The organism is Mesorhizobium sp. LSJC285A00, from assembly GCF_000503155.1.
Lineage (GTDB): Bacteria > Pseudomonadota > Alphaproteobacteria > Rhizobiales > Rhizobiaceae > Mesorhizobium.
Genome location: NZ_AYVK01000047.1, coordinates 1 through 46,013 on the forward strand (window position 1 = coordinate 1; position 46,013 = coordinate 46,013).

A 46,013-nucleotide genomic window follows, 5' to 3' on the forward strand; every position below is an offset into this window, starting at 1 on the left:
TCGCCAGGGCGCGCGGCGAGCGTGGCCGTTTCGTGCTCGCCAACGGCTCCGGCGCCATGCTCGACGCCGCCGATCCGCTGGCCGGTGAGACCTGGCTGGTCGTCGCCGACCTGCAGGGCAAGGCGCAAAACGCCCGTATAACCGCCGCGGCCTCGGTCCACGAGACCGACATCCGTGCCGCTCTCGCCGACAGGATCGAGATTCGCCGCGAGACGAGTTTCGACCGCGAGCGGCGCGCGGTGCGCGTGCGCGAGACCGCCAGGCTCGGCGCCATCACTTTGTCGGAGCGCATGCTGCCCGCACCAACTGGAACAGACGCCGACCGCGCCATAACAGATGCCTTGCGCGAGCACGGCCTGTCGCTGCTGGAATGGGGCAAGGACGGCGAGACGCTGCGCCAACGGCTCGGCTGGCTGCATCGCGGCCTCGGCGCGCCTTGGCCCGATGTTTCGGAACCCGCCCTGCTCGAAGGCCTCGACGACTGGCTGCTGCCGTTCCTTTCGGGCAAGGCATCCTTCGCCGCGATCGATCCCGGCGTGCTGTCGTCAGGCCTGATGGCGCTGGTGCCGCACGAATTGCAGCGCAAGGTCGGCACACTGGCGCCGACCCATTTCGACGCGCCCTCCGGCAGCCATGTGCCGATCCGCTATGACGGCGAATGGCCGGTGCTGGCCATCCGCGTGCAGGAACTGTTCGGCCTTGACCGCCATCCGGCAATCGCCAACGGCACCGTGCCGCTGACGCTCGAGCTGTTGTCGCCGGCGCACCGGCCGATCCAGACGACGCGCGACCTGCCCGGCTTCTGGCGCGGCTCCTGGGCCGATGTGCGCACCGACATGCGCGGCCGCTATCCCCGCCATGTCTGGCCGGAAAATCCGCTGCTCGCTGCGGCCACCGCCCGCGCCAAACCGCGAGGGACCTAGCGCTCGTCCTTTCCCGGCTATAATCCTTGGCCATGATCAACATCGTGCACGCGCCAGACTTCCAGCAAAGCCAGCGGCTGCGCCTCAACACGCTGATCCGGCTGCGCTGGCTGGCCATCGTGGGCCAGAGCCTGGCGGTGCTGGTCGTCGCCTATGGGCTCAAATTCCCGCTGCCGGTCAGCCTCTGCTTCGCGCTGGTCGCCTGCTCGGCCTGGCTCAACCTGGTGCTGACCTTCCGCTATCCGGCAGCGCACCGGCTGACCCCGTTCTCAGCCTTTTTCATCCTGACCTTCGACAGCCTGCAGCTTGCCGGCCTGCTCTTTTTGACTGGCGGCCTCACCAACCCGTTCTCGGTGCTGATGACCGTGCCCGTCGTCATCTCGGCGGCGTCGCTGCCGCTGCGGCTAACTGCGGTGCTCGGCGCGCTGGTCATGGCGGCGGCCACGTTGCTGGTCTTCTTCCACCAGCCGCTGCCATGGTATGAGGGCGCGCCGCTGCCCATGCCATTCATCTATGTCGCCGGCATATGGATGGCGGTGTTTTCCTCGATCGCCTTCACCGCCATCTATGCCTTCCGCGTCGCCGAGGAAGCCCGCCTGCTCGCCAATGCGCTTGCCGCCACCGAACTGGTGTTGCAGCGCGAGCAGCATCTGTCGGCGCTCGATGGCCTCGCCGCCGCCGCCGCGCACGAACTCGGCACGCCGCTCGCCACCATCGCCCTTGTCTCCAAGGAAATGGAGAAGGCGCTGGGTAACGATCCGAAATATGGTGAGGATGTGAAGCTGTTGCGGTCGCAGAGCGAGCGCTGCCGCGAGATCCTGAAGCGGCTGACCAGCCTGTCCTCCGAGGGTGAGGCGCATCTGTCGCGTCTGCCGCTGACTTCGCTGGTCGAGGAGGTGACGGCGCCGCACCGCGATTTCGGCATCTCGATCAAGCTTCGGCCGGGCGAGCGCGTCGGCCCCGAACCGGTGGGACGACGCAACCCCGGCGTCATCTACGGCCTCGGCAATCTCGTCGAGAACGCGGTCGACTTCGCCCGCAACAGTGTGACGGTGCGATGGAGTTGGGACGAACTCGACGTCACCTTCTCGATCATCGATGACGGGCCGGGCTTTCCCCCCGAAATCATCGACCGCATCGGCGAGCCCTATATGTCGACGCGCCAGGGCAACGAAGCCGGCGGTGGCCTGGGCCTCGGGCTGTTCATCGCCAAGACCTTGCTCGAACGCTCCGGCGCCACGCTCGATTTCCGCAATTCGAGCGAGCTGGGCGAGGGCGCCATCGTGCAGATATCGTGGCCCCGCACCGTCTTCCTCAACCCGGAATCGGTGGGGATCTCGATGTTCGACACCGCGTAAAAGCCTTGCCGGAGGCGGCAAAATTGGACAATGGCGTTCAGGAACTATATCTGCGTAAAATTAAGGCAGCAGGATTTTTTAAGATAATGACTGGCGAAGAAGCAATTGGCGCAATGGTCGAAGGCGAGGACACCTCGCTGCTCATCGTTGACGACGACAAGCCGTTCCTGACGCGGCTGGCCCGCGCCATGGAAACCAGGGGTTTCGTGGTCGAGACGGCCGAGAGCGTCGAGGAGGCAGTGGCCAAGGCGCGCGCCCACCCGCCGGCCTATGCGGTGGTCGACATGCGGCTTGGCGACGGCAACGGCCTCGACGTCGTCGCCGCCATCCGCGAGAAGCGCGACGATGCCCGCACCGTCATCCTCACCGGCTACGGCAACATCGCCACCGCGGTGACCGCGGTGAAGCTCGGCGCCATCGACTATCTGTCGAAGCCGGCTGACGCCGACGACGTGTTTGCAGCGCTCACCCGCACCGCCGGCGAGCGCGCCGCCCCCCCGGAAAATCCGATGTCGGCCGACCGCGTGCGCTGGGAACACATCCAGCGCGTCTACGAAATGTGCGACCGCAACGTGTCGGAAACCGCGCGCCGGCTCAACATGCATCGCCGCACGCTGCAGCGCATACTCGCCAAGCGCGCACCACGCTGAGGTTCACGCGCCGGCGGCGCCGGCCGCCAATTGCCGAACCTCAGCGCTGCCCCTCACCTGCCTGCCGGCATCCTCTCCCCGTATAGAGACGGGGGAGAGGGGCGCTCTCATCGCCGGTTTCGCCAATCGCCGGCGTTGCAGGAGACGACGGCTAGGCTGAAGCTGCCTCTTTCTCCCCGTCGCTATGCGGGGAGTTGAGGAATGGTCCGCGAAGCGGACGAAAAGCCAACTGCTTGGCTTTCGAATGACGAACGTCCGGCAGGACAATGAGGGGCGGCGCCAACGCTGGAAACAGTTGCGCTTGCCGTGCCATCGACCTTTGCCCATCATCGGCAATAACGCCGCCGGAAAACCCGGCAACGGAGCACAGATGCGCGACAAGCAGCCGAAATCCATCCTTCGCGAATTCCTCGATGGCGAGGCGGCGGGCGGCATCATCCTGATGCTTGCGGCAGCCCTTGCGCTGATCGTCGCCAATTCACCATTGGCCGAAACCTATTTCGCCGCTCTCCACGCCTATCTCGGCCCGCTCAGCGTCTCGCACTGGATCAATGATGGGCTGATGGCGGTGTTCTTCCTGCTGGTCGGCCTTGAGATCAAGCGCGAGATGCTCGACGGTCAGCTCTCGACCTGGCCGCGCCGCGTGCTGCCGGGCGTCGCCGCCGCCGGCGGCATGCTGGTTCCCGCGCTGGTCTATGTCGCCATCAACCGCAACAACGCCGCCGCGCTCTCCGGCTGGGCGATCCCGACCGCCACCGATATCGCCTTTGCGCTCGGCGTACTGTCGCTGCTCGGCAACCGCGTGCCGGCGTCGCTCAAGATATTTCTCACCGCGCTCGCCATCATCGACGATCTCGGCGCCGTCATCATCATCGCCATCTTCTACACAAGCGGCCTGTCGCTGGCCTATCTCGGTGCGGCCTTCGCCGTCATCGCGGTGCTCATCATGCTCAACCGCATGCGGGTGACGAGGCTGACGCCCTACCTAGTGCTCGGCGCCGTGCTGTGGGTGCTGGTTCTGAAATCGGGCGTGCATGCCACGCTGGCCGGCGTCGCGCTGGCGCTCACCATTCCGCTGAAAATCTCTGCCGGCAGCGGCCACGATCTCGACCATTCGCCGTTGCACCGGCTCGAACACGGCCTGCACAAGATCGTGCCCTTCTTCGTCATCCCGATTTTCGGCTTTGCCAATGCCGGCGTGTCGCTGGCCGGCCTCAGCGCCTCTGCCCTGGTCGAGCCGCTGACGCTCGGCGTTGCCGCCGGCCTGGTGCTGGGCAAGCTGGCCGGCGTCTTCGGCTCCTCGGCGCTGGCGATCCGGCTCGGCTTCGCCGACCTGCCGGTCAATGCCGGCTGGCTGCACATGATCGGCATTTCGCTGCTCTGCGGTATCGGCTTCACCATGAGCCTGTTCATCGGCCTGCTCGCCTTCGCCAACGACATGGCGCTGCAGGACGCCGTCAAGGTCGGCATCTTGGCGGGGTCCTTCGTTGCAGCGCTGCTGGGTGCCGCCGTGCTCCTGATGGCGCCGGCGGCAGGGGTGGAGGAGGTGGTGGAGTAGGTGTTCTTGGGTTCCTCGCCCCCGCAAAGCGGGGCGAGGAACTTGAGCTTCGTCTACTCGCTCTCTCCCGCCAGCGCCGGCACCGCCACNCCGCCACACCCGCCAGTTCCGCCGCCAGCAGCCGCGCCGCACCCGCCCGTGCGATGCGCAGCATCAGCGCCTTGCGCGTTGCCGCCGCCATCCGGTGCTCGGGCGCATCGCGCAGAATCTCGGCGCCGTAGCCGTCGGAGAGGATGAAGCCGCATTCCTCGGGGAAGATCTCCGATGGCACGCCCGGATGGGTGGCGAAGAAGAAGCGGTCGGAGTGCAGCCGGTAATCAGGCCATTTGCGGTCGACGCGAAAATCCTCGATCGAGGATTTGATCTCGATGATCCAGATGTCGCCCTGCCTGGTCAGCGCCACAAGGTCGGCGCGCCGCCCGGTGGCCAGCGACAGTTCGGGCAGCACATGCATGCCCATTTGCATAAGCAGCCGCTGCACGCCACGCCGCACCAGCATGGCGCGTTCCGACTGGCGGCCATCGATCAGGGGATTGAGGAGAATCGGGGAGATGATCGGCATGGCAGCCACCATGCCAGATTTTGTTCACGGTTTGAACCCATGCTTGGGCAAAATCCGATTGACAAATTCGGCCAGATAGGAATATAATCCTGCTACGATTGATGATCCGAGAGGCATGTCACGTCATGGGCCAGGCGCTACGGGAAGTACTGCGGACAATACTGCGTTGGATCGAATCTCTGATCGGTGTCATCTCCGCGTTTGTGAGAAGCGGGATGGCCGAAAAGGTCCTGAAGTCTCGGATGAGCGAGGTCCGGCCGCTTATGTCACTGCCCGAAGCGGCCTTGCCTTCGCCCGGCCTAAGCCCGCCATATCATCAAAAATCGAGGCAGTCAGGGCCTGTTATCGCCGCGGCAAGCGTGGGCCAGTTCTGCAGAGGGCCCATGTCCCGCAACAGCCGTTGCACGCCACGCCGCACCGGCATAGCGCGTTCCGACTGGCGGCTATCAGGGCGGATGCATACGAAACCTTGTAAATGACCAAGCCGTATACGAAACGACGACTCGTAAGCGTTAGGCGGAATTTGGTTCCGAAATGGGTAACTTCCCTACGGCTGGGTAGCTCCTAGAGCCATTTGATGGCTCACAGGATCAGCACGACAATAACTGCCATCACTAATTCCAGACCAGGCCTGACCTGCGCACGAAGTTGCGGTGAAAACCGGCATGCCAGCAGGACGCCAAGCCCGCCACCGAGCGGCGTTAGAACCTTGTCGATAAACTCAACGGCATTCATGTCTTGACCCCCAAACCCAAGCGCGAGACTAGCAGAGCCAAGGTCGTGAGCAAATGGGTTTGTCAACCATACAATCGCCTTTCGCAGGGCGACTATATACTTTACAACGCGCCCTGCGGATTGATCCCCGCTATGCTTGAGATAAGCTACCGGGAGGCAAAGCATATGAAGCGTAGAACCGCACTCACCGCGCTGCTCGTATCGTTGGGCACGATAGGCCTAATCTTGCTGGGGATTGGCCTTCTTGCTAGCGCGGGAATCCTAGCTGAGAAGGGTACTTGGCCGCATATTGTCGGTGGCTTCACTGCGGTATTGATGATGCCGATAGCTTTTGTGGCGTTTCTGTCCTGTATGTTTTCAGTTCTGACCACCCTTCTTTTTGCGGCTCTGCCGCGAGAGAAGCTGATCCCCTATCTCAGAGCGTGGCCATTCAAGTTTTTGCTCTGGAAGGAAGTCAGAGAAGAGTTTGAACCTACCTCAAGCTAGGTCTGCTTCTTACTCGTTCGGTCTGAAGGTGGCGGTCGCTTTCGGATTTTGACCCCAGCATCCGCGCGCCTCATCAGACGATTATTCGGTTGACAAACCTGGGTGACGGCTTGGTCCGAGCGTCTTCCGCGATCGCACCATATTCGTCTGGGTGCAGTCTGGTATTGATCCGCAGCGGCCCTATGTCGTGCCGATCGACTTCCGTTCTTAGCTATAAATCGGCCGGACTAAAGTCTTACGTCGTGAGCGCAAAGGTCTGATGTAACCGCTTTGGTTCCGTTCTTGTCCATTGGACGTTCCGTAATTTTAGCCAAATGAGATATATACCTTTGGGGGTTTTTCTTGCGCGTCCGGCGCCCAGTCTATCCCGGCGCCCGTGCTTCAAACCGTGGCCCGCCTGTCTGCGGCCTGCGCAGCCCCCGCAATATCATCCAAAATCGGGCAGTCCGGCCGGTCGTCGCCATGGCAGGCCTGGATCAGCGTCTGCAAGGTCGTGCGCATCGACTGCAGCTCGCGCACCTTTTCCTCGATGGCGCTGACATGGGCGGCGGCGATCTCGCGCACATCGTGGCTGGCGCGGCTGCGGTCCCGGTAGAGCGCCATCAGCTGGCGGCAATCGTCGATTGAAAAGCCGAGGTTGCGGGCACGGCGCAGGAAGGCCAGCCGATGGATGTCGTCGCTGGAATAATCGCGATAGCCATTGCCGGCGCGCGCCGGCGCGATCAGGCCGATCTCTTCATAGTAGCGGATGGTCTTGGCCGGCAGGCCGGACCGCGCCGCGGCATCGCCTACATTCATTGTGATTCCTCGATGTGGTTCCCTGATTGTAGGCTATCCGACAGGGCCGCCCATTGTTTTTCCTTCACAATCCCGTGAGTCCTGTTGCCGAAATGCCATAGTTGACGGCTTACCGGCACGTAAGCTCCTGCATATAGGCATCGCGCGCTTGGCAAGCAAAGCAAATGCCAGCATGAATGATTTCAGGAAAAGCGGCCGTAACGTGTCGCGACATCTTGGCGGGGCATCGGACCATTTCATGCGCATGAAGTCATTTGCAATCGTCGCCGCACTTGCGTTGTCGGCCGCGATCTCGGGTTGCAGCACGATCGGCTCGCAGCTGTTCACCAACAACTACGGTTCGGTGAACGATGCAGGCTACCAACTGCCGCGCATCCCGATCGAGAGGGTGCCGCTGAAGTACCACCGGCAAGAGGTGAACTACGACACCTCGGAAAAGCCGGGCACCATTGTCGTCGATACCCAGAACAAGTTTCTCTACTTCGTCGAAGGCGACGGCCGGGCGATCCGCTACGGGATCGGCGTCGGCCGCGAAGGCTTTGAATGGCACGGGACCGCCCATATCGCGCTGAAGCGCGAATGGCCGACCTGGACGCCGCCGCGGCAGATGATCCAGCGCCAGCCGGAGCTAGCGAAGTTCGCGAGCGGCATGGAGCCGGGCCTGAAGAACCCGCTCGGCGCGCGCGCCATGTATCTGTTCAACAAGGGCGGTGATATGGGCTACCGCCTGCACGGCAGTCCGGAATGGAATTCGATCGGCAAGGCGATGTCGTCAGGCTGCATCCGGCTGATGAACCAGGACATCATCGACCTCTACGACCGCACGTCGGTCGGCGCCAAGGTCATCGTGATGTAGGACCATGATCCGGAACCGAGGTCCACGAAAGCGAAAAGTGGAACCGGTTTTCGGGAAGATCATGGTCAAAGTAGGCGTTACCCTTCGTACGCGGACCGTCTAGGCAACAACGGACGTCCAAAACAGAAAACCGGGCAATCTGGCCCGGTTTTTTGTTGCTCGCTCGAATGCGTGAAGGGGTCTTAGGAGACCTGCTCGACCTGCTGTACTTCCGGCACGAAGTGGCGGAGCAGGTTCTGGATGCCGTGCTTAAGCGTCGCCGTCGAGGACGGGCAGCCGGCGCAGGCGCCCTTCATGTGCAGGAACACGGTGCCCTTCTCGAAGCCGCGGAAGGTGATGTCGCCGCCATCCTGGGCAACCGCCGGGCGCACCCTGGTGTCGAGCAGTTCCTTGATGGTGATGACCAGTTGCTCGTCGGCCTTGTCGTAGAATTCGCCGGTCTGGCTGGTCTCGGCGGCGGGGCCGGCATTGACCATGACGGGCGCGCCCGACATGAAATGCTCCATGATGGCGCCCAGGATCGCCGGCTTCAGGTGCTGCCAGTCCGGGCCGTCCTTGGTCACGGTGATGAAGTCATAGCCGAAGAAGACGCCGCTCACGCCGGGGATCTCGAACAGCCGGCCGGCCAGCGGCGAGGCGCTGGCTGCACTGTCGGCGTCGCGGAAATCGGCGGTGCCTTCGACAAGGACTTCCTTGCCGGGCAGGAACTTCAGCGTTGCCGGGTTCGGCGTCGATTCGGTCTGGATGAACATGGCCGTCTCCGTGCCCCAGTCGGGCAGCTAGTTTGGAATAGTTCTAAATAGGCTCAATCGGCTGGACATTCAAGCGAAACGCGTCGCTCAAAACGGCTGGCTGGCGGAATGTTTTTGCTGGCTGGGAATGAATCCCGCGCGGGCTATAAATCCAGGATCGTGATGTTATCCGAAACCGCTTCACACTTCCGGCATCACTCTCTATGCGAGGCTGTCGATCTCCTCGTCAGACAGGTTCTGCGGCACCACTGTGACCGGAATAGGGAAGGCGGCGCCCTTGCCGGCAACAGCCCCGACCAGCGGCCCGGGTCCTTCCTTGCCGGCACCTGCCGCCAGCACCAGGATGGCGATGTCCTGGTCTTCCTCGATCAGCTTGTGGATCTCTTCGGTCGGCTTGCCTTCGCGCACCACCATCTCGGGCTCGATGCCGAGCTTCTGGCGCACCTTGTTGGCGTAGCCGTCGAGTGCCGCGCGTGCCGTGGCATTGGCTTCCTCGCGCATGATCTTCTCGACGCCCAGCCAGTGCTGAAAGTCGTCCGGTGTGATGATGTAGAGCAGCACCAGCGTGCCGCTGGTGCTCTGCGCCCGCTTGGAGGCGTAGGCGACGGCGCGCTCGCACTCCGGCGTGTCGTCGATGATCGTCAGGAATTTCCTGCGATGGCCGGCTTCGCGACTGAGGCGTTTGGAGACCATGTCTATCTACTCGATGTTTTCGGCCGCAATCTGCCACCGCGACAGACCGGCGGCAAGCCGCCGGCCTTGGGCCAGAATGGTGCGGTGCACTGACGGTAGGATCAGCCCTGCAACAGGCCGATAATGTCGCGTACCGTCTTCATGGTGGTCTCAGCCAGCGCGCCGGCGCGTTCGCCGCCGTCTCTCAGCACCGCGTCGACATAGGCGCGGTCGCCCTCGATACGGCGCATCTCGCCGGCGATCGGCGCCAGTTTTTCCACGGCAAGGTCGGCGAGCGCCGGCTTGAACACGGAAAACTGCTGGCCGCCGAATTCCTTCAGCACGTCCGCCTTCGACATCTCGGCCAGCCCTGCATAGATGCCGACCAGGTTTTCCGCTTCCGGGCGGCTTTCCAGGCCGTCGACTTCGCTTGGCAACGCTTCCGGGTCGGTCTTGGCCTTGCGGATCTTCTTCGAGATGGTGTCGGCATCGTCGGTCAAATTGATGCGGGACAGATCCGACGGGTCCGACTTCGACATCTTCTTGGAGCCGTCGCGCAGGCTCATGATGCGCGCCGCCGGCCCGCCGATCACCGGTTCGGTTATCGGGAAGAACCCGTTTACCGTCTCTTCGCCAACCTGCATCTCGACTCCGACGCCAAGACTGGCGATGCGGCTCGAAAAATCATTATTGAACTTTTGCGCGATGTCGCGAGTCAGCTCCAGATGCTGCTTTTGGTCCTCGCCCACCGGCACATGGGTCGCGCGGTAGAGCAGGATGTCGGCCGCCATCAGCGAGGGATAGGCAAGCAGGCCCAGCGAGGCGTTCTCGCGGTCCTTGCCGGCCTTGTCCTTGAACTGCGTCATCTTGTTCATCCAGCCGATGCGCGCCACGCAATTGAAGATCCAGGCAAGCTCGGCATGCTGCATCACCCGCGACTGGTTGAAGACGATGTGCTTCTTCGGGTCGATGCCGGAGGCAAGGAAGGCCGCGGTAATCGAGCGGGTCTGGTCGGCGAGGTCGTCATGGACGAGTTGTGCCGTCAGCGAATGCAGGTCGACGACGCAATAGATGCAGTCTGACGTGTCCTGCAGGGCGACGAATTTCTTGATGGCGCCGAGATAGTTGCCGAGATGCAGATTGCCGGTCGGCTGTACCCCGGAAAAGACGAGCTGTTTGAAGGCGGTCATGGGTTCCTCATGGCTTGTGGAGGGCCGTATAAGCGTGATTCCGAAAAGTTGCAGACTTTTCGGAGCCAATCACGCGGCTGGAAACCGCGCCCGGCGAAGTCTTTCGACGGCGCGCTTATGGACGAAGGGGCGGAGAGGATCAAGACCGATGTTGCTGTTAGCTCGTCCGGACTATTCGTCCAGATCGGCCTTTGGCGCTGGCGCCGCTGCCTTGCCCGAGCCGCGTTTCACATTGCGCCGGATCATTCCGAAATCGGCGCCGCCGGTGGCGAAAGCCGTGACGAAGTAGAGCAGCGCCCCGCCGGCTACCAATGAGAGAAGCGTCACGGCCTTGATCACCAGTGGCGAGCCGGGGCCGAGCCTAACGGCCAGCCAGTGCTCGGCGAAATAGAGCGCCACCGCCATCACCGCAGCCGACAGCACCAGGCGCGGAATGCGCTTCAGCAGCGGCGCGTCGCGGCCCCAATGGCCGCGTCGGATCAGCACGGCAAGCAGCATCACAGCGTTGACCCAGCCGGCCACGGCCGAGGCCACCGCAATGCCGGGCGCGCCCAGGCTCGGGAACAGCGTCAGTGCCGTGATCACGTTCACGCCGACCGAAATGGCGGCGAACATCATCGGCGTGCGCGTATCCTCGCGGGCGAAATAGCCGGGAGTGAAGGCCTTGATCAGCACGAAGGCCGGCAGGCCGAGGCCGAAAATCGCCAGGATCGCGGCCACGGTCGGCGTCGAGCCGTTGGCGGCGAAGGCGCCGCGCTCATAGACCAGCCGCACGATCGGCTCCGCCATTACCCAAAGGGCCGCCGCCGCCGGCAAGGTCATGAACAGCGTGAACTCGACCGAGCGGTTCTGCAGATTGGCCGCCTCGACCAGATTGCCCGATTTCAGCGCCCGCGACAGCTCCGGCAACAGCACGATGGCCACCGCGACGCCGACGACGCCGAGCGGCAGCTGGTAGATGCGGTCGGCGTAAGCAAGCGAGGACACGGCGCTGTCCTGCGCCGACGCGATCGCCGTGCCGATCAGCTGGTTGATCTGGGTGATGCCGCCGGTGATCGCCGCCGGCAGCGCCAGGATCAGCAGGCGCTTGACGTTGGGCGTCATCTTCGGCCGGCGAAAGCCGATGGCGATGCCGGCATTGCGCACCGCCACCCAGACGATGGCAAGCTGCACCAGCCCCGCCGCCAGCACGCCCCAGGACAGGCTGAAACCGACCTCACGGGCATCCATGCCGTGGTACCAGGCGTAGCCGAGCACGCTGATCAGGATGATGTTGAGGAAAGCCGGCGCCACGGCAGCCGCGAAATAGCGGCGCAGCGAATTTAGCATGCCGGCCATCATTGCTGCGAGCGACATGCAGATGAGATACGGGAACATGATCGTCGCCAGCAGGACGGTCGTCTCGAATTTGCCCGGCGTGTCGGCAAAGCCCGGCGCCACGAGATAGCGCACGATCAGCGGCATCGCCAATTCCATGACGATGGTCAGCGCCAGAAGTGCGGTGAACAGGACGCCGAACACTTCCTCCGAAAAGCGCTTGGCGCCGTCGGTGCCGTGGGTCTCGATCTCCTTGGCAAACAGCGGCACGAAGGCGGCGTTGAAAGCGCCTTCGGCAAACAGCCGGCGAAACGTGTTTGGAAACTGGAAGGCGGCGTTGAAGGCGTCCGCCACCGGCCCGGTGCCGAGTGCGGCAGCCATCAGCATCTCGCGGCCAAAGCCAAGGGCGCGGCTCATCAGCGTGCCGGACGCAACCGTGGCGAATTTCTTGACGAGGCTCATGCGCGGGGAGATTGCCTGGATGATTGGGACAAAGGGGATGATTGGGACAAAGGGGGTGATTGGGACAAAGTGATGGTCACTCGGCCGCCGCCTTGGCCTTGCCGCCGCGCTCTGGGACAACGCCTTCAAGCGCCGCGATCAGCCTGGCGTGGATGGTGGCGGTGCGTGCCGGGTTGTCGATCTTCTGCCCCGTAAGGTCGGTGACATAGAAAGTGTCGATCACCTTCTCGCCGAAGGTGGTGATGTGAGCCGAGGCGATGTCGAGCGAGAGATCGGACAACGCACTGGTGATTTCCGACAACAGCCCAGGCCGGTCCAGTCCCTCGACCTCGATCACCGAAAACCGGTTCGACAGCGTGTTGCGGATTTCGGCGCGCGGCGGAATCTTGAACACCTTGGCGCCGCGCCGCGGCCGGGTGCGCTTCTCGATCATCTCCGGCAACCAGCTCTTGCCCGACAGCACGTCCTCGATCAGCCGGCCGACGCGCTCGGCGCGACGGCGCTCATCCTCGTCGCGGTCGAATTCCCGTGAGATCAGGATGATGTCCAGCGCGCGGCCGTCGGACGTGGTGAAGATCTGCGCGTCGACGATGTTGCCGCCGGCTCCCGCGCAGGCGCCGGCAATGACCGAAAGCAGGCGCGGATGATCCTGCGCCAGCACGGTGATCTCGGTCACCGCCTCGAATTGGTGGGTCCTGACCACGGTGGCGAGCTTCTTGCCTGCCGCGTCGGCTTCGCGGATGAATTCGGCATGGCGCAGCTGATCGGGGAGGTCGACCGTCAGCAGATAGTTCTCGTAATGCAGGCCGACATAGCGCTTGCGGGCCTTGTCCGGCCAATCGGCCAGCGCCTCGGCCAGCCGCTCGCGCGCCGCCGCCGTCCGCTTGGCGCGCGACACTTCCGAGAAGCCGCCGGTCAAAAGCAGTTCGGTCTCGTAGTATAGCGTGCGCAGGAGCTGGCCCTTCCAGCCGTTCCACACGCCCGGCCCGACACCCCTGATGTCGCAGACGGTCAGGATCAACAGCATTTTCAGCCGCTCGACCGATTGCACGATCGAGGCGAAATCCTCGATCGTCTTACGGTCGTTGAGGTCGCGCGTCTGCGCCGTCATCGACATCACCAGATGGTTCTCGACCAGCCAGGCGACGGTCTCGGTGTCGGCGGCCGACAGCCCCATATGCGGGCAGATGCGGCGCGCGATCCGGGCGCCGGCCTCTGAGTGATCCTCCGGCCGGCCCTTGGCGATGTCGTGCAGCAGCACCGCGACATAGAGCGCCTCGCGGCTCTTCTCTAGCCCCGGCATCAGCGTGTGCGAGAGCGGATGCACCTTTTCGCCGTCGCCGCGCTCGATCTCGGCCAAGACGCCGATGCAGCGGATCAGGTGCTCGTCCACCGTATAGTGGTGGTACATCGAGAACTGCATCATGGCGACTATTCTGCCGAAATCGGGGATCAGCCTGCCGAGCAGGCCGGCCTCGTTCATGCGCCGCAAATTAAGCTCGGCATTGCGGTCCGAGGTCAGGATGTCGAGGAACAGCCGGTTGGCCTCCTCGTCGCGCCGCAGCGACTTGTTGACCAGACCGAGCGAGCGGGTGAGCAGCTTCAGCGCATCGGGATGGAACTCCAGCCCGTGCTTGTCGGCGAACCAGAACAGCCTGAGCAGATTGACCGGGTCGCGCTCGAACACGCTGTCGTCGGCGACGTTGATGCGGTGATTGTCGACAATGAAGTCCGACGTGCCTGCCAGCTTGCGCTTGCGGCGCTGGAAGGTGAGGAAGACGCGGTTGAAGCCGGGCACATGCTTGGCCTGCTCTTCCTCGAGCGCGGCGCAGAAGATGCGGGTGAGGTCGCCGACATCCTTGGCGACGAGGAAGTAATGCTTCATGAAGCGCTCGACCGCCGACAGACCGGGATGGGTGGTGTAGCCCAGACGTTCGGCGATCTCGCGCTGGATATCGAAATGCAGCCGTTCCTCTGGCTTGCCGGTGAGGAAATGCATGTGGCAGCGCACCGCCCACAGGAAGTCTTCGGCCTTCTGGAATTCGCGGTACTCGGCCTCGGTGAAGACACCTTTCTCGACCAATTCCTCGCCGGTGCGCACGCGATAAAAATACTTGGCGATCCAGAACAGCGTCTGCAAATCGCGCAGGCCGCCCTTGCCGTCCTTGACGTTGGGCTCGACCAGATAGCGGCTTTCGCCGGCCTTGGCATGGCGATCGTCGCGTTCGGCGAGCTTGGCCTGCACATATTCCGGTCCGGTGGTGCGCACCACTTCATGGTCGAAGCGGGTGAGCAATTCGTCGAAGAGCTTCTGTTCGCCCCACAGGAACCGCGCTTCCAGGATCGTGGTGCGGATGGTGATATCGCTGCGCGACAGCCTGAGACACTCGTCGATGTTGCGGGTGGCGTGGCCAACCTTCAACCCGAGGTCCCACAGCATATAGAGCATATATTCGACGATCTGTTCGCCCCACGGCGTCTGCTTGTAGGGCAGCAGGAACAACAGGTCGATGTCGGAGCCCGGCGCCAGCGTGCCGCGGCCATAGCCGCCGACGGCAACGACCGCCATGCGCTCTGCGGTCGAGGGGCTTTTCACCCGGTAGACGTGGGTCGCGGCGAACTCGTAGAGGGCGCGGATGATCTCGTCCATCAGATGCGACAGCCGGGCGGCGCAAGCCGTGCCGCTGCCATCGTCCATCAGCATGCGCTCGGCAACCTTGCGGCCCTCGGTCAGCCGATCCTTCAGCAGCCGGAGCGCGCCGACGCGCGCGCCGGGCTCGGCGCCGCTGGCCGCCGAGATCAGCGCCGTCATGTCGCGGCGCAAAGCCTCGCTGTCGATCAGCGCGTCGAGCTTGAGGGAGATTTTTGCCATGGATTGCCGGTGGGCCTCGCCTTTGCGCGGCGTCTATAGCGCGTTTTCACGGCGCTGTGTATGGGGCGGACGGACGCGTCGGCCGCGATACCAGAAAGGGATGATCATCTCGCGCCGGAGCCGGAAGAGATCGGCGATCTGCCGCGTCAACCGCCTGGCCTCGATCCTTACCTTGGCGGTGATTGGCTTCTGGCGCTGTTTGCCTATCCCGCTTGCCACCCATTCCTCTGTTCGCTCCTGCTTCAGCAGGCTTGGCAATCTCACCGGACTGTCGCCGAGGAATTGTGCCTGCAGGCACAATGCCGGGACGAGTTGGTAAATGACCTTGTCGGACGAGGTCGCAAAACGCGGATTGAAGATGAGGTGATCGACGGGAATGCTGATCTCCTTCGTTGCCGCAAGAAGGTCCTGCGCGGCCTGTCTGGACAGGATGTATCCCGCCGTACCGATATGGAGCCCGTGCAGTCTGCTCGCAGAAAAACCGTGGCCGCAGGCAACTTGCTTGCGTGAAATTACGGTCCGGTTGAAGAACGTTTCCAACTTGACGATGTCCGCATCGGCGGGAATCCAGCCCGCATCGGCAAGCAAAGCGCCGGCTTTGTCCGGGAAAACGACATCGTCCTCGAAAATCGCCGCGTAAGCATCCTCACCTGCAGCGATCGTCGACCAACACTGTTGGTGGCTGAGCAGGCAGGCAATCTCGGCGTCGGCCAGGCGCAAATGCTTCTTGCCCTGCGGCATTTCGGCCAGATCCGGCCGATCTCGCGCATCGATGGCGGCGACCCGCTCGAAGGCGATGCCGATGCGCGCGAACTCCGCCGTTACATGGGCGAGGCGATCGCGGGACCGATCGAGATTGATAATCAGGCATTTCATTTGGGTGGGATCGATGCAGTGGGACGCGCGTCCATAGCATGGGAACAAAGTTGCGTAAGCGATTTTCCCTCGATGTGCGCGATGACGGCCACGATCGAAAAGTGGAAATCGCCCCTTGACCTTCCAGTTACTGGAAGCACTACCTCCTCACCCAGACAGATATAAGGCACTTTTCGATGGCGCATTCCGAGCATCACCACCACGCGCACGCGGCCGATGGCAACTGCTGTACGGCAAAGGCTGCTGAGCCGGCCGCCGAAGCAGTGGTGCGCGATCCGGTCTGCGGCATGAGCGTCGACCCGGCAGCGGGCAAGCCGACGGCCGAGCATGGCGGCCGTCTCTTTCACTTCTGCAGCGAGGGTTGCCGTACGAAATTCGTCGCCGGGCCCGAAAAATACCTGACCGCCACCGACCCCGTCTGTGGCATGAGTGTCGACCGCGCTACCGCCAGGCATTTTTTCCGCCACGAAGGCCAGGGTTTCTATTTCTGCTCGGCCGGCTGCCGGGCGAAGTTCGAGGCCGAGCCGCAAAACTATCTCGGTGACAGGCCGGCGCCGTCGCCAGTGCCGAAAGGCACGCAATACACCTGCCCGATGCATCCCGAAGTGATAAGAGACAAGCCCGGCTCCTGCCCGATCTGCGGCATGGCGCTTGAGCCGATGGGCGTTCCCACTGGCGATGAGGGCCCGAACCCCGAACTGGTAGACTTCACCAGACGGTTCTGGGTCAGCGCGGTGCTGTCCCTGCCGCTGCTGATCGTTGCCATGGCGCCGATGCTCGGCCTGACGTTCCAGGCGTTTGTCGACGGGCGAACGATGGTCTGGCTGGAATTGGCGCTGGCCAGCCCAGTGGTGCTGTGGGCGGCCTTCCCCTTCTTCCACCGCGGCTGGGAGTCGCTGGTCAACCGCAGCCCCAACATGTGGACGCTGATTTCGCTGGGTGTGGGTGCGGCCTACCTCTACAGCGTCGTCGCCGCACTGTTTCCGGACATCTTTCCGCATCAGTTCCGTGGCCATGGCGGTACCGTCCCGGTCTATTTCGAGGCAGCTTCCGTCATCGTCGCGCTGGTATTCCTCGGTCAGGTGCTCGAATTGCGGGCGCGCGAAAAGACCGGCTCGGCCATCCGTGCGCTGCTCGACCTGGCGCCGAAGACGGCACGGCTGATCGGGGAGGACGGCTCCGACACCGACGTGCCGCTCGATGCGGTCAAGACCGGCGACCACCTGCGCCTCCGTCCAGGCGACGCCGTGCCGGTCGACGGCATCGTAACGGAAGGCCGTTCCTCCATCGACGAATCGATGATCTCGGGCGAGCCGCTGCCGGTCGAAAAAACGAAAGGCGATGCCTTGACCGGCGGCACGCTCAACAAGAACGGTTCGCTGGTCATGCGCGCCGAAAAGGTCGGCTCCGAAACGACGCTTTCGCGCATCGTCGAGCTGGTCGCAAAGGCGCAGCGTTCGCGCGCGCCGATTCAAGGTCTGGCCGATCGCGTCTCCTTCTACTTCGTGCCGGCCGTCGTGCTGGTCGCGCTCGCGGCCTTTGCCGCCTGGGCGATCTTCGGTCCCGAACCCAGCTTGATCTTCGCCATCGTCTCGGCGGTCTCGGTGCTGATCATCGCCTGCCCCTGCGCGCTCGGCCTGGCGACGCCGATGTCGATCATGACCGCCACCGGGCGCGGGGCGCACGCGGGCGTGCTGATCAAGGACGCGGCCGCGCTCGAGCGCTTCGCTTCGGTCGACACGTTGATCGTCGACAAGACCGGCACCTTGACCGAAGGCAAGCCTCGCTTGACCGATGTCGTCGCTGCCGAAGGCCTGTCTGAGAATGAATTGCTGGCGCTCGCCGCCGGCCTGGAAAAAGGCTCGGAGCATCCGCTGGCCGAGGCCATTGTCGGCGGCGCCGGCGAACGCGGCCTGACGCTCATCGAGGCCGGCGGCTTCGACGCCGTCACCGGCAAGGGCGTATCCGGCACGGTGTCTGGCAGGAAGGTTTCGCTCGGCAACGCCGCTATGATGGCCGATGTCGGCATCGACACCGCTTCCCTGTCGGCCAGGGCCGAGGCGCTGCAGGCAGAAGGCAAGACGGCGATGTTCGTTGCGGTGGACGAAAGACTGGCCGGCATTGTCGCGGTCGCCGATCCGGTCAAGGCAACGACAGCCGAGGCGATCAGGGCGCTGCACGACAGAGGCTTGCGGATCATCATGGCGACCGGCGACAATGAGCGCACGGCGCGTGCCATCGCCAAGAGCCTTGGCATCGACGAGGTGCGCGCCGGCCTGCTGCCGGAACAAAAGGCCGCCCTTGTCGAGGAGTTGCGTGCGAAAGGTGCGGGCGTCGCCATGGCCGGCGACGGCGTCAACGATGCGCCGGCCCTGGCCAGCGCCGATGTCGGCATCGCCATGGGCACCGGCGCCGATGTCGCTGTCGAGAGCGCCGGCATTACGCTGGTCAAGGGCGATCTCAACGGCATCGTCAGGGCGCGAACGCTCGCCCAGGGGACGATCCGCAACATCCGCCAGAATCTGTTTTTCGCCTTCCTCTACAATGTGCTTGGCGTGCCGGTTGCCGCCGGCGTGCTCTATCCGCTCACCGGCACGCTTTTGTCGCCGATGCTGGCGGCGGCGGCCATGAGCCTGTCTTCGGTTTCGGTCATCGCCAACGCATTGCGGCTGCGGACGTTGAAACTCTGAGCAAAGCCCCCAGATACGAATATCAGTCAACAGGAGATCATGGATGACCTTGGCTAAGAAGATCGTGCTTTTGATGATGGCGGCGGGAATGCTGCTTGCCGTTTTCCTCGAAAGCGTCCCGGCGCGATCCGAAGAGATGAAACACGACATGGGCGCGATGGGCGCGCAAGGTCCTTCGACCGACGGCTACAAGGCGGCGATGGACAAGATGCACACCGACATGATGATCGAATATTCCGGCAATGCCGATGTCGACTTCGTGCGCGGCATGATCCCGCATCATCGGGGCGCGATCGACATGGCCAAGGTGGAACTCGCCAACGGCAAGGATCCCGAAATCCGCAAGCTGGCCGAAGATGTCATCGCCGCGCAGGAAGCGGAGATCACCAAGATGCAGGCCTGGCTCGCCGCCCATCCGGTCAAATAGCGCAGCAACGACTGCGGAGAAGAATGCGGGATCTATTCTGGATTTCTCCCTGTGCTTGTGATGCCATGCGCATTGACCGCCATACGAGGAGCCTCCATGCCCACGACCATAAGAACCACCACGTTGCCTTCGGGCGAGGCCGTCCAGGTGCTGGGACAGGGCACATGGAAGATGGGCGAGGATTCCCGCCGCCGCGCCGGGGAGGTCAATGCCCTGAAGCTCGGGCTGGACCTCGGCATGACGTTGATCGACACCGCTGAAATGTATGCCAGCGGCGGCGCCGAGGAGGTGGTGGCGGAAGCCATTGCCGGGCGCCGCGACAAACTCTTTCTCGTCTCCAAGGTATTGCCGTCCAATGCCTCGCGCGCCGGCGTGGCGCGGGCCTGCGAAAACAGCTTGAAGCGCCTGCGCACCGACCGCATCGATCTCTATCTCCTGCATTGGCCGGGCAGTGTGCCTCTAGGCGAAACGGTCGAGGCTTTCGAGGCGTTGAAGAAGGCCGGCAAGATCCGTCACTGGGGCGTCAGCAATTTCGACACCGACGAAATGGAGGAGCTGACCGGCCTGTCGTCTGGAGATCATGTCCAGACCAACCAGGTACTCTACAATCTGTCGCGGCGCGGCCCCGAATTCGATCTCGCGCCATGGAGCCGGCAGCGCGGCATCCCGCTGATGGCCTATTCGCCGGTCGAGCAGGGCGCGCTGGCGCGCAATTCCAGGCTGGAAACCATCGCCGCCCGCCACAACGCAACGCCGGCACAGATCGCCCTGGCCTGGGTGATGGCGCAGCCCGGTGTCATCGCCATCCCGAAGGCGAGCAGCCAGGAGCACGTCCGCCAGAATGTTGCCGCGCTCGACATCGAGCTGGAGGCTGAGGATTTCGTCGAACTCGACCGCGCCTTTCCACCGCCGACGCGCAAGCGCGGCCTGGAGATGATCTAGATTGGAACGGATTTCGACCGGGTATAATCATACGGCGTATAGAGTCGGAGCCATGACGGTCACGTCGCTGCGCGACGGTTACGTCGACATGCCAATCAGGCGGCTGCGCCAGCCCGGAGACCGGACATTCGGTGACAACCTGCCCTCGCATGTACCGCTCGTCGACGGTGCGCTCAGGCTGTCGGTCAACGCCTTCGCCATCGATGACGGCGACGACGTCACGCTGATCGACACAGGGGCTTCGAACGCCTGGCACCCGACAATGGGGCACCTGCCCGAGGCGCTGCGCGAGGCGAAGATCGCCACCGAGCGGATTCGGACTGTTGCTTTCACCCACACCCATCTCGACCATATACACGGGCTCATCCTTGCCGATGGTGGCGACGGCTTCCCGCAGCTCTCTCGCCTGCTTGTCCCGCGAGCTGAGCTCGGCATGTTTCGCGACGTGGCGAGGCTGGAACGCTTCCACGATCGCGCCCAGCCTCTCGATGCTGGACAGCGCGTCAGCGCTGACATCGATACGATCGGCTCCGCTGGCCATGAAGCCGGCCACACTTGCTTTCGGGTTGTGAGCGCAGGCGAAACACTGTTGATCTGGGGCGACATCGTACATGTGCCGTCGCTTCAATTCGATCGACCCGAGATCACGTGGGAATTCGACGCAGACCAGCAGCAGGCGAGGGCAAGCCGGTTGCAAATGCTGGCGCTTGCGGCCAACAACGACTGCTACGTCGCCGGCGCGCATCTTGATTCGCCCGGCGTCGGCCGGGTTTTTCGAACCGAGACTGCTTTCCGCTTCGAGCCCTTATAGCACTCTAGCCGAGCGCCGCCCGCGCCCGTTGCAGCGCGCGCGAAAACACTGCGGTGTCGTCGAAGGCGCGCGCCAGCGTGAGCGCGCCCTGGATGGCGCCGACCGTTTCTTCGGCGAGTTCGTCTGCTTTGGCCGGGCTGTGTCCGACACGAGTCAGCGCCTCGGCAAGATGCGCTACCCAGCGGCCAAAATAGCTTTTGATCGCCTTGGCGAAGAGATCGCGCGATTCGTCCAGCGCAAAGGCGCCGATCAGGCAGACCCGACGGCCTGAGCGGAAATAGCTGTCGGTCGCTTCGAACATCCGATCGATGCCCGTACGAGGGTCGGCCCTGTCCTGCAACGGCACGAAGACATTCTCCTCGAACCAGCCATCTATATGGGCAATGACAGCCGCCGCCATCTCTTCCTTGCCGCCGGGGAAGAAGTGGTAAAGGCTGCCTTTGCCTAGGCCGGTCGCCGCACCGATCCGCGCCAGGCTCGCCCCTTCATAGCCGTGTTCGCGGAAAACCTCGCCGATGATGGAGAGCAAATCGGCGCGATCGGGCGCGATCCTGCGCATGCGCTAGTTTTTCCGCTTGAGCATGATCTTTGCCGAAAACCGCGACACAGTTCTAGGGATCACACTCTAAAGTCCGAGTTCGGTCAGGCCGGGATGGTCGTCCGGCCGGCGGCCGAGCGGCCAGTGATATTTGCGCTCACCCTCAGCGATCGGCAGGTCGTTGATGCTGGCGACGCGCCTACGCATCAGTCCATCCGCGTCAAATTCCCAATTCTCATTGCCGTAGGAGCGGAACCAGTGGCCACTGTCGTCGCGCCATTCATAGGCAAAGCGCACCGCGATGCGGTTGTCGTTCCAGGTCCAGACCTCCTTGATCAGCCGGTAGTCCATCTCGCGAGCCCATTTGCGTGTGAGGAAGGAGACGATCTCATTTCTGCCCGAGACGAACTCGGCGCGGTTGCGCCAGGTGCTGTCCTGCGTATAGGCGAGCGAAACCCGTTCTGGGTCGCGGCTGTTCCAGGCGTCTTCGGCCATGCGCGCCTTCTGCGCGGCGGTCTCGGCGGTGAAGGGCGGCAGCGGGGGACGGCTCATGTCATTCTCCCATCGGCAAAGGCGATGGCGAGCATTGTACCAAACGGTACAATTGGTCAAGGCTGAAATCGGACTAGGTTTTCCCCGCCATCCCCTTCAGCCGGTAGAGCGCTTCCAGCGCCTCGCGCGGCGTCATCTCGTCTGGATTGATCTCGCCCAGCGCTGCACCCAGTGCGTCGCTCTTCGCAGGCTTTGCCGCTTCCCGCTTCATTGCCACCGAAAACAGCGGCAGATCGTCGACCAGCCGGTTGGCCTTGCCGGAGACATCGCCTTCCTCGAGCTGATGCAGCACCTCTTTGGCGCGGCCGACCACCGCTTCCGGCAGACCGGCAAGGCGAGCGACCTGAACGCCATAGGAGCGATCGGCGGCACCCTTGCCGACCTCGTGCAGGAAGACCACGTCGCCTTCCCACTCCTTGACCCGCATCGTGACATTGTGCAGTCGCGGCAGCTTGCCGGAGAGTGCCGTCATTTCGTGGAAATGAGTGGCGAAGATCGCCCGGCAGCGGTTCTTCTCGTGCAGATACTCGACTGCCGCCCAGGCGATCGACAGGCCATCGAACGTGGCGGTGCCGCGACCGATTTCGTCGAGGATCACCAGCGCCCGCTCACCGGCCTGGTTGAGGATCGCGGCCGTCTCTACCATCTCGACCATAAAGGTGGAGCGGCCACGTGCCAGATCGTCCGAGGCGCCGACGCGCGAGAACAGCCTGTCGACGACGCCGATATGGGCCGATGTCGCCGGCACGAAGGAGCCGGTCTGGGCAAGGATGGCGATCAGTGCGTTTTGCCGCAGGAAGGTCGACTTACCGCCCATATTCGGACCGGTGAGCAGCCAGATGGCGCCGGCCTTGGCACCGTCTTGCGGCGACAGATCGCAATCATTGGCGACGAACGGCCCTTCGCCCGAACGGCGAAGCGCCTGTTCGACCACCGGATGGCGTCCGCCCGAGATGTCGAAGGCGAGGCTGGAATCGACCAGCGGCCGGCACCAGGCTTCGCTCTCCGACAACAGCGCGAGCGCCGCCGACACGTCGAGTACGGCGAGCGCATCGGCGCCGGCGCGGATCTTCTGCGCCTCGCCGACCGCCTCAGCCGTCAGCGTATCGAAAGCGGCAAGCTCGATGCTCAGCGCCCGGTCGGCGGCATTGGCGATCTTGGTCTCGAGTTCGGCAAGTTCGGTCGTGGTGAAACGCATGGCATTGGCCATGGTCTGGCGGTGGATGAAGCGCGCCTTGGCGCCGTCGCTTCCGGTCATGATCGAATGGTGGTTGGCGGTCACCTCGATGTAGTAACCCAGCACATTGTTGTGGCGGATTTTCAGCGAGCGGATGCCGGTCTCCTCGATCAGCGAGCGCTCCAGTCCGGCGATCACCTTGCGCGATTCGTCGCGCAGCGCCCGCATTTCGTCGAGTTCGGCATGGTAGCCGCCACGCACGAAGCCGCCGTCGCGCCTCAGCAGCGGCAGTTCCTCGCCAAGAGCCTGGGTCAGATGCTCGGCCAGCGCGCGCGGCAGCGCCTTTATCGCGGCAAGTGCCCCGGTCAGCTCAGCGGGCAGGACGGTCGTTCCGAACAGTTCGGCAATGGTGGCCGCCGCTTCGAAGCCGGCACGCAGCGCGCCGAGATCGCGCGGACCGCCGCGGTTGAGCGCCAACCGCGACAGCGCCCGCGGCATGTCGGCGACGCTCTTCAGGCTTGACCGCACAGCCTGGCAGAGCCGCGTCTCGGTGCGGAAGAACGATACCGAATCAAGCCGGGCAGCAATCGCCGCCGGATCGGTTAGCGGCGCCATCAGCCGGTCGGCGAGCAGCCTGGCGCCGCCGCCGGTGACCGTGCGGTCTATAGCCTTGAACAGCGAGCCGTCGCGGCTGCCCGACAGCGTGCGCAACAGTTCCAGATTGCCGCGTGTCGCAGGATCGATGAACAGCGTCGAGCCCTGCTCCTCGCGTTCGGGACGCGACAAAGGCGGCCGCTCGGCCTTCTGCGTCTTTTCGACATAGGCGATGGCGCCCGAGATCGCCGACAATTCGGCGCGCGAGAAGGCACCGAAACTGTCCGGCGTCGCCACTTCGAAGAAGCGCGCGATCCGCCCCGCTGCCGAAGCCGAATCGAAAAGCGACGGCGGCTGCGGGCTGGCGACGCGGCCGATGAAGTCGAACACCGGCTTCAGCTCGGGATCGTAAAACACCGGCTCGGCGACGATCAGCTCGCGCGGGTCGACGCGGAAGACATCGGCCAGCAGGCGGTCGGCCGTGGTTTCGGCAACGCGGAAGACGCCGGTCGAGATCTCGATCCAGGCCAGGGCGAAGGCGTCACCGCTGTTGCCGCCCTTCACCCGCCCTAGCGCCATCAGGAAGCTCGATTCCGACGGCGCCAGCAATTTATCCTCGGTGATGGTGCCTGGCGTCACCAGGCGCACCACGTCACGGCGTACGACCGATTTGCCGCCGCGCTTCCTGGCTTCCGCCGGGTCCTCGATCTGCTCGCAGACGGCGACGCGAAAACCTTGGCCGATCAGCTTTTGCAGATAGTCGTCGGCCGCATGCACCGGCACGCCGCACATCGGAATGTCGTTACCCTGGTGCTTGCCGCGCTTGGTCAGGACGATGCCCAGCGCCTTGCTCGCCTTTTCGGCGTCGTCGAAGAACAGCTCGTAGAAATCGCCCATGCGGTAGAACAGCAGAGAATCCGGATTCGCCGCCTTGATCTCGATAAACTGCTCCATCATCGGCGTGACGCTGCCGACGGGCGCAGACGGTGTCACCTCTGGGGCGTCGGTTTCTGCTGAAGTGTGCATGTTCATGCCCGCACGCTAGCAGATGTAGGTGCGGGGTTTAATGCAGGCGGCTCGAAAAGCAGGGGACGACCGGCCTCGACGGCGGCTTGTGCTCCCTCTACGCCGGGTGAAGCCGTTGGTTGCTTCGGGCGCCAACCAGACCCTATGATCGCCATGGCGGGGATAAGCGGCATGGATCAGGACAAACAGGAGGCGTTCGAAGAGCTGGTCGGTCCGGCTGGATCGGCGCTTGAGCGCCTGCTGCTGTTGGCGGCGCGGCGCGTCCACCGCACCAAAGGCAAGCTCAGGGGGACACTGCGCAAGCGCGTCCCCTTCCTCCTGCCGACACGCGGGCCGCTGTCCGATGTCGATGGCGGCATCGACATGTCGCTGCATGTGCTCAGCCGCGACCCGCTGGTGCTCTATGTCCCGATTGGCGGGTCGCGGCCGCTCTATCCGCTGGCAGCGCTCGGCCGGCGCCTGGCGGCGCGCCGCGTCACCTTCCTGACGATGCAGACCTGGACCATGGAGCGGCCGGCTGTCATCGCCCGGATGGGCCGCGATCTCGCCTGGTATGCCGGCCGGTTTCCGCTGCACGAAATCATCTTCCTGTGCAACACCGAGGAAGAGCGCCGTCTCATCGCAGCTGCGGGCGGCAATGCCATCTTCTCCAACCACAATCTGATGGTGTCGGAGGATATATTCCGGCCGCTGCCGGACGTGCCGGTCGAATTCGACGCGGTCTACAATGGCCGCATCTCGCCGATCAAACGCCATCACCTGGCCTTCGACATAGAGCGGCTGGCCCACATCACCTATTCGATCGGCGAATTGCCGCCGGTTGCCGCCCGCGCCTTTGTTCGGCGACTGCAGGCGCGTTCGCCGCTCCACCAGATCGCCAATCCGCTCGTCGACGGCTGGCCGGGCAAGCTGACGGCGCAACAGGTCAACCACGTCTACAACCAGGCCGCCGTCGGGCTGTGCCTGTCGGCCGTGGAAGGAGCGATGTACTCCTCGATGGAATATCTGATGGCCGGCCTGCCGATCGTCAGTACGCCGAGCCTTGGCGGTCGCGACGTCTATTTCGATCCGGATTATTGCATCGTCGCCGATCCGGAACCGACTGCCATTCGCCGCGCCGTCGAGACGCTGCGAGATCGTGCCATACCGCGTCAGCACATCCGCCGCCGCACGCTGGAGAAGGTTCACGCCCAGCGCATCGAACTCATGGCGTTCCTGACTGCATTGCTGCGGCGCAAGGGAAGCCGTGCGCCACCCATCGAGACGTGGCCTTTCCCCGGCACAGACGGCATGATGCGTCGGGGAACGGTGCGCGAAATCGCTGCCTTCGTCAGCGAGCCAGAGCCGACGTGACGCCGTTCGACCTTGGGGGATTTCGCTGCGGGCGTGAAGATCGCTTGGCGGTTTACAGCGGTGGCGTGTAGCCTTAATTCGGAAGTTTCAAAAACACGCACCCGTCTCAAGGGGGCGACACCGGCGAGGAAATCAAAAACATCATGGCCAAGAAAACCGAAAATAGCGGCCCCTCCGTCAGCGCCGAGGAGGCGCTGGAATTCCACGCCATGGGCCGCCCCGGCAAGCTGGAGATCGTCGCCACCAAGCCGATGGCGACGCAGCGCGATCTGAGCCTCGCCTATTCGCCGGGTGTCGCGGTTCCTGTGCTGGCCATTGCCGAAGACCCCAGCCGCGCTTTCGACTACACGACGCGCGGCAACATGGTCGCCGTCATCTCCAACGGCACCGCCATTCTCGGCCTCGGCAATCTCGGCGCGTTGGCCTCCAAGCCGGTGATGGAAGGCAAGGCGGTGCTGTTCAAGCGCTTCGCCGATGTCGATTCCATCGATCTCGAGGTCGACACCGAGGATGCCGACGAATTCATCAATTGCGTGCGCTTTCTCGGCCCGTCCTTCGGCGGCATCAACCTGGAAGACATCAAGGCGCCGGAATGCTTCATCATCGAGCAGCGGCTGCGCGAACTGATGGACATCCCGGTCTTCCATGACGACCAGCACGGCACCGCCATCATCTCGGCCGCCGGGCTGATCAACGCGCTGGAGATCACCGGCCGCGACATGAAGACCACGAAAATGGTCTGCAACGGCGCCGGCGCCGCCGGCATTGCCTGCATCGAACTGATGAAGGCGATGGGTTTCGCCCCGGAAAACATCATCTTGTGCGACACCAAGGGTGTCGTCTACCAGGGCCGCACCGAAGGCATGAACCAGTGGAAGTCGGCGCATGCGGTCAAGACCGCCACGCGCAGCCTGGCCGAGGCGCTGGATGGCGCCGACGTCTTCCTCGGCCTGTCGGCCAAGGGCGCATTGACCACCAGGATGGTGCAATCGATGGCCAAGAACCCGATCATCTTCGCCATGGCCAATCCCGACCCGGAGATCACGCCGGAGGAAGTGGCCGAAATCCGCACCGACGCCATCATGGCCACCGGGCGTTCCGACTACCCCAACCAGGTCAACAATGTGCTGGGCTTTCCCTACATCTTCCGCGGTGCGCTGGATGTCAGGGCCACCACCATCAATGACGACATGAAGATCGCCGCAGCGAGAGCGCTGGCCGACCTGGCGCGCAAGGACGTGCCCGACGATGTCGCCGCCGCCTATCAGGGCAACCGGCCGAAATTCGGCCCGAACTACATCATCCCGGTGCCGTTCGATCCGCGCCTGATCTCGGCCATCCCGCTCGCGGTGGCCAAGGCGGCGATGGAGTCGGGCGTCGCCCGCAAGCCTATCCTCGACCTCGACCGCTACGCGCAGGAGCTGTCGGCCCGCCGCGACCCGATCGCTTCGACCTTGCAGCGCATCTACGATCGCGTCCGCCGCCAGCCCAAGCGCATCGTCTTTGCCGAGGGCGAGGAAGAACAGGTGATGCGCGCCGCCGTCTCCTATGTGAACCAGAAGCTCGGCACCGCGATCCTGCTCGGCCGCGACGATGTAATCAAGGAAAACGCCAGGCACGCCGGCATCGACCTGAACAAGCAAGGCATCGAGATCATCAATGCCAGGCTTTCGCGCCGCAACGGCATCTACACCGATTATCTCTACGAGCGCATGCAGCGCAAAGGCTTCCTGTTCCGCGACTGCCAGCGGCTGATCAACAACGACCGCAACCATTTCGCTGCCTGCATGGTGGCGCTGGGCGATGCCGACGGCATCGTCACCGGCGTCACCCGCAACTATTCCACGGCGCTTGACGATATCCGCCGCGTCATCGACGCCAAGCCCGGACACCGCGTCATCGGCGTCTCCATCGTGCTCGCGCGGGGCAAAACAGTCCTCGTCGCCGATACCGCCGTGCACGACATGCCCAATGCCGAACAGATCGCCGACATCGCCGAAGAGGCGGCGGGATTTGCCCGCCGCATGGGCTACGAGCCGAGGCTCGCCATGCTTGCCTATTCGACCTTCGGCCACCCGCAGGGCGAACGCTCCGAGCGGGTGCAGGAAGCGGTGCGTATCCTCGACAAGCGCCGCGTCGATTTCGAATATGACGGCGAGATGGCCGCCGACGTTGCGTTGAACGCCCGTGCCATGGCGCAGTATCCGTTCATCCGGCTGACCGGCCCGGCCAACGTGCTGATCATGCCGGCGTTCCACTCGGCCTCGATCTCGACCAAGATGCTGCAGGAACTCGGCGGCTCCACCGTCATCGGCCCGCTGCTGGTCGGCTTGAACAAACCGGTCCAGATCGTCTCGCTCAACGCCAAGGATTCGGACATCGTCAACATGGCTGCGATCGCGGCCTATAGCGCGGGAGCCTGATTGGCGGCAAAATCGCCAACGCATAAGAGATTGATAATATTCGGCTGCTATAGGGAACGTTCTCGCCCCCTATGGCCTTATGGCATTGGCGGCGCGCTCAGACCGCCAAAACGGGGGTGCGGCCATGAAGCATGACACGGCATCTGTGGTCGGCCAGGGGGTCTATCACGACGAGCGCCTGGATGCGCTGCTGAGCATCACCGGCCGCATGGACGGTTATCTCTACCGTTGCCGCAACGATGCGTCCTACACCATGCTCTACATCAGCGACGGCATTTTCACCGTGAGCGGTTATCGGCCGAGCGACTTCATTCAAAATGCCGTGCGCGACTATGTCTCGGCCATCCACCCGGATGATCTCGCTGCCGTCTATGCCGCCGTCGATACCGCGCTCGAGGCGCGCTGCAACTGGAACGTCGACTACCGCATCGTGCCGCAGGTCGGCGAGCCGCTCTGGGTCCGCGAGATCGGCGGCGGCGTCTGGGATGGTGCCGGCGAACTCGAATTCCTGGAAGGTTTCGTCGTCGACATCAGCGACCGTAAGGTAGTCGAGGATCTCAACGCCGAGCTGCTGCTCGAACTCAAGGCCGCCAATGAGGAACTCTCGGTACAAAAGCGCGAGATCGAGCTGGCCAAGCAGCAGAGCGATCACTCGGCCAACCACGATGCATTGACCGGCCTGCCCAACCGGCGCGCCTTTCACAACGAGCTGAGGTCGGTGATCGACCGCTGCGACAGCACCGGCCAGGCGGCCGGCCTGCTGTTCATCGACCTCGATAGGTTCAAGAAGGTCAACGACACGCTCGGCCACGAGGCCGGCGACGCGCTGCTGCAGGAGGTGGCGGGTCAGCTTCGCACCATCCTGCGCAGCGCTGATTTCGTGGCGCGGCTCGGTGGAGACGAGTTCGCATTCCTGTTTTCAGGAGAGGCTAGCCGGGCCCGACAGAAGGCCGTGGGCGTCGCCGAACGTATCCTGGAAAAGCTGCGGATCAAGGTGCCGACGCCGAATGGAGCCATCCATGTTGGTTGCACCGTTGGCGTCGCCATCTACCCGGCGGAAGCGTCCGATTCGGAGGCGCTGATAACGCTCGCCGACCGACTGATGTACATCGGCAAAAAGAGCGGCCGCAACCGGCTGGTCACCGCCGGGGCTTTGGAACCCGGGCCTACGTCCGACGACCTTCGCCGCACCGCCTGAGCGGAGCGCCGGACAGCCTGATCCGGCGGGAACCCCTCATCTGGCTCGGCGCTGCGCGCCGAAAGACGGCCCTACAGCAACCCCGCCAGTTGGGCCGCGCTGCGCAGGTTCTGCCGCGGCCGTGGCCCGAGCTGCTGGATCACCAGCCCGGCGGCCAGCGAGCCGAGATCGCCGCAATCCTGCAGGCTGCGCCCCGAGGTGTAGCCGTAGAGGAAACCGGCGGCGTAGAGGTCGCCGGCGCCGGTGGTGTCGACCAGTTCGCGGATCGTCGTCGCCTGGATGGTGACAGTCTCGTCGCCGCGCACGATCACCGAGCCTTTTTCGGAGCGGGTGACGGCGGCGATCTTGCAGTCTTTGCGGATCGCCGCCAGCGCCTCGTCGAAGGATTTGGTCTGGTAGAGCGACTTGATCTCGTGACTGTTGGCAAAGACAATGTCGACGGTGCCCGAGCGCATCAGCTCGAGGAACTCGTCGCGGTAGCGGTCGACGCAGAACGAATCCGACAACGTCATCGACACTTCGCGGCCGGCGGCATGCGCCAGCTTCGCCGTCTGCCGGATCGCCTCCTTGGCGCGCGGCGGATCCCACAGATAGCCCTCGAAATAGGTCACCTTGGCGCCCGACGCCTTGTCGGCCTCGACGTCTTCCGGCCCGAGTTCGATGCAGGCGCCGAGATAGGTGTTCATCGAGCGCTCGCCGTCGGGGGTGACGAAGATCATCGAGCGCGCCGTCGGCGGCTGGCCCTCGAGCGGCCGGGTGTCGAAGGCGACGCCCTGGGCATGGATGTCATGGGCGTAGATTTCGCCGAGCGGATCGTTCGACACCTTGCCGAAGAAGGCGGCGCGGCCGCCGAAGCTGGCAATGCCCGCCGCCGTATTGCCGGCGCTGCCGCCGGAGGCCTCGATCGCCGGCCCCATGCGGCTGTAGAGGAGCTCGGCGCGCTTGGTGTCGATGAGGTTCATCGCACCCTTGATGATGCCGTTGGTCTCGAGAAAAGCGTCGTCGCACTGGGCGATGATGTCGACAATGGCATTGCCGATGCAAAGCACGTCATAATCCGGCATCAATGTCTCCGCCCTGGAACCTGCCGGCTTTCTGCCGCGCCCGGGCGGGTCTACAGCATCACCCCGAAAAATGGCAACCGATTTCCATCCTTTGCCGGCCCAGGCCGGCGCGCGCGCCTGGGACGAGGCTCCATCACAGTTCGACCGTGGCCGAAGCATCTGACCGCCGGGTCGCCTACAAGCTTGGCGTCAAATCAAGCGCTGGAAGCACCCGCATGCAAGCAAAGACCGACATGACCACCGAACTGGCGCTGCTTGGCGTGCTGGCCGCCCTGTGGGGCGCGTCCTATACCTTCATCAAGATCGGTGTCGAGACGATCCCGCCGATATCCTTCATCGCTGCCCGCACCTTGATTGCCGGCGCCATCCTGCTCGCGCTGATCCGCTGGCGCGGCCTCGCCATGCCCAAGGACAGCGCGACCTTGTGGCGGTTCATGGTCCAGGCCTGCCTCAACAGCGTCGTGCCGTTCACGCTGATCGCCGCCGCCGAGCGCTCCATCGACGCCGGTCTGGCCACCATTCTCAACGCGACCTCGCCGATCTTCACCTTCCTGCTGACCGCGCTTATCACCCGCCATGAATCCGTGACCGCACGCAAGCTGTTCGGTGTCGGTGCCGGCATCGCCGGCATTTGCCTGATCGTCGGCACCCAGGCGCTTGGCGGGCTCGGCCATCAATTGTGGGCGCAGCTTGCCGTCATTGCCGCCACGGTCTGCTATGCCGGCGCCGCCATTTTCGGCCGCAGCTTTAGGGGACTCGACCCGATGCTGCCGGCCGCCGGCTCGATGCTGTGCGGCGCGGTCATCCTCGTCCCCTTGAGCCTGGCCTTCGACCGCCCGTGGACGCTGTCGCCTTCAATGGCGTCGATACTGGCCTTGTTGGCATTGTCGGTGTTCTCCACGGCGCTGGCCTTCTGCATCTTTTTCCGCCTCATCCACACGCTTGGTTCGGTCGGCACGACGTCGCAGGCCTATCTGCGCGTGCCGATCGGCGTCGGCATCGGCGTCCTGTTCCTCGGTGAAAGCCTTGGGCCGACAGCTTTCTGGGGCATGGGCTGCGTCGTCGCCGGCGTTGCGGCAATGACCATCCCCGCCCGCTCCCGGGCGCTGGCGCGCTAGATCATGATGAGATTTGGTTGAAATCTCATCATGATCTAGCCCTTTGTTGGAGCATGATCTTTTCCAAAAACCGGTACCCACTTTTTGGGATCATGCTCTAGTTCCCGTCCGGAATTGCGCCCGCTCCAGCAGGCTTGCGGCTGACAGGGTCTCCGCCTATGTCGGAGATATCCGTTTGTTCCTGGGGGTGGAAACGCCGTGATCTCCAACGCTGCCCGCGCCGCCTTCAGCCGGCTGTTTTCTCCCGAATTCCGCGCGGTTTTCCTGAAGACGCTGGGCTTGACCGTCCTGGCGCTGGTCGCCTTGTGGTTCGTCTTGACCGGGCTTGTCGATTGGCTGGCCCTGCCATGGGTTCACTCCTTGCTGCCCGGCCTGCCGTCCTGGGCCGGATGGCTGAGCGGCATCATCGCTGCCATCGCGCTTGCCTTCGGGATGGCGCTGCTGATCGCGCCGGTGACGGCAATCGTGGCGGGCCTGTTTCTCGACGACATCGCCGAAGTGGTCGAGCGCACCGACTATCCGGCCGATCCCGTCGGACGCGCCATGCCGGCGCTGCGCTCGCTCGTGTTGTCGGTGAAATTCTTCGGCGTCGTCATCCTGGGCAACATCGTCGCCTTGCTCCTTCTGTTGGTTCCAGGCGTCAACATCGCCGCCTTCTTCATCGTCAACGGCTATCTGCTCGGACGTGAATTCTTCGAATTCGCCGCCATGCGCTTCCGCCCGGAAGATGAGGCGAGGGCGTTGCGCCGGAAATATGCCGGCACCGTCTTTCTGGCCGGGCTGCTCATCGCTGCCTTCCTCGCCGTGCCCCTGCTCAACCTGCTGACGCCGCTCTTTGCCGCCGCCATGATGGTGCATCTGCACAAGGCGGTCGGCGCGCGGGAGAGCGCCGGGCGATAGGCCTATCAACGCAGAAGAAAACCGCGTCCCAATTCGTCATCCGGCTCGACGGTGAATTCCGCCCGGCCCGAATAGTAGGCGCGGCCGCCGACGCGGGCGATGATCGCATCATGCGGGCCGGCCATGGTCGTGCGCGCCACCGCTCCGGAAAAGCGCGAGCCGGCGATGCTTTCGAAGGACCGCTCCTGACCAGGGTTGATTTCACCCTTGGTATGCATTGCCGCCAGCCGCGCGGTGACGCCGGAGCCGGTCGGCGAGCGGTCGACCTCGGCATCGGCAAAGACGCAGATGTTTTTCGTTGCCTCGCTGGAGAACGCATCTCGTCCATCGGTGAGGATGGTGCCGTAGAGGAAAGCGAGATCGGCATGGTCGGGATGCGATAGAGGGAACTCCGCCTTCAGCCGCTCGGTCAGCGCGGTTGCCGCGTCGACGAAATCGCGCACCCGGCTGCGGCCGAACTCCAGGCCGAATTGATGGCAGTCGGCCAGCGCGTAGAAGGCGCCGCCATAGGCGATGTCGAACGCAATCTTGCCGTATCCCGCCAATTCGATTTGTTGGTCATGGGCAAACAGAAAGGCCGGCACGCTTTCGAACGACACGGATCCCGCTTTGCCGTCCTTGACCTCCACCGAAGCGACGACCATGCCGCACGGCGCCTCGATGTTGACCATGGTGATTGGCTCCTGTTTCGCCACCAGTCCTTCGTCGACGGCGTAGCGGCCAAGCGCGATGATGGCGTGGCCGCACATGGTGGAATAACCCTCATTGTGCATGAACAGCACGGCCAGGTCGGCGCCGGGCAGGTCGGGCTCCACCAGCAGCGCGCCATACATGTCGTAGTGGCCGCGCGGCTCGAAGATCAGCAGCTTGCGCAAATGGTCGAGGTGGTCGCGCACATAGGCGCGCTTTTCCAGGATCGTGCCTTTGGGAATGTCTGGATAGCCGTCCGTGACGATCCTGACCGGCTCACCGCCGGTGTGCATGTCGACGACGGTGAGCGTCATGCGCCGGGACCCCTACCCTGAGGATTTGGAAAACAGCGCCTGCAATTTGCCGAACGGCATGGCGGCGCGGGTGAAGCCGAACGTGCCGTCCTGCTGGATCTCTCGCGCCGCGGTTTCCAGCATGCCGAAGGCGAAATTGGTCAGCCACGGCCCAAGCGAGATGCGCTTGACCCCGGCCATGGCGAGGTCGGCGATGGTGAAGGCCGGGAGTGCCATGACATTGACCGGCCTGCTCACTGCCGAGCAGACGTTCCGGATGGTCTCGACATCTTTGAGGCCCGGCGCATAGAGCACGTCGGCGCCGGCCTTTTCGAAGGCCTGCAGCCGCTTGATCGTGTCGTCGAGATCCGGTTTGCCCCAAAGGAAATTCTCGGCCCGCGCGGTGAAGACGAAATCATGCTTGAGCGCCCGTGCGGCTTCAGCAGCAGCTGCAACGCGCTCGACGGCGTGTGAAAACTCATAGATGGGCTTGTCGGGATCGCCGGTATGGTCCTCGATCGAGCAGCCGGCGAGACCTGCCGCTTCGGCCGCAAAAACCGTCTCGGCGGCACTCGTCGCGCTGTCGCCCTTGCCTTTCTCGAGATCGGCCGACACCGGCAGGCTGGTTGCCGCAGTCAGCTCGCGGCAATGGTGGATCATCGCCTCGAAGGTCACTGCGCCATCGGGCAGGCCGCGCGAGAAGGCAAAACCGGCGCTGGTGGTCGCCAGCGCCTTGAAACCGAAGGACGCCAGGAGCTTGGTCGTGCCGACATCCCAGGGGTTGGGCATGACGAAGGTCGAGGCGTGCAGGTCGCGAAAGATCTTGCCCTTGTCCATGAGTGCTCCCTTCAGATGCGAAATGCCGGCAGATTCTATCGTGCAGCAATGCACCGAGCAAACGAATGCGGTTGGCTCAGAAGCGTTTGGCGTTCTCTCCTGCCAATCTGTCCAGCGCATCGGAATCCTTGACATAGTGCAACGTTTTTTTGTCCCAATGATAGGTGACGGAAATTGCGTGGGCTTCAGGCTTGGGCGGCTGGTCGTCGCAGCTCTCGCCGTTGAGCACCGTGGCGTCGGTCACCGTCACTTTGACCGCGGCATAAGGCTGTCCGTCAGCGATCGTCTGGAAAGCAACGTCCTGCTTCCGGCTGTAGGCGCACAGGTTCTCATCGAAGGTGAAGATCATGTCGATCAGTTGGAATTTGTCGTCGCGCACCATGATCAGCGGCGTGATTGCGTAGTTTTGGCTTGAATTGAAATGCGCGCTCATGGTGATCACGATGTCGTCGTTCGGCCCAACGGAAAGCTTGCCCGGTTCACGGAAATAGGTGCCGCGGTCGAGCGCGACATTGACGGCGTCGAGCAGCTTCGGCTTGTCTGTGATGTCGTAGAGCGCCAGCACGGCATAGCCTTCGGCGCTGTCGGGAGAGTCGCCGAGGTCGTAGAGCATCGCCAGCCGGTCCTTGCCCCCGGCCTTGATGGCGAGCACGCCGGCGTTGGAGAGGCCCGATGTCTCAGGCGGCGAACCGCCGCCATCCGGTCCCTCGATGTGGCGCATCTCGATCGGCAATCCACCCCGGTAGAAACCGTTGCTGTTACCTGCGAGGCCGGGAATGACCATCCTTGCGAGGTCCAGATAGGTCACATCCATGTGGCCGGGGATGGCGCTGCCGAATTCCGGGAAGCTGACGGCTTGCGCGCCGGCTGCGGTCCAAAGCCACGGCAGCAGCACAAGCGCTAGAGCAATTTCAGGAAAAGTGTGTGCGGTTTTCCGGCCGGAAATTGCGACAAAACAAAAAGATAGAGCGGTTCGCCGTTTCCATGAAACGGTGAAACGCTTTAGGATGGAGCGAAGCAGGTTCGTTGGCATGGGCGCCTCAGGCTGGCCGCGCGGAACCTAACACAGCTTCAGTGGATCGGCACCAGCCCGGCAAGTTCGCGCATGTCGTCGAACAGGACGCCGCCGGCGCTGGCCAGGCCATCGCGGTCGGAATAGGGATCGCCATGATAGGAATAGACACGCATGCCGGCGGCAATGCCGGCCTGCGTGCCGGCAACGCTGTCCTCGATGACGATGCAGTCGGCGGGCACAAAGCCCATGGTCTTTGCCGCATGCAGGAACAGGTCCGGGAACGGCTTGCCGCGGCTGACCATGGTCGAAGAGAACATGCCATGCTCGAACAGCGGCAGCAGCCCGGTCTGGCCGAGCGTGATGTGCATCTTCGAGATACGCGCGGAAGTGGCGACGCAATAGGGAATGCCGGCCGCGCGAACCGCCTCGATGAAGTCGCGCACATANAGACGTGTGCTCTTCCGATCTCGCCATGCGCAAACAGATCGGGCAGGCCGGCATTCCAGCGATCGACGAAATCGGCGCCGAGCCGCACCGTGGTCGTCTCTTCGATTTCCTTCTGCACCGAAGCCATGCTGCGGCCGGAAAAATATTTGCGGCAATATTCGAATGTGGTGGGATAACCGGCGGCAACAAACCACTCGGCAAGCCGCCGGTTGGCAAGGTTCTCGGTGTCGACCAGGATGCCGTCGCAGTCGAAGATGACCAGTTTCGGTATGCTCATTTCAGGCGGTGCCGGTCGATCCGAACCCGCCCGCGCCGCGCGTCGTGGCGCCGGCCAGCGAGCGCTCCTCAACCGTCACCTGCGTCACCGCGGCAAAGACGATCTGGGCAATGCGCATGCCGCGCGTCACCGCGAAATCCTCGTCGCCAAGGTTGATCAGCAGCACCTTGACCTCGCCGCGATAGTCGCTGTCGACCGTGCCCGGTGAATTGAGGACGGTCAGCCCATGCTTGAAGGCAAGGCCGGAGCGCGGCCGCACCTGGCCTTCCATTCCTTCGGGAATTTCCAGGATCAGACCGGTCGGCACCAAGGCGCGCTTGCCAGGCAGGATCAGCAGCGGCCGGTCTTCCGGCACCGCGGCGCGCAGATCCATGCCGGCGGCGCCGGTGCTTTCATAGGCGGGAAGGGGAAGTCCATCTCCATGCGGCAACCTGACGAAGCCGACAGTGGGACCAATGACGGAGGAATTTTGGAAGGCTGCGCGCATAAAATCGATCCTATCGGCGCGAACGGCGATTCGGTCAACTCGTCCGCAGGCCTATCAACGGCTTTCTTTCAGGCGTCAGTGTGACCTAGCGCAATTCCATCGGAACGACGGTCGTCTCCTTGATCTCCTCCATGACGAAGGAGGCCGAAACGTCCGACAGCGCCACCTTGGCGATCAGCCGCTGATAGAGCCGGTCATAGGCCTTCATGTCAGCGACGCGGGCGCGCAGCACGTAGTCGAGATCGCCGGACATGCGATAGACCCCGGTGATCTCGGGAAAACCGGTCACCGCCGCACGGAACTTCTGCAGCCAGTCCGGGTCATGATTGGAGGTGCGGATCAGGATGAACACCGAAAGTCCGAGCCCGAGCTTGTCGGCATCGACCAGCGCCACCCGTCCGGTGATGACGCCGTCCTCTTCCAGCCGCTTGACCCGGCGCCAGCAGGCGTTGCGCGACAGCGACACTTTTTCGGAGAGCTGATCGACCGATAGTGTGCCGTCGCGTTGCAGCTCGGCCAGCAATCTTCGGTCGATTTCATCAAATTCAAGCGCCATGTGGGATGAATGTCCCGAACCACGGCGTTAGACAAGGACAAATTGAGACCGATGAACCTTTACCCCGTGGCAGGATACCCACATCGGGGCTTATCCCGGCAGGAGGGATCACCATGACGACGCTGTTTTCGAAGCTGTTCACCTCTCACCCGGCCAAGGTGGGCGAGACCTATTTCAGCCATATGGCCTTTGCCGCCTGGTTCTGCTCGCGCCTCCTGATGGCCGCTGGTGCGGCACTCGTTCACGCTTTCTTGCCGTTTCTCTTCGAAACTGTGGCAAGCCGAATCGTTCGCGAACTTTATGAACGGACGCACAACAGAGGCTCGCACGCGGTCAAGGAGCCCCAGGCTCACTTGGATCTCGTCTAGGATTGGTTAGAAGCGATGTGCCGATGGGCGGCCTATCTGGGTGAAGCGGTCTTCCTCGAAGACGTCGTCACCGCGCCTTGCCACTCGCTGATTGCCCAGAGCCATTGCGCCCAGGAAGCCAAGTCGCCGACCAATGGAGACGGTTTCGGCCTTGCCTGGTATGGCGACCGGCCCGAGCCCGGCCTCTACCGCGACATCCTGCCGGCCTGGTCGGATCCCAATCTGAAAAGCCTATGCCGGCAGATCAAATCCGGCCTGTTCCTCGCCCATGTCAGGGCGTCGACCGGCGGCGCCACCAGCCGCATGAACTGCCATCCCTTCATCTCCGGCAACTGGTCGTTCATGCACAACGGCCAGATCGGCGGCTTCGAAAAGATCCGCCGCGCGCTGGAGAACTCGCTCTGCGACGCCGTCTTCGACCAGCGCGAGGGCACCACCGATTCCGAGCTGCTTTTCCTGCTGATGATCGACGAGGGTCTTGCTGGCGACCCGCAAGGGGCAGTATCGCGCGCCACCGCTCGGGTTCTGGAGGCGTCACGCCACGCCGGTCTCGAACCGGCCTTGAAACTCACTGCGGCCCTTTCGGATGGGCGCGCGCTCTATGCCGTGCGCTACGCAAGCGATGCCCACGCACCGACCCTGTACACGTCGCTCCGCAACGGCGGTCGTTGCATCGTGTCCGAACCCTTCGACCGCGAAGGCGGCGACTGGCAGGCGATCCCGCCGGCGAGTTTTGTCACGATCACTGGCGATGGGATGAGCATTCGGCCGTTCGTGCCGGCTGTGGCAAGGCTGGCACTGGTCGTCTAGGCCCTAGTCTAAGCCGCATTCCTTCGCGCCCCCCTCTGTCCTGCCGGACATCTCCCCCACGAGGGGGGAGATTGGAGGTCACGGCGGCCTTCGCCAATTTTCAACGCAGGAAAAGGGGCGCCGAAGCCAAAGCTGCCAATCTTCCCCCAAAGTGGGGGAGATGTCCGGCAGGACAGAGGGGGGCGCCGTAGAGCGCCAACCTCAACCGACCGGCAAGCGCAATTTTGATCAAGCGCCGATGATCTCCGAATGCTGAACTTGGTTTTAAACCGCGATACGTTTGGCAGCAGCCGGAGCAATCATGGACCTCGCCTTTTCCTCGACCATCGATCTCGCCGCCGCAATCGCGGCGCGAAAGATCTCCGCCGTCGAAGCTCTGGACGCCCATCTGACCCAAATCGACCGACACAGCGAGGCGGTCAACGCGGTCGTCAATCTCGATCGGGAAGGCGCCCGCGAGCGCGCGAAACAAGCCGACGCGGTGCAGGCGCGCGGCGATGCGCTCGGACCGCTGCATGGCGTGCCTTTCACGTTGAAGGACATGCACCAAACCGCTGATATGAAGACCACGGTTGGTTTCGCACCATTCGCCGACTATGTGGCAAAGGCAGACAGCCCGGTCGTCGCCCGATTGAAAGCCGCAGGCGGCATCCTGATTGGAAAGACCAATGTCGCGACGATGCTGGGCGACTGGCAGGCGGACAACCCGCTGTTCGGTCGCACCAGCAATCCGTGGAACCGCTCGCGCACGTCAGGCGGGTCCAGCGGTGGCGCCGCGGCAGCGGTGGCGACCGGGATGACGCCGTTCGATGTCGGCACCGACATGCAGGATTCGATCCGCCTGCCGTCGGCTTTTTGCGGCGTCTACGGGTTGAAACCGACCGAGCACCGCGTGTCCCTGGCCGGCGCCTTCCCCGATCCGAACGGCGCGGCGCGTAGCGTGCGGCTGATGTCCTGCCTCGGCCCGCTGGCGCGCAGCGTGGAGGATCTTGCGCTGATCTACAAAATCATCGCCGGCCCGGACGGAGCAGACACCGACCTCGCGCCGGTGCCCGTAGAGGCCATGCCCAGGCTCGACCTCAAGACATTGCGCATCGCCGTCGCGCCGTCCTTCCCCGGCTTTCCGGTGGCTGGTAAAATCGCTGCCGCGGTCGAAAGCCTGGCCAAGCGGTTGCAATCAGCAGGGGTGATTGTGGAAGAAGCGAACTTGCCTGAGATCGATCTGCATGACGATCTGGAGCAGGGCGGCGATCTGATCGGCATGATGCTGGAGGCAGCGCAGCCCGAACCGCCGGAGCAGCCAACGCCGATCACCAATTGGTTCGAGGCGCTCGCTCGCCGCGACCGCTCGATCCTGGCCTGGGACAGGTTCTTCGAAACCTGCGATGCCTTGCTGTGCCCGGTCGCCATGACCACGGCCTTCGCGCATTGTGAGCCCGGCACGCCGATCGAAGTCGACGGCAAGGAGCAAAGCTATTGGATGCTACCGGCCTATGGCGCGGTCTTCAATTATTCCGGCCATCCGGCACTCTCGCTGCCCTGCGGGCAAGACCGCGACGGCCTGCCTATCGGCCTGCAACTGGTCGGCAAGCGCTGGTCGGAATCGCGGCTGCTCGGCATCGCCAAGGCGATCGAAGCGCTGACCGGCGGCTTCAAGCGTCCGCCGGGCTACTGAGCAAACCGACCCAACCCATAAGGCGTCAGCAGCGGATCACGCTCGCCGTCGAGAATTTCGCGCGTGGCGAACAGCCCGACCGCGGGCGCCAGCGTTATGCCGGAATGCATGACGGCGACATAGAGACCTTCCGTGCCCTCGGCGCGGCCGATGATCGGAAAGCCGTCGATCGGCGTCGGCCGGTAGCCAACCGTGTGGAAATCGAATTCCAGTTCGTCGGCGCCGCGCAAAGCCGCCTTCATTGCTGCAAACAGCTCGCGCGCCGTGGCGTCGGGATTCTCACCGGGATCGCTCCCCGCGAAATCCGAGCCGGCGATGATGCGGCCCTCCGCCGTCTGGCGCATATGCAGCTTTTCGGCATGCACCAGCCCGTTGAGGAGCTTCTTGTAGGGCTGCGAGTGGACGATCAGACCGGGCGGCGTCTCGATTGGCAGCTTGATGCCGGCGGTAGCGGCAATATCGGGCGCCCCGACACCGGCTGCGATCACCACCTCTTCGGCTGGCATCAGCCCATGCGATGTATCGACACCGGCAATCCTGCCATCGGTCTGGACAAGTGCGGTTACAGAACTGGAGAGAACGCGCGCACCTTGCCGTTCTGCGTGGGCCAGCAGCGCCTTGGCCGCTGCGACCGGTTCGGCCACGCCTTCCTCCGCGACATAGACAGCGAATTCCGGCGGCTCGACGAGATTGGGCTCGATTTGCGCTGCCCGCCCGGCGTCGACGCGTTCGATGCCGTAACCCCAGCAAGCGTGCTCAGCCGCGTAGGCTTCGAGCCTGTCGGCCGGCAGATCCCAGCACAGCCCGCCGCACCAGGCGAGCGGCAGGCCGGGCAGCTCGTTTGCCAGCCGCTTCCATTCGGCCATCGCACGGATGCGCAGCCGGAAATAGATTTCGGGATTGCCCCAGCTGGCGTTGATCCAGGCAAAGGAGTTTGGCGTGGCGACGCCGCCGGCACCACTATCGGAAATCACAGTCACCCGCGCCCCGGCCTTGGTCAGGTGCCAGGCGATGGACGCCCCGATAATGCCGGCGCCAATGACGATGACTTCTTTAGCGCTGCTCATACCGGACCTCTCAGAATGGGCTCCTCTGATGCCACCGTAACGATTCAAGCTCAAGTGTGGTCGGCCTGCCGGCCCGAAACTGTCGACAGGCCAGCAATGCGCTGCTAGAAGCCCGCGCCACAGACAGGATTCCAGAAATTGGCTGAAGACATCGAACAGGCGGTATCGCGCCGCCGCACTTTCGCGATCATCGCCCACCCCGACGCCGGAAAGACGACGCTCACCGAAAAGCTGCTGCTGTTCGGCGGCGCCATCCAGCTTGCCGGCGAGGTCAAGGCCAAGAAGGATCGCATCCAGACCCGGTCCGACTGGATGAAGATCGAGCGCGAGCGCGGCATTTCGGTCGTCACCTCGGTGATGACCTTCGAATATGAGGACAATGTCTTCAACCTGCTCGATACGCCCGGCCACGAGGATTTTGCCGACGACACCTACCGCACCCTGTCGGCGGTCGATAGCGCCGTCATGGTCATCGACGCCGCCAAGGGTATCGAGCCGCGCACGCTGAAACTGTTCGAAGTCTGCCGGCTGCGCGACATCCCGATCATCACCTTCATCAACAAGATGGACCGCGAAAGCCGCGACCCGTTCGAAATTCTCGACGAGATCGAGCAGAAGTTGGCGCTGGACACTGCCCCCATCACCTGGCCGATCGGCCGCGGCAAGACTTTTGCCGGCACCTACCACCTGGCGCTCAACGCTGTGCGCAGGGGCGATGCCGAGAAAGACCGCACGCCGGTCAACGGCCCCGACTCCAACCGCGTCGCCGGCCTGCTGCCGGAAAACGAGCGCGAGGCCTTCATCGAGGAGCTGGAGCTCGCGCGCGAAGCTTGCCGCCCGCTCGACATCGACGCCTTCCGCGAAGGCCATCTGACACCGGTCTATTTCGGCTCGGCGCTGCGCAATTACGGCGTGCGCGACCTGATCGAGGCGCTCGGCGCCTTCGGGCCGCCGCCGCGTGCGCAGGACGCAGACACCCGCAAGGTCGAGGCGACGGAGGAGAAGATGACGTCCTTCGTGTTCAAGATCCAGGCCAATATGGACCCCAACCATCGCGACCGCATCGCCTTCGTGCGCGTCTGTTCGGGCAAGCTCGAGCGCGGCATGAAGGCCAAGCTGGTGCGCACCGGCAAGCCGATGAGCCTGTCGGCACCGCAGTTCTTCTTCGCTCGCACCCGCGTCACCGCCGACGAAGCGTTTGCCGGCGATGTCGTCGGCATTCCCAACCACGGCACGCTGCGTATCGGCGATACGCTGACCGAAGGCGAGGAGATACTGTTCCGCGGCGTACCTAACTTCGCGCCGGAAATCCTGCGCCGTGTGCGCCTCGGCGACGCGATGAAGGCGAAAAAACTCAAGGAAGCGCTGCACCAGATGGCCGAGGAAGGCGTCGTGCAGCTGTTTTCGCCGGAAGACGGCTCGCCGGCCATCGTCGGCGTTGTCGGCGCGCTGCAGCTCGACGTCTTGAAGGAAAGGCTGAATTTCGAATACACGCTGCCGGTCGAATTCGAAATGTCGCGCTTCTCGGTCTGCCGCTGGATCTCTGCCGACGACAAGGCCGAAACGCTTCGCTTCATTGAGGCGCATCGCGGCGACATCGCCCGCGACCTCGACAACGACCCGGTGTTTCTGGCCCAGCACGCCTTCTCGCTGAACTACGAAGCCGAACGCTGGAAGGCGATCCGCTTCGCAACCGTCAAGGACTACCAGGTCCGCGACAAGGCGGCCTAAGGCGCCCCTTTTCCTTCTGCCCGCTTACGGGGAGAAGGTGCCCGAAGGGCGGATGAGGGGCAGCGCCGACGTTGAAGGGTCAATTGGCTCCAACGCGCGCCGGCCCTTCGCATGGCTCAGGGCGTTCGAAGCTCGAAAAGCCAAGCAATTGGCTTTTCGTCCGCTACGCGGACCCCTTCTCATCCCTCCGCAGCTTCCTCGATCTTCGCAATATCGATCTTGCTCATCTGCATCATCGCCGACATCACCCGCCCGGCCTTGGCCCGGTCCGGATCCAGAAGCAGGCGCGGCAGTTGCTCCGGCACGACTTGCCAGGAGACGCCGAACTTGTCCTTCAGCCAGCTGCATTGCGACGGTTCGCCGCCGCCTTCGATGAGCTTGTCCCAGAAATAATCGACCTCTTCCTGGGTCTTGCAGTCGATCGACTGTGACATCGCCTCGTTGAACTTGAATTGCGGTCCGCCGTTGAGTGCCTGGAACTGCACGCCGTCGAGTTCGAACGTGGTCACCAGCGCCTTGCCGGCATCGGCATGGCCTTCGGGCCAACGCAGCACGCTCAGCACCTTCGAATTCTTGAAGATGGAGACGTAGAAATTCATCGCCTCTTCGGCCTGGCCATCGAACCACAGGCAGGTGGTGATCTTTTGCATGTCATGCTCCTCGGGTGTTTGGTTGCGGTTACAGGTGAAGCGGCTGACTTATTGAAATGGTGCCATTCCCTTGCCGTCGTCCCAAGGACGGATGCCGGGCTAGCGATCCGACACTGGCCGGCAATCTTTTTCGAAACCCTGATTTCAGCGAGACTCTGGCGCATTGCAAAAATGTGGCCAGACCATACTTGCCGGTCTATAAACCCTGCGATCCAAATCCAGCGCCGCCACGCTCCGCGTTGAGCGCAGCCAGCCAGCCAAGGAAAATTCATGCCTGCCTATCGCTCCCGCACCACCACCCACGGCCGCAACATGGCCGGCGCCCGCGGCCTGTGGCGCGCCACCGGCATGAAGGATTCGGACTTCGGCAAGCCGATCATCGCGGTGGTCAATTCCTTCACCCAGTTTGTGCCGGGTCATGTCCATCTGAAAGACCTTGGCCAGCTGGTGGCGCGCGAGATCGAGAAGGCCGGCGGCGTCGCCAAGGAATTCAACACCATCGCCGTCGATGACGGCATCGCCATGGGCCATGACGGCATGCTCTATTCGCTGCCGTCGCGCGAGCTGATCGCGGACTCGGTCGAATATATGGTCAACGCGCATTGCGCCGATGCCATGGTCTGCATCTCCAATTGCGACAAGATCACGCCCGGCATGCTGATGGCCTCCTTGCGCCTCAATATCCCAAGCGTCTTCGTCTCCGGGGGGCCGATGGAAGCCGGCAAGGTGGTGCTCGCCGGCAAGACACAAGCGCTCGACCTGGTCGACGCCATGGTTGCCGCCGCCGACGACAAGATCTCCGACGAGGACGTCAAGGTCATCGAACGCTCAGCCTGCCCGACCTGCGGCTCGTGCTCCGGCATGTTCACCGCCAATTCGATGAATTGCCTGACCGAGGCGCTCGGCCTGTCGCTACCCGGCAACGGCTCGACCCTGGCAACCCACGCCGACCGCAAGCGGCTGTTCGTCGAGGCCGGCCATCTCATCGTCGATCTCGCCCAGCGCTATTATGAGCAGAATGATGAGACGGCGCTGCCGCGCAGCATCGCGTCGAAGGGCGCCTTCGAGAACGCCATGACGCTCGACATCGCCATGGGCGGCTCGACCAACACCGTGCTGCATATCCTTGCCGCCGCGCACGAGGGAGAAGTCGACTTCACCATGGAAGACATCGACCGGCTGTCACGGCGGGTTCCGGTGCTATGCAAGGTCGCACCGGCCAAGTCCGACGTGCATATGGAAGACGTCCACCGCGCCGGCGGCATCATGGCGATCCTCGGCCAGCTCGACAATGCCGGGCTGCTCAACCGCAACCTGCCCACGGTGCATACGGCAAGCCTCGGCGAAGCGCTTGACCATTGGGACATCTCCCGCACCTCGAGCCAGAGCGTCCGCGACTTCTTTCTCGCCGCTCCGGGTGGCGTGCCGACACAGGTCGCCTTCAGCCAGGACCGCCGCTGGGACGAGCTCGACCTCGACCGCGAGAAGGGCGTCATCCGTTCGGCCGAAACGCCGTTCTCCAGAGACGGCGGGCTTGCGGTTCTGAAAGGCAATCTCGCGCTCGACGGCTGCATCGTGAAGACCGCCGGGGTCGACGAGTCGATCCTGAAGTTCACCGGCCCGGCCCGCGTGTTCGAAAGCCAGGACGCTTCCGTCAAAGCGATCCTGTCCAACGAGATCAAGGCCGGCGATGTCGTCGTCATCCGCTATGAAGGGCCGCGTGGCGGCCCCGGCATGCAGGAAATGCTCTACCCCACCAGCTATCTGAAGTCGAAAGGCCTCGGCAAAGCCTGCGCGCTGGTCACCGACGGCCGCTTCTCCGGCGGCACATCAGGCCTGTCGATCGGCCATGCCTCGCCCGAAGCAGCGGAAGGCGGCACGATCGGACTGGTGCAGGAAGGCGATACGATCGAGATCGACATCCCCAACCGCACGATCCGGCTTGCTGTCAGCGACGCTGAACTCGACGCGCGCCGCGCGGCCGTGGAGGCAAAGGGCGCCATGGCCTGGAAGCCCGAGGAAAAGCGCAAGCGCAAGGTGACGACCGCGCTGCGCGCTTACGCCGCCTTCGCCACCAGCGCCGACAAGGGCGCGGTGCGGCACGTGCCGGAGTGAGGGGGTGCGGCACCGACCCCCACCCCGCTGCTGCGCAGCGACCCTCCCCACAAGGGCATAGGCGCTAAGATAGGTATTGCCTTGCGGAATCGGGTGTGATTCTACGCTGCGATGA

Annotated in this window: 40 protein-coding genes and 1 pseudogene; 20 read left to right on the forward strand and 21 right to left on the reverse strand. The window is 63.7% G+C overall.

The window, feature by feature from the left end; genetic code table 11:
• From X726_RS141950 to nhaA, 4 genes are all read left to right on the forward strand, one after another.
• Positions 1-923 (forward strand): ATP-dependent helicase C-terminal domain-containing protein (locus tag X726_RS141950; protein ID WP_023672846.1); only part of this gene is annotated, 923 nt, incomplete at its 5' end.
• 32 nt (positions 924-955) lie between these two features.
• The gene (locus X726_RS141945) at positions 956-2,281 is read left to right on the forward strand and encodes an ActS/PrrB/RegB family redox-sensitive histidine kinase (RefSeq protein ID WP_023672847.1); all 1,326 of its coding nucleotides are present in this window, start codon (positions 956-958) and stop codon (positions 2,279-2,281) included.
• Positions 2,282-2,367: 86 nt separating this feature from the next.
• Entirely contained in the window at positions 2,368-2,931 is a 564-nt protein-coding gene (locus X726_RS141940) for an ActR/PrrA/RegA family redox response regulator transcription factor (RefSeq protein ID WP_023672848.1), read from the forward strand.
• A 370-nt stretch (positions 2,932-3,301) separates the two neighbouring features.
• Positions 3,302-4,489 carry a Na+/H+ antiporter NhaA gene (nhaA, locus tag X726_RS141935; RefSeq protein WP_031215456.1) on the forward strand — a complete coding sequence of 396 codons (1,188 nt, stop codon included), beginning with the start codon at positions 3,302-3,304 and terminating at the stop codon, positions 4,487-4,489.
• Positions 4,490-4,583: 94 nt separating this feature from the next.
• Here the strand turns inward: nhaA and X726_RS1000000169835 are convergent.
• Positions 4,584-5,051, reverse strand: a pseudogene (locus X726_RS1000000169835) (MmcB family DNA repair protein); the annotation flags it as partial.
• Positions 5,052-5,633: 582 nt separating this feature from the next.
• Complete coding sequence (locus X726_RS1000000170810; RefSeq protein WP_023672851.1) at positions 5,634-5,786, reverse strand: hypothetical protein; 153 nt, start codon at positions 5,784-5,786, stop codon at positions 5,634-5,636.
• Between the two features lie 165 nt (positions 5,787-5,951).
• On the opposite strand from X726_RS1000000170810, the gene X726_RS141925 reads away from it, so the two are divergent.
• Complete coding sequence (locus tag X726_RS141925; RefSeq protein WP_031215457.1) at positions 5,952-6,272, forward strand: hypothetical protein; 321 nt, start codon at positions 5,952-5,954, stop codon at positions 6,270-6,272.
• A gap of 381 nt (positions 6,273-6,653) precedes the next feature.
• On the opposite strand, the gene cueR is transcribed toward X726_RS141925, so the two are convergent.
• Positions 6,654-7,070 carry a Cu(I)-responsive transcriptional regulator gene (cueR, locus tag X726_RS141920; RefSeq protein ID WP_023672853.1) on the reverse strand — a complete coding sequence of 139 codons (417 nt, stop codon included), beginning with the start codon at positions 7,068-7,070 and terminating at the stop codon, positions 6,654-6,656.
• Between the two features lie 238 nt (positions 7,071-7,308).
• On the opposite strand from cueR, the gene X726_RS141915 reads away from it, so the two are divergent.
• Positions 7,309-7,926 carry a L,D-transpeptidase gene (locus X726_RS141915; protein WP_023692663.1) on the forward strand — a complete coding sequence of 206 codons (618 nt, stop codon included), beginning with the start codon at positions 7,309-7,311 and terminating at the stop codon, positions 7,924-7,926.
• 182 nt (positions 7,927-8,108) lie between these two features.
• On the opposite strand, the gene X726_RS141910 is transcribed toward X726_RS141915, so the two are convergent.
• From X726_RS141910 to X726_RS141885, 6 genes are all read right to left on the reverse strand, one after another.
• Positions 8,109-8,678, reverse strand: coding sequence for a NifU family protein (locus X726_RS141910; RefSeq protein WP_023672855.1), 570 nt, complete (start codon positions 8,676-8,678; stop codon positions 8,109-8,111).
• A 201-nt stretch (positions 8,679-8,879) separates the two neighbouring features.
• Entirely contained in the window at positions 8,880-9,371 is a 492-nt protein-coding gene (locus tag X726_RS141905) for a universal stress protein (protein WP_023672856.1), read from the reverse strand.
• A gap of 101 nt (positions 9,372-9,472) precedes the next feature.
• The gene (gene trpS, locus X726_RS141900) at positions 9,473-10,540 is read right to left on the reverse strand and encodes a tryptophan--tRNA ligase (protein WP_023672858.1); all 1,068 of its coding nucleotides are present in this window, start codon (positions 10,538-10,540) and stop codon (positions 9,473-9,475) included.
• A 171-nt stretch (positions 10,541-10,711) separates the two neighbouring features.
• Positions 10,712-12,319, reverse strand: coding sequence for a murein biosynthesis integral membrane protein MurJ (gene murJ, locus X726_RS141895; protein WP_023672859.1), 1,608 nt, complete (start codon positions 12,317-12,319; stop codon positions 10,712-10,714).
• Between the two features lie 76 nt (positions 12,320-12,395).
• A complete protein-coding gene (locus X726_RS141890) occupies positions 12,396-15,191 on the reverse strand; it encodes a [protein-PII] uridylyltransferase (RefSeq protein ID WP_023672860.1) in 2,796 nt (931 codons plus the stop codon).
• Between the two features lie 33 nt (positions 15,192-15,224).
• Positions 15,225-16,067, reverse strand: a complete 843-nt coding sequence (locus tag X726_RS141885; protein WP_023672861.1) for a glycosyltransferase family 25 protein — start codon at positions 16,065-16,067, stop codon at positions 15,225-15,227.
• A gap of 176 nt (positions 16,068-16,243) precedes the next feature.
• On the opposite strand from X726_RS141885, the gene X726_RS141880 reads away from it, so the two are divergent.
• The 4 genes from X726_RS141880 to X726_RS141865 all read left to right on the forward strand — a co-directional run bounded on the left by X726_RS141880 (position 16,244) and on the right by X726_RS141865 (position 20,937).
• Positions 16,244-18,757, forward strand: a complete 2,514-nt coding sequence (locus X726_RS141880; RefSeq protein WP_023672862.1) for a heavy metal translocating P-type ATPase — start codon at positions 16,244-16,246, stop codon at positions 18,755-18,757.
• A gap of 43 nt (positions 18,758-18,800) precedes the next feature.
• Positions 18,801-19,184: a DUF305 domain-containing protein gene (locus tag X726_RS141875; RefSeq protein WP_023672863.1), complete on the forward strand. Its 384-nt coding sequence runs from the start codon at positions 18,801-18,803 to the stop codon at positions 19,182-19,184.
• Between the two features lie 96 nt (positions 19,185-19,280).
• Positions 19,281-20,126, forward strand: a complete 846-nt coding sequence (locus X726_RS141870; RefSeq protein WP_023672864.1) for an aldo/keto reductase — start codon at positions 19,281-19,283, stop codon at positions 20,124-20,126.
• 52 nt (positions 20,127-20,178) lie between these two features.
• Entirely contained in the window at positions 20,179-20,937 is a 759-nt protein-coding gene (locus X726_RS141865; protein WP_023672865.1) for an MBL fold metallo-hydrolase, read from the forward strand.
• Between the two features lie 4 nt (positions 20,938-20,941).
• Here X726_RS141865 and X726_RS141860 read toward each other — a convergent pair whose 3' ends face one another.
• The 3 genes from X726_RS141860 to mutS all read right to left on the reverse strand — a co-directional run bounded on the left by X726_RS141860 (position 20,942) and on the right by mutS (position 24,830).
• Positions 20,942-21,496 (reverse strand): TetR/AcrR family transcriptional regulator, encoded by a 555-nt coding sequence (locus X726_RS141860; RefSeq protein WP_023672866.1) that lies wholly within the window; start codon positions 21,494-21,496, stop codon positions 20,942-20,944.
• A gap of 66 nt (positions 21,497-21,562) precedes the next feature.
• Positions 21,563-22,027: a nuclear transport factor 2 family protein gene (locus X726_RS141855; RefSeq protein WP_023672867.1), complete on the reverse strand. Its 465-nt coding sequence runs from the start codon at positions 22,025-22,027 to the stop codon at positions 21,563-21,565.
• A gap of 73 nt (positions 22,028-22,100) precedes the next feature.
• Positions 22,101-24,830, reverse strand: coding sequence for a DNA mismatch repair protein MutS (gene mutS, locus X726_RS141850; RefSeq protein WP_023672868.1), 2,730 nt, complete (start codon positions 24,828-24,830; stop codon positions 22,101-22,103).
• Positions 24,831-24,995: 165 nt separating this feature from the next.
• On the opposite strand from mutS, the gene X726_RS141845 reads away from it, so the two are divergent.
• The 3 genes from X726_RS141845 to X726_RS141835 all read left to right on the forward strand — a co-directional run bounded on the left by X726_RS141845 (position 24,996) and on the right by X726_RS141835 (position 29,798).
• Complete coding sequence (locus tag X726_RS141845) at positions 24,996-26,177, forward strand: glycosyltransferase (RefSeq protein WP_033002004.1); 1,182 nt, start codon at positions 24,996-24,998, stop codon at positions 26,175-26,177.
• 143 nt (positions 26,178-26,320) lie between these two features.
• Complete coding sequence (locus X726_RS141840; RefSeq protein WP_023672870.1) at positions 26,321-28,600, forward strand: NADP-dependent malic enzyme; 2,280 nt, start codon at positions 26,321-26,323, stop codon at positions 28,598-28,600.
• 124 nt (positions 28,601-28,724) lie between these two features.
• Positions 28,725-29,798: a sensor domain-containing diguanylate cyclase gene (locus tag X726_RS141835; RefSeq protein WP_031206324.1), complete on the forward strand. Its 1,074-nt coding sequence runs from the start codon at positions 28,725-28,727 to the stop codon at positions 29,796-29,798.
• A 71-nt stretch (positions 29,799-29,869) separates the two neighbouring features.
• On the opposite strand, the gene X726_RS141830 is transcribed toward X726_RS141835, so the two are convergent.
• Complete coding sequence (locus X726_RS141830; RefSeq protein WP_023672872.1) at positions 29,870-30,862, reverse strand: adenosine kinase; 993 nt, start codon at positions 30,860-30,862, stop codon at positions 29,870-29,872.
• A gap of 215 nt (positions 30,863-31,077) precedes the next feature.
• On the opposite strand from X726_RS141830, the gene X726_RS141825 reads away from it, so the two are divergent.
• Positions 31,078-31,980 (forward strand): EamA family transporter, encoded by a 903-nt coding sequence (locus X726_RS141825; RefSeq protein ID WP_023672873.1) that lies wholly within the window; start codon positions 31,078-31,080, stop codon positions 31,978-31,980.
• A gap of 198 nt (positions 31,981-32,178) precedes the next feature.
• The gene (locus tag X726_RS141820) at positions 32,179-32,880 is read left to right on the forward strand and encodes a sulfate transporter family protein (protein ID WP_023672874.1); all 702 of its coding nucleotides are present in this window, start codon (positions 32,179-32,181) and stop codon (positions 32,878-32,880) included.
• A gap of 5 nt (positions 32,881-32,885) precedes the next feature.
• Here X726_RS141820 and X726_RS141815 read toward each other — a convergent pair whose 3' ends face one another.
• From X726_RS141815 to X726_RS141795, 6 genes are all read right to left on the reverse strand, one after another.
• On the reverse strand, positions 32,886-33,884 hold the full coding sequence (locus tag X726_RS141815) for a proline racemase family protein (protein ID WP_023672875.1): 999 nt from the start codon (positions 33,882-33,884) through the stop codon (positions 32,886-32,888).
• A 12-nt stretch (positions 33,885-33,896) separates the two neighbouring features.
• Positions 33,897-34,700 carry an oxaloacetate decarboxylase gene (locus tag X726_RS141810; RefSeq protein WP_023672876.1) on the reverse strand — a complete coding sequence of 268 codons (804 nt, stop codon included), beginning with the start codon at positions 34,698-34,700 and terminating at the stop codon, positions 33,897-33,899.
• Positions 34,701-34,776: 76 nt separating this feature from the next.
• Positions 34,777-35,595: a hypothetical protein gene (locus X726_RS141805; RefSeq protein WP_023672877.1), complete on the reverse strand. Its 819-nt coding sequence runs from the start codon at positions 35,593-35,595 to the stop codon at positions 34,777-34,779.
• 176 nt (positions 35,596-35,771) lie between these two features.
• The gene (locus X726_RS01000000167585; RefSeq protein ID WP_023672878.1) at positions 35,772-36,158 is read right to left on the reverse strand and encodes an HAD-IA family hydrolase; all 387 of its coding nucleotides are present in this window, start codon (positions 36,156-36,158) and stop codon (positions 35,772-35,774) included.
• A 282-nt stretch (positions 36,159-36,440) separates the two neighbouring features.
• A complete protein-coding gene (gene dut, locus X726_RS141800) occupies positions 36,441-36,926 on the reverse strand; it encodes a dUTP diphosphatase (RefSeq protein ID WP_023672879.1) in 486 nt (161 codons plus the stop codon).
• Between the two features lie 85 nt (positions 36,927-37,011).
• Positions 37,012-37,482 carry an Lrp/AsnC family transcriptional regulator gene (locus X726_RS141795; protein WP_023672880.1) on the reverse strand — a complete coding sequence of 157 codons (471 nt, stop codon included), beginning with the start codon at positions 37,480-37,482 and terminating at the stop codon, positions 37,012-37,014.
• A 113-nt stretch (positions 37,483-37,595) separates the two neighbouring features.
• Here X726_RS141795 and X726_RS0136490 point away from each other — a divergent pair, with 113 nt between their 5' ends.
• From X726_RS0136490 to X726_RS141785, 3 genes are all read left to right on the forward strand, one after another.
• Complete coding sequence (locus X726_RS0136490) at positions 37,596-37,850, forward strand: DUF6356 family protein (RefSeq protein ID WP_031198207.1); 255 nt, start codon at positions 37,596-37,598, stop codon at positions 37,848-37,850.
• Positions 37,851-37,865: 15 nt separating this feature from the next.
• Positions 37,866-38,660 carry a class II glutamine amidotransferase gene (locus X726_RS141790; RefSeq protein ID WP_023672882.1) on the forward strand — a complete coding sequence of 265 codons (795 nt, stop codon included), beginning with the start codon at positions 37,866-37,868 and terminating at the stop codon, positions 38,658-38,660.
• Positions 38,661-38,961: 301 nt separating this feature from the next.
• On the forward strand, positions 38,962-40,335 hold the full coding sequence (locus tag X726_RS141785; protein ID WP_023672883.1) for an amidase: 1,374 nt from the start codon (positions 38,962-38,964) through the stop codon (positions 40,333-40,335).
• On the opposite strand, the gene X726_RS141780 is transcribed toward X726_RS141785, so the two are convergent.
• Entirely contained in the window at positions 40,329-41,402 is a 1,074-nt protein-coding gene (locus X726_RS141780) for an FAD-binding oxidoreductase (RefSeq protein ID WP_023672884.1), read from the reverse strand. The two genes, X726_RS141785 and X726_RS141780, sit on opposite strands and share 7 nt — an antisense overlap.
• A 138-nt stretch (positions 41,403-41,540) precedes the next feature.
• On the opposite strand from X726_RS141780, the gene X726_RS141775 reads away from it, so the two are divergent.
• Positions 41,541-43,133: a peptide chain release factor 3 gene (locus X726_RS141775; protein ID WP_023672885.1), complete on the forward strand. Its 1,593-nt coding sequence runs from the start codon at positions 41,541-41,543 to the stop codon at positions 43,131-43,133.
• A gap of 179 nt (positions 43,134-43,312) precedes the next feature.
• Here X726_RS141775 and X726_RS141770 read toward each other — a convergent pair whose 3' ends face one another.
• Positions 43,313-43,783 carry a VOC family protein gene (locus X726_RS141770; RefSeq protein ID WP_023672886.1) on the reverse strand — a complete coding sequence of 157 codons (471 nt, stop codon included), beginning with the start codon at positions 43,781-43,783 and terminating at the stop codon, positions 43,313-43,315.
• 270 nt (positions 43,784-44,053) lie between these two features.
• Here X726_RS141770 and ilvD point away from each other — a divergent pair, with 270 nt between their 5' ends.
• Positions 44,054-45,898: a dihydroxy-acid dehydratase gene (ilvD, locus tag X726_RS141765; RefSeq protein ID WP_023672887.1), complete on the forward strand. Its 1,845-nt coding sequence runs from the start codon at positions 44,054-44,056 to the stop codon at positions 45,896-45,898.
• Positions 45,899-46,013: the final 115 nt, after the last annotated feature.

Coding starts and splice junctions, on each gene's coding strand:
- X726_RS141860 (WP_023672866.1), bottom strand. CDS start 21,496: ATGCGCAGGATCGCGCCCGATCGCGCCGATTTGCTCTCCATCATCGGC.
- X726_RS141875 (WP_023672863.1), top strand. CDS start 18,801: ATGACCTTGGCTAAGAAGATCGTGCTTTTGATGATGGCGGCGGGAATG.
- nhaA (WP_031215456.1), top strand. CDS start 3,302: ATGCGCGACAAGCAGCCGAAATCCATCCTTCGCGAATTCCTCGATGGC.
- murJ (WP_023672859.1), bottom strand. CDS start 12,319: ATGAGCCTCGTCAAGAAATTCGCCACGGTTGCGTCCGGCACGCTGATG.
- cueR (WP_023672853.1), bottom strand. CDS start 7,070: ATGAATGTAGGCGATGCCGCGGCGCGGTCCGGCCTGCCGGCCAAGACC.
- X726_RS141780 (WP_023672884.1), bottom strand. CDS start 41,402: ATGAGCAGCGCTAAAGAAGTCATCGTCATTGGCGCCGGCATTATCGGG.
- X726_RS141880 (WP_023672862.1), top strand. CDS start 16,244: ATGGCGCATTCCGAGCATCACCACCACGCGCACGCGGCCGATGGCAAC.
- X726_RS141945 (WP_023672847.1), top strand. CDS start 956: ATGATCAACATCGTGCACGCGCCAGACTTCCAGCAAAGCCAGCGGCTG.
- X726_RS141785 (WP_023672883.1), top strand. CDS start 38,962: ATGGACCTCGCCTTTTCCTCGACCATCGATCTCGCCGCCGCAATCGCG.
- X726_RS141770 (WP_023672886.1), bottom strand. CDS start 43,783: ATGCAAAAGATCACCACCTGCCTGTGGTTCGATGGCCAGGCCGAAGAG.
- X726_RS141815 (WP_023672875.1), bottom strand. CDS start 33,884: ATGACGCTCACCGTCGTCGACATGCACACCGGCGGTGAGCCGGTCAGG.
- X726_RS141840 (WP_023672870.1), top strand. CDS start 26,321: ATGGCCAAGAAAACCGAAAATAGCGGCCCCTCCGTCAGCGCCGAGGAG.
- X726_RS141825 (WP_023672873.1), top strand. CDS start 31,078: ATGCAAGCAAAGACCGACATGACCACCGAACTGGCGCTGCTTGGCGTG.
- X726_RS141795 (WP_023672880.1), bottom strand. CDS start 37,482: ATGGCGCTTGAATTTGATGAAATCGACCGAAGATTGCTGGCCGAGCTG.
- X726_RS141910 (WP_023672855.1), bottom strand. CDS start 8,678: ATGTTCATCCAGACCGAATCGACGCCGAACCCGGCAACGCTGAAGTTC.
- X726_RS141845 (WP_033002004.1), top strand. CDS start 24,996: ATGGATCAGGACAAACAGGAGGCGTTCGAAGAGCTGGTCGGTCCGGCT.
- X726_RS141830 (WP_023672872.1), bottom strand. CDS start 30,862: ATGCCGGATTATGACGTGCTTTGCATCGGCAATGCCATTGTCGACATC.
- X726_RS141940 (WP_023672848.1), top strand. CDS start 2,368: ATGACTGGCGAAGAAGCAATTGGCGCAATGGTCGAAGGCGAGGACACC.
- X726_RS141890 (WP_023672860.1), bottom strand. CDS start 15,191: ATGGCAAAAATCTCCCTCAAGCTCGACGCGCTGATCGACAGCGAGGCT.
- trpS (WP_023672858.1), bottom strand. CDS start 10,540: ATGACCGCCTTCAAACAGCTCGTCTTTTCCGGGGTACAGCCGACCGGC.
- X726_RS141870 (WP_023672864.1), top strand. CDS start 19,281: ATGCCCACGACCATAAGAACCACCACGTTGCCTTCGGGCGAGGCCGTC.
- dut (WP_023672879.1), bottom strand. CDS start 36,926: ATGCGCGCAGCCTTCCAAAATTCCTCCGTCATTGGTCCCACTGTCGGC.
- X726_RS0136490 (WP_031198207.1), top strand. CDS start 37,596: ATGACGACGCTGTTTTCGAAGCTGTTCACCTCTCACCCGGCCAAGGTG.
- X726_RS141925 (WP_031215457.1), top strand. CDS start 5,952: ATGAAGCGTAGAACCGCACTCACCGCGCTGCTCGTATCGTTGGGCACG.
- X726_RS141855 (WP_023672867.1), bottom strand. CDS start 22,027: ATGAGCCGTCCCCCGCTGCCGCCCTTCACCGCCGAGACCGCCGCGCAG.
- X726_RS141835 (WP_031206324.1), top strand. CDS start 28,725: ATGAAGCATGACACGGCATCTGTGGTCGGCCAGGGGGTCTATCACGAC.
- X726_RS141790 (WP_023672882.1), top strand. CDS start 37,866: ATGTGCCGATGGGCGGCCTATCTGGGTGAAGCGGTCTTCCTCGAAGAC.
- X726_RS141915 (WP_023692663.1), top strand. CDS start 7,309: ATGCGCATGAAGTCATTTGCAATCGTCGCCGCACTTGCGTTGTCGGCC.
- X726_RS141885 (WP_023672861.1), bottom strand. CDS start 16,067: ATGAAATGCCTGATTATCAATCTCGATCGGTCCCGCGATCGCCTCGCC.
- ilvD (WP_023672887.1), top strand. CDS start 44,054: ATGCCTGCCTATCGCTCCCGCACCACCACCCACGGCCGCAACATGGCC.
- X726_RS141905 (WP_023672856.1), bottom strand. CDS start 9,371: ATGGTCTCCAAACGCCTCAGTCGCGAAGCCGGCCATCGCAGGAAATTC.
- mutS (WP_023672868.1), bottom strand. CDS start 24,830: ATGAACATGCACACTTCAGCAGAAACCGACGCCCCAGAGGTGACACCG.
- X726_RS1000000170810 (WP_023672851.1), bottom strand. CDS start 5,786: ATGAATGCCGTTGAGTTTATCGACAAGGTTCTAACGCCGCTCGGTGGC.
- X726_RS141865 (WP_023672865.1), top strand. CDS start 20,179: ATGACGGTCACGTCGCTGCGCGACGGTTACGTCGACATGCCAATCAGG.
- X726_RS141810 (WP_023672876.1), bottom strand. CDS start 34,700: ATGGACAAGGGCAAGATCTTTCGCGACCTGCACGCCTCGACCTTCGTC.